The sequence below is a fragment of the Stenotrophomonas sp. STEN031 genome (genome assembly GCF_056759975.1).
In genome coordinates, this window is record NZ_JBRREA010000036.1 from 1 (window position 1) to 41,723 (window position 41,723).

Below are 41,723 nucleotides of genomic sequence, written 5' to 3' on the forward strand. Positions count from 1 at the left end.
GGGTTGGGGAGGGGTGCTCTTGGCTGGGAATGCCCCCTGCCGAGCATGGCTCGGCACTACCCCCTCCCTTTCGCGCAGCGAAGGGGAGGGTTGGGGAGGGGGGCTCTTGGCTGGGAATGCCCCCTGCCGAGCATGGCTCGGCACTACCCCCTCCCTTTCGCGCAGCGAAGGGGAGGGCTGGGGAGGGGTGCTTCTGGCTGGGGATGCCCCCTGCCGAGCATGGCTCGGCACTACCGCACTGTTGGTCGAGTCAGCGGTACACCACATGCCGCAACAGCACGAAGCTCAGGCCAGCCAGGCTGACCTCGACCACCGGCTTGGCCAACCAGGCGTATTGCAGGCCCAACGACTGTGCCACCCAATCGATCAGCCCGGTGCTGATGGCGGTCAGCAGCAACCACAAGACCAGAAAGCGCGCGAAGCGTTTCCAGCCGTGACGTTGCTCGCCCTGTGCGGCGAAGGTGTAGCGTCCATTGAGCCAGAAGCCGAGCAGCGCGCCACTGACCCGCCCCAGCAGGTTGCCCGGCGCCACCGGCACTCCCAAGGCGGTGGCGGCGACGAATACGGCCCAATCCAGCGCAAGCTGCAGCAGGCCAATGGCGATGTACTGGCTGCCTTGGCGGAGCAGGCTCATGGTTGCGCAGGCTTGATGGACGGCCTGCAATGCTAACCCCATGCGCTTAGAATCCCGAGACTCTCGAAGGAAGTTCCACGCATGACCCAGCCGCTGCACGTCATCATCCTCGCCGCCGGCGCCGGCAAGCGCATGAAATCGCTGTTGCCCAAGGTGCTCCAACCCATCGCCGGGCAACCGATGCTGGCGCACGTGATTGCCACCGCACGCGAACTGCAGCCGGCCGGCATCCACGTGGTCTACGGCCACGGCGGTGAAGCCGTGCGTGCCGCCTTCGACGACCAGCAGGACCTGCTGTGGGCCGAACAGAGCCAGCAGCTGGGTACCGGCCATGCAGTCCTGCAGGCGATGCCACAGGTGCCGGACACGGCGCAGGTGCTGGTGCTGTACGGCGATGTGCCGTTGATGCGCGCGCAGACCCTGGCTGCCTTGTTGGAGAACGGCCCCCGCCTGGCGGTGCTGGTGGCCGAGCTGGACGACCCCTCGGGGTATGGCCGTATCGTCCGCGATGCCGAGGGCAAGGTCGCGGCCATCGTCGAGCAGAAGGATGCCAACGACGAGCAGAAGCGGATCCGCACCGTGAACACCGGCATCATCACCGCCGAATCCACCGCGCTGCGCCGCTGGCTGTCCGGCCTGTCCAATAGCAACGCGCAGGGCGAGTACTACCTGACCGACGTGTTTGCCTCCGCCGCCAGCGAGTACGCGCCGGCCGAGCTGGTGCTGGTTGCCGACGCGCAGGAAGCCGAAGGCGCGAATGATCCGTGGCAGCTGTCGCAGCTGGAGCGCGCCTGGCAGCTGCGCGCGGCCAAGGCACTGTGCGAGCAGGGCGCGCGTCTGCTGGACCCTTCGCGCTTTGATCAACGCGGTACGGTGAAGGTTGGTCGCGATGTACAGATCGATGCCAACGTCATCCTGGAAGGCGAGGTCGAGTTGGGCGATGGTGTCAGCATCGGTGCCTTCGTGCGGCTCAAGGACGTCAAGCTTGGCGCGGGTACCGAAGTGCGTCCGCACTGTGATCTGGAAGGCGTTGTCAGCGAAGGTGCCGCACAGATCGGTCCGTTCGCGCGGCTGCGCCCGGGCACGGTGCTGGCCGATGGCGTGCACGTGGGCAACTTCGTGGAAACCAAGAAGGTGACGCTGGGCAAGGGCAGCAAGGCCAACCACCTCACCTACCTCGGTGATGCGGTGATCGGCAGCGGCACCAATATCGGTGCCGGCACCATCACCTGCAACTACGATGGCGTGAACAAGTTCCAGACCACGATAGGCGACAAGGTATTCATCGGCTCCAACAGCTCGCTGGTGGCGCCGCTGACCATTGCCGATGGCGCCACCATTGGTGCCGGTTCGGTGATCACCCGCAATGCGCCGGAAGGCAAGCTGACGGTGGCACGCACCCGCCAGCAGACGATCGAAGGCTGGGTGCGCCCTGTCAAGAAGTCCTGAGCCAAGGTTGGCGCAGCGCGACGAGCTCGCGCTGCTGCCATTGATCGAAGCGCAGGCGGGTGAACGTCTGCGTGGGCATCGCGCAGCGGCAGTGTTTGCTGCAAGCCCGACTGAGCCGGCGTTGTTTGAACAGGCCTGGCAACACGGAATGCTGTGGGTAGTTGTCAGTGAGGGCGCGCTGGCCGGCTACCTGATGGCAGGTGTGCTGGGCGAGGATTTCCATATCCAGCAGATGGACGTGGCACCGGCGCATGGCCGCAAGGGCCTCGGCCGTGCCTTGCTGCGGCAAGCGTTGCAGCAGGCGAGGGCGTCCGGACATCGCCGGGCGGTGCTCACCACCTTGAGCGACGTGGCCTGGAATGCGCCCTTCTATGCCAGCGAGGGTTTCAGTGAATGGCCAGCGCACGCATGGAGCACGGGCATGCGCGAGGTGATGGCGGCGGAGGCGGCGGCAGGTTTTCCAATGGAGCTGCGTCTGGCAATGCGGCGAACGTTGGAGTGAGTGCCAAGCGTTTTTGTGGGAGCGGCGTAAGCCGCGAAGCCGATGCAAGATCAGAAGCGGTAAAGCCAACCCCTCCCCTGCAGCCAAAGGGAGGGGGCGTAGTGCCGAGCCATGCTCGGCAGAACATTCTCCATGACCCCGCCAATTTGTAGGAGCGGCGTAAGCCGCGAAGCCAGGATATTTTCAGATCAACCGCTAGTGTGGTCGCTGATGCGGTATCAGCTTCGCGGCTTACGCCGCTCCCACAAGCGCAAACCCAACCATACTCGCTTAGTCATGTGGCAGCAGGATCGCCACGCACAGGCCGCCATCCTTGCGGTTCTGCAGGGAGATGCGGCCGCCGTGGGCTTCGATGATCTCGCGGGTCAATGCCAAACCCAATCCGGTACCGTTGCGCTTGGTTGAATAGAACGGCATCAACGCGTTCTGCAGCACCGCCTCGTTCATGCCGGTGCCGCGATCCAATACCTCGATGCGCAGCCAGTTGGGCAGTCGCGCGATGCGCACCTCCACCGAATCGTCCGGCGCACCATTGTCCGCCCCCGCTTCATGCGCATTCTTCAGCAGGTTCAACAAGGCCTGGGAGAACTGCGACTGATCCAGACGGCTGTACTGTTCGTCGACCATTGGCGCCATGCGGAAGCTGATCTGCTGCTGCAGGCCATGCAGGAACTGGCTCCAGGCAACGGTCTGCAGCTGCGGCTGCGGCAGCTTGGCGAAGCGTGCGTAGCCGCGGATGAAACCTTCCAGGTGACGTGCGCGTTCTTCCACCGTGCCGAAGATATCTTCAAGGCGATCATGGCGTCCGCGCCGCACAAGCTCGGCACCGGAATGCGCCAGCGAGGCAATCGGTGCCAGCGAGTTGTTGAGCTCGTGGCTGATCACCCGAATCACCTTCTTCCAGGTCTGCACTTCCTGGCGGCGCAGCTCGGCGGTGAGCAGGCGCAGCAGCAGCAGCTCGTGGGGCCGCCCGTTCAAATGGAAGGCGCGACGCGACAGGTGGTAGATCTGCTCGTCGTCGTCATCGTCCTCGGCTGCGTCTGGATCGCGCACGGCGAACAGGCTGTCGCCGCCACGGGCGATGGCATTGCGCAGTTCGATCGGCATGTTCTCCAGCAACTCGTGCATGCGCTGGCCTTCAAGCTTCCAGCCACCGTGCAGCAGCTTGCGTGCCGCAGTGTTGGAGAAGGTCACACGCTGTACGCCATCGCCACCATCGGTGAGCAGCAGCATCGCCACCGGCGTGTTCTGCACCATGGTGTCGAGCAGCAGCTCGCGCTGAACCAGCGATTGCCGCTGCTCGCGCAGCACATCACCCAGCTCGGCATGGGCCTGCACCAGCTGTGCGAATTCGTCATGGCCGCGCCAATGCACGCCGAAGTTGAACTCGCCGTCGCGATAACTGCTGGTGGTACCGGCCAGCGCCCGCAGCAGCGAGCGGATCGGCGCGGTGGCGCGTCTCAACGCCCACCACATCGCAGCGAGCAGGAACACGGTGGAAACGCATACCACCACCCAGCCGCGGTCCATCCAGTACGCCAGGAACCACGGCAAGGCCGCTGCGAGCGCCAGCACTGGCAGCAGGCGCAGGAACAGGGTGAAGGTGAAGGAGCGGGTTATCACGGGTGTGTGCTCACTCGCGCGGAATGCCGTGGCGATCCATGCGCCGGTACAGCGCCTGTCGGCTCAGGCCGAGCTCGGCGGCGGCCTGGGCGATGACGCCGCCGGCACGTTCCAATGCGCTGACGATGTGCTCGCGGTCAGGCTCGTCAGCAGCTGCAGTGGGCCTTGCGGGCGCACGTGGCAGGTTGAGGTCGGCGACTTCGATACGCGGGCCCTGCGCGAGCAGGGCGGCGCGCTGGATCACATTGCGCAGCTCGCGCACGTTGCCCGGCCAGTTGTGGCGCTGCAGCGCCTGCAATGCCGGTGCCGACAGCGGCTTGCCGTCGGCGAGGAAGTACTGCGCCAGTGGCAGGATGTCCTCGCGGCGCTCAGCCAGCGGCGGCAGGCTCAGCTCGACCGTATTGAGCCGGTAGTAGAGATCTTCGCGGAAGCTGCCCGCACGGATCATCGCCGGCAGGTCGGCATTGGTGGCGCTGACCACGCGTACCTTCACCTGTCGCTCGCGGTTGGAGCCCAGCCGCTCGAAGCGTCCGGTCTCCAGCACGCGCAGCAGTTTCATCTGCCCGGTCAGCGACAGGTTGCCGATCTCATCCAGGAACAAGGTGCCGCCATCGGCTGCCTCGAACTTGCCCTCGCGGGCCTTGTTGGCGCCGGTGTAGGCGCCGGCCTCGGTACCGAACAGTTCGGCTTCGATCAGCTCGGAGGGAATGGCGCCGCAGTTCAGTGCGACGAATGGGCCCTTCTTGTGCGCGGAATTGGCCTGGATGATTTCGGCGATCTTTTCCTTGCCGGCGCCGTTGGGGCCGGTGATCAGCACCGGCAGTTCCGAGCGCGCGACCTGGCAGGCGAGGGCGATGATGCGCTCGCTGGAGGGATCGGCGAACACCAGCCCGCGCAGGTCGTAGCGATCGTGCAGGGCCTGTTGCTGGCGCTGCTCGCGGGCGCGACGGCGGGCCAGCTCACGGCGCGCCTCGGCCAGTTCCAGCAGGTTGTTGACCGTGGTCAGCAGGCGACCGTCGTCCCAGGGTTTGGCCAGGTAGTCGGAGGCACCGGCCTTGACCAGTTCCACCGCGCTGTCCAGGTGCGTCCAGGCGGTCAGCAGGATCACCGGCAGGTCCGGATGCGCCTGGCGGATACGGCGGAACAGATCCTGGCCTTCCTCGCCGGAGGTGGTGTCGGCGGTGAAGTTCATGTCCTGCAGGACCAGATCGAATTCATGTTCAGCCAGCATCGCCAGGCCCTGGTCCGGCGAGGTGGCATGGCGGGTGTCGATATCGTGCAGGGAGAACAGCACGTCCAGCGCGGTGGCCACGGCGGTGTTGTCGTCGATGATCAGGATCTGTGGCATCGGTTGTCGCAGAAGAAGATGAAGGGACGCAGCGCGGGCGCTGAAGTCAGCACATTACACGTTGCCGAACGGGTTGGGCGGGAGTTGTGAAAGTGCCCTGTCGAGGTCCAGAAGTGCCACGCGGTGAGCTGCTCGTTGCGTCGTCCTTGTGGGGGCGGCTGTGCTGCCCGGCACCGGTCTGTAGTTCATGGAGTCGCCGCGCGGTGCGCGTAGCTCAGCACCCGCGTCGCCTGCCACTGACCATCACGCAGGCGCCAGACGATGACGAAGTCGGCCACGCCATCACAGTGTTCGCCCTTCAGATCGCAGAATTGGTGCTGGCCTTGTTCGATCGCGCCGAAATCCTTGATCGGGAATACCTCCAGCGTGGCGGGCAGCAACTGTCGGGTGTAGTTGCCGCAGACATGCTTGCGGGTGTTCGCCAGCATTGCCTCGCGGGTCCAGGTGACCCCGCCATTGTCGTGGTAGAACTCGACCGCCGTATCGAAATAGCCGGCATGCTTCTCGAATTGGGCCGGATCATTGCAGTGGTTGAAGCTGTCGAACATGCCGTGGTCAAGTGCGGCGATGGTGTCGTGCAGGCTGGTATTGTCGGCATCAGCGGCGTGCGCGGGGACCATCGGCAGCGAACAGAGCATCAGTAGCAGGCAGGTCAGCTTGGTTTTCATCGGGTGACTCCGGGAAACAGTGGAAGAGGATCAGGCGGCGCGGGTGGCGACCGCCGGTGGCACGGCCGCTGCACGACGCGCGGGGCCAAGCACGGCGATCTGCCCCAGCAACAGCAACAGCACCGCCGCCACCGGCAGATACATCAGCGGCAGGCGTGGCAGTTCGTACCGGCTCATCAGGAACATGTTCAGTGCATAGGCCAGGATCAGCCCCACGAAGGTGCCGGCACTGCTCAGCAGCAGGTTCTCAAGCTGGAAATTGCGCAGGATGTGCTTGCGGGTTGCACCGAGGGCGCGGCGGATGCCGATCTGGCGCGTGCGCTGCTGCACCCAGAAGCTGGCAAGGCCGACGATGCCGAAGGCAGTAACCGCCAGCAGCGCGATGCAGACCGCAAGCAACAGCCAGATCACCGAGCGATCACGGTGCTGGAAGGCGTCACGCATGTGCGACACGGTGCCCTGCTCCTCGATGATGCGGTTGGGATCGGCCTTGTTCAACGCGGCGATGGCGGCCTTCAGCACGGCCTCGCGCTGCTCGGGGCGGGTGCGCAGCGCATAGGCACCGTTGGAGACGCGGACCGGGAACACCATGCTGTCGAAGCGGTTGCTGAACTCGCCAGCCTCGCCGGGTGCCAGCAGGTCATCAATCACGCCCACGACCTGGGTTGGCTTGCTGCCCCAGACATAGATGTTGCTGCCCACCGCGTTGCCATCCGGGAACAGGGACCTGGCCAGCGAGTGGCTCAACAGCACGCTGGGTACGACAGGATCGGCATCGCCACCAGCAAAAGCGCTGTTCTCCAGGTACTCGTCGGGCTTGAAGCCGCGGCCCTCGCGCAGTTGCAGGCCAAAGGTCGGCAGCAACTGGCCGTCGTCCATGTAATTGGTGGCATGTACCGTCGGGCGTGTCTGGTTCGGCTGCAGGCGGATGCCCGAGCCCCAGACATTGCTGCCATACGGGATCTGGTTGATGCTGCTGACTGCCTTCACGCCGGGGACGGCGGCAAGTGCGGCCAGGTCCTGCTTGCGCAGCGCATCGTAGTTGACGTCCGGCAGCAGGCTGCTGGTGGCCAGGTAGACCAGCTCGTCCTCGGCCACGCCGCTTTTCAGCTGTAGCTGTGCAACGCGGTTGCTGATGATGAAGACCGCGTTGCAGATGATGGCGCAGCTGATCGCGATCTCGAACACGACCAGCAGTGCGGCAATCTTCTGGCGGGACAGCATCGACAGGGTGGGGCGGATGTCCAAGGGGGTTCTCCGTGGCGGCGGAAGCTGCCGTTGCTGACGGGGTGGATTCAATGCCACCGCGTCATTGGCTCTTGAGCTGCAATGCGGGGGGAATCTGCATGGCCCGCCAGGCCGGCAGGAGGCCGGCGACCAGGCTCACGCCCACTGCCAGCACGAAGGTCATCCACAGGGTGGTGACATCCATCTGCGCCAGCTTTGCGTACTCGTCCGGTTGCTGGCGGATCAGCCACAGGCCCATCGCGGCAAAACCAAGCCCCAGCACGCCGCCAGCAAGCCCGATCAAACCGGCTTCGGTGAGGCATTGCTTGAAGATGTCCGCGCGTGAAGCGCCCAGCGACCGGCGTACACCGATCTCGCCGCTGCGGCGCAGGAACTTGGCCAGCAACAGGCTGATGGTGTTGATCAGGCACACCAGCAGGAAGCCAAAGGCCAGCCACATCTGCAGGCGCACGTCGTTGGGCACGATGCGGTTGAAATCCAGCCAGCCCATCACGTTGTGCAGGCGCACGTTGGTGGGACGTTCGAAGCGCCCGCTGGCGCGCTGCGTATCGGAATAGTCGGCCAGGTACTTCAGGTAATCGCCTGCCTTCTGCGGCGTGTCCAGCTCCACCCAGTACTGCAGCCAGGCACATGGCGCAGTCAGGCCGCGGTTGCCGTCGCCGTCATCGCTGCTGCCCCAGCAGTTCATGCTGCCCTGGGTGTCCAGCTTCAGCGCGCGCGAGCTGGAGAACGGCAGCAGCACCTGCTCGTCACCGCCATAGCGCTGACTGGTCAGGTCGTAGAAGCGCGGTGTGGGCTTCCACCTGCCGAGCAGCCCGACCACGCGGAACACGCCCTGTGGCAGACGCAGTTCTTTACCGATGGCGTCCTCGCTTCCATACAGCCGCTGCGCCAGTTTGCGATCGATGACCGCCACCAGCGCACGGCTGTCATCCTCGGCCGGACTCCATGCGTTGCCGGCCGCCAGCGGCACCTCGAACATCGGGAAGAAGTCCGCCGAGGTGTAGCGTGCCATTGCCCGGAACGGCTGGGCGGCGCTGCCGGTGGGCAGCACCGTCACCGAGCCGGCCGTCATCACTGCCTGGCGGTCAGCGCGCTTCTGTCGCAGCAACTCCTCGGCGTCATAGCGGGTCATCTGCTCCAGCGGGTCCGATTCCAGCGTGGCGTCCTTGCCCAGGCTGCGCGGTTCCAGCTGCGGGTAGAACAGCTGCTGGCTCTTGCGTGGAATTGGATCCCCTGACAAGACGAAGTACAGGCCAAGGGTGGTCATGGTCGCGCCGATGCCGACAGCAATGGTCAGCACCATCAAGGTTGTCAACACCTTGTTGCGGCCGAAGCCGCGCCACGCCAATTGCAGGTAATAGCCGAACATGTCCCTTCCTTGAGCTGACGTATCAGGTGCTGCGGGTGGCTACCGCCGGTGGAATCGATGCTGCCTTGCGGGCCGGGCCGAACACTGCGATCTGGCCCAACAGCCACAGCAGTACCGCGCCTACCGGCAGGTACAGCAGCGGCAGGCGCGGCAGCTCGTAGCGGCCCATCAGCCACTGGTTGAGCAGGTAGGCCAGCAACATGCCGACCACGATGCCGATGCCGGCCAGCAGGAAGTTCTCGGTCTGGAAGTAGCGCAGGATCTGCGCGCGGGTAGCACCCAGTGCGCGGCGGATACCGATCTGCTTGGTGCGTTGCTGCACCCAGAAGCTGGCCAGGCCGATGATGCCCAGCGCGGTCACCAGCAACAGCAGGCCACTGACGATCAGCAGCAGGCCGATCATGTCGCGGTCGTTGGCGAAGTTCTTGGCACGCTTTTCCTCAACGGTCTGCTTGGTCCAGACCAGGCGGTTCGGATCGTTCTTGTCCAGCGTCGCCAATGCCTGCTTCAGCACTTCGTCACGACGTCCCGGCTCGGTGACGCGCAGGATGTAGCGGCCGCCGTTGGAGAAGTTCATGCGGATCGGGAAGATGAGCGAGTGGGTGCGATTGTTGTCCTGCATGTTCGGACGCAGCAGGGTCTGTGCCACGCCAACCACGGTGACCGGGATGTTGGCCATGTACAGGGTCTTGCCCACCGCATTGCCGTCCGGGAAGAACTGCTTGGCCATGGCTTCGGTAAGAATGGCCGGTGCTTTCAGCTTGCCCAGGTCTTCCACCTTCTCCAGCACATCGCTGCTCTGGTATTCATCGGCATTGAAATCGCGGCCGGCGACCAGCTTGACACCCAGGGTCTTGAGCGCGTTCTCGCCCACCATGTACTGGGCACCATTGATCGACTGCGCTTCGGGCTCCGCGGTGGCTGCCAGCGAAGTGTTCCAGGAGCCGCCCTGGAACGGCAGCTGGTTGACGATGGCCACGCTCTCGACGCCGGGGATGCCACGCAGCGAGGCGATGTCTTCGGCGGTGCGGGCGTCGGCATCAACCTGCTCACCAATGCCGCTCAGGCCGATCTCGATCAGGTGGTTGTCATCGATGCCGCTGGCCAGCTGCATGGCGTCGATGCGCTGCGACACGATGAACAGTGCGTTGCAGATGATGGCGCAGCTCAGCGCGATCTCCAGCACGATCAGCGCGGCGGCTGTCTTGTGCCGCGACAGCGTGGAGAGGATGGGGCGGATTTCCATGAGGTATCTCCAAGGAAGCGAGAAGTGAGTGAAGAGGAGTGAGGAGTGAAAAGGGGAAGCGGCAAACATGCTTCTCTGTCTCAGCCGAACGCACTGCCTCTATGAGGGCGTCCGCAAACGTGGTGAAGAGGAGGTGCGATCTGGATTTCTCTCATTTCTCACTCCTCTTCACTCGTTCCTGCTTCACTGGCTCTTGAGTTGCAGTGCCGGGGCCACCTGCATGGCACGCCAGGCAGGCAGGATGCCGGCGAGCATGCTGGCGAACACGGCCAGGGCGAAGGTGACCAGCAGCATCGAGCCATCCAGGTGTGCGAGCGAGGCGTACTCGGCCGGGCGCTGACGTACCGCCCACAGGCCAAACAAGGCGAACACCAGTCCGAGCAGGCCGCCGGCCAGGCCAATCGTGCCGGCCTCGATCAGGCACTGCTTGAAGATTTCGGCGCGGCTGGCACCCAGTGCACGGCGCACGCCGATCTCACCGCTGCGACGCAGGAACTTGGCCAGCAGCAGGCCAACGGTATTGACCAGGCAGACCAGCAGGAAACCGAAGGCCAGCCACATCTGCAGACGCACGTCGCCCGGCACCGCATTGCGGTATTCCATCAGGTCCATGACATCACGCAGGCGGGTGTTGGCCGGGCGCTCGAAGCGGCCAGCCGCACGCTGCTGTTCGGAGTAATTGTCCAGGTAGGCCTTGAAGTCCTTGGCATCGCCAGGCGAGTTCAGCTCGACCCAGTACTGGATCCACGAGCACGGCACGTTCACTGCGGTGGCGTCATTGACCAGCTCGCGGCCGAAGCAGTTCATGCTGCCATTGCGGCCCAGCTTGAGCTCCAGCGCAGTGCTGAAGGGCAGGTAGACATCTTCCTCGGAGTCGAACTTGCCCGAGTACAGGTCGTAGAACTTGGGGGCGGGCTTCCATTCCTTGAGCACGCCGACGATGCGCATGGCATTGCCCTCGACCAGCACTTCCTTGCCGACGCTGTTCTCGCCCTTGAACAACTTGTCATTGAGGGTGTCGCTGATGACCGCGACGCGACTGCGGCCCTGGTCCTCGTCACTGCTCCAGCCCTGGCCGAACGCGAACGGCGTATCGAACATCGGGAAGAAGTCGGCCGAGGTGTAGCGCATGCTGATGCTGAAGGGTTTGAGCGCATCGATGCGCGGGTCGACGATGCCGCTGCCGCCGGTCATCATCGCCTGGCGCGGCGCCTTCTTCTGTCGCAGCAGTTCTTCGGAGTCGAAGCGCGTCATCTGCATCTCGGGCTCTTCGCCCGGCTTGTAGCCTTCCTTGGTGTAGGGATCCAGCTGCACATAGAACAGACGATCGCTCTTGTGCGGGATCGGGTCACCGGACAGCACCTTGAACACCGTCAGGGTGGTCATCGCCGCGCCGATGCCGAGCGCGATGGCCAATACCATCAATGCGGTCAGGATCTTGTTGCGGCCGAAGCTGCGCAGCGCAAGTTTGAAGTAGTAACTGAACATGGACGATCCTTGGCAGCTCAGGCGCTGCGCGTGGCGACGATGGGCGGGATGGAAGCAGCGCGCAGGGCAGGGCCGATGACGGCGGCCTGGCCCAGCAAGCACAGCAGTACGGCACCCAGCGGCAGGTAATACAGCGGCAGCCGGGGAATTTCGAAGTAATGCATCAACAACTGGTTGCCGGTGTAGGCCAACAGCATGCCGAGCACGATGCCGGCGCTGGTCAACAGCAGGTTCTCGGTCTGGAAGTAGCTGATGATCTGGCGGCGGGTCGCACCCAGGGCACGGCGCACGCCGATCTGCTTGGTGCGCTGCTGCACCCAGAAGCTGGCCAGGCCGATGATGCCCAGCGCGGTGACCAGCAACATCACCAGGCAGATGCCCAGCAGCAGGCGGGTCATGCTGCGATCCTGCTGGAAGTAGACCTCGCGCAGTTCCTGCAGCGGCTTGCTGTAGTCGGCGGAGATGATCGCCTCCGGGGTGACCTTGGGCGCGGCGGCAACGGCGTCGCTGACGATACGCTGCAGGTCGCGCGGGTTGGCGCGCATCACATAGGTGCCGGCCTGCGCATCGGTGGTTACCGGCACGATCACCGACCACTCCATGCCAGCCAGGCCGTTCTCGCTGCGGCCTGGGTCCGGCCGCGAGAAATGTGCCAGTACACCGGCCACGGTGAGCTGGTAGTCGCCCATCCACAATTGTTTGCCCAGCGGGTCCTGGCCCGGCCACAGATGCCTGGCAAAGGCCTGGGTGATCCAGACCTGCGCGTGCGCCGGCAGGAAGTTCTCCACCGGCTGGTAGTCGGCATCGCTGAACATGCGGCCCTGTACCGGCTTCAGCTGCAAGGCATCGATGGCACCTGCGTCCATCAGGTAGAAATGCGGCACGCCGCCATGGTGCTTGCCTTCCGGATCCAGCGAGACGCCAGCGGTGCCGGCGCGCTGGCCAAACGGTACGGCGTTGAGGACGCCCACCGCCTGCACGCCGGCCTGGCCACGAAGCTGCTGCAACCAGCGGCTGTTCACGTCCACCTCTTTGCAGGCGTCACAGTCGAGCAGGCTCAGTGTCGCGATGGACGCCTCGTCGACGCCGCTGGTCATGCCGATCAGCTCCATCCGCGACGCGGCCAGGAACAAGGCATTGCACAGCACCGCGCAGGCCAGTGCGATTTCGAGCACGATCAGGCTGGCGGCGATGCGATGCCGCGACAGCGTGCTGATGATGGGTTTGATATCCAGGGTCATCGCTTACAGCGCCTTGATCTGCAGGGCCGGATCGATGCGCGCGGCGCGCAGCGCCGGCAGCAGTCCAGCAAGGACGGTGGTGGTCACCGCGGTGGCGAAGGTGAGGCCAAGCATGCTCATGTCCAGCTGCACCATGTCGGCGTAGGCCAGTGGCTGCTGGCGGATGCTCCACAAGCCGACCAGGGTGAACAGCAGGCCCAGCACCGCGCCGCCAACGCCGATCAGTGCGGCCTCGATAAGGCATTGCTGGAACACCATCGCGCGGGTCGCGCCGAGTGCGCGCAGCACACCGATCTCGCCGGTGCGGCGCAGGAACTTGGCCAGCAGCAGGCCGATCGTGTTGAACAGGCAGATGACCAGGAAGGCCAGCGCCATCCATGCCTGCAGCTTGACGTCACGCGGCACCACGCCGTTGTAGTCCATCCACTCCATCAGGCTGCGCAGGCGCGTCAGCTCGGGCTGGCTGATGCGGCCCAGCTGCTGTTGCTGCTGCACATAGGCCTGCAGGTGTTGTTGGTAGGCCGCAACCTTTGCGGCGCTGTCCAGTTGCACCCATAGCTGCAGCCACACGCAATCGGTGTTTTCCAGGTAGCCGGGTTTCTCGGGCAGCTTGTTGCAGGTGAACTGGCGGAAGTTGCCGGCGTTGATCTGCAGGCCGGTGAAGAACGGCACCATTACGTCTTCGACCTGCCGGTAGTAGTCGGCGGTGTCGCCCTGCGCGAAGCGGCCGCCGGCGACGGTGTAGAACAGGGGCGATGGGCGCCACGGCGCGAGCACGCCGATGATGCGCACTTCGCTGTCGCGGATGCGCAGCATCTTGCCGGTGCTGTCCTTGCCGTCGAACAGGCGCTGGTTCAACTCCGAGGAAATCACCGCCACGCGGGCGCGGCGCTGGTCATCCTCGGCCGACCAACCGGCGCCGTAGGCCATCGGTACCTGGAACATCGGGAAGAAATCGGCGGTGGTGGACAGCAACGTGGTCATCATCGCCGGCTCTTGGCTACCGGGAGCGGATAACTTGACGGGGCTGTCCACCACCAAAGCCTTGCGATCGGCCGGACCGTCACGCCACAGGTCCGTCGCCGAGGTGTAGTCGAGCATGTCCAATGGCTCGCGCCGCGCCCGCTCGCCGCGCGTCGATGCATCCACCTGCGGGTAGTAGATCTGCCCACTGCGCCCGGGCAGTGGATCGCCAGAGAGCAGGTGCTTCACCGTCAGCGTGGTCATCGACGCACCAATGCCCATCGCAATCGACAGCACCATCAGTGCGGTCAGCACGGGGGTGCGGCGCAGGCTGCGCAGGCCTTGGCGGAGGTGGTAGGCGAACAGCGACATGCGCGGGATCAGCCCTGGTTGTCGGCAACGGCGGCGATGCGGGCGGCGTGTGCCAGCACCGGCTCGCGGATCAGGTCGGTGGCCTGGCCATCGACGATGTGCACGTTGCGCTGGGCGCGTGCGGCCAGTTCCGGATCATGGGTGACCATGACGATGGTGGTGCCCTGGCTGTTGATCTCTTCCAGCAGCTCCATGACGCCACGTGCCATCTGCGTATCCAGGTTGCCGGTCGGTTCGTCGGCCAGCAGCAGGCGCGGGCTGCCAGCCAGGGCACGGGCGATGGCCGCACGCTGCTGCTGGCCGCCTGACAGTTCAGCCGGATAGTGCTTCATGCGCGAGCCCAGGCCGACGTCGGTCAATGCCTTCTCGATGCGCTGCTTGCGCTCGGCCGAGGGCATGCCGCGGTAGCGCAGCGGCACATCGACGTTGTCGAACAGGTTGAGGTCGGGGATCAGGTTGAAGCCCTGGAAGATGAAGCCGATCTTCTGGTTGCGCAGGCGCGAGCGGGCGTCGTCGCCGAGATGGCTGACGTCCTGGCCATCCAGCAGGTACTGGCCGCTGGTGAAGGTTTCCAGCAGGCCGGCGATGTTGAGGAAGGTGGTCTTGCCCGAGCCCGAGGGGCCGGTGACCGCGACGAATTCGCCTTCGCGCACATGCAGGTCCAGCGAACGCAGCGCATGGGTTTCGACCTGTTCGGTGCGGAAGACCTTGGAGACGGATTGCATATGGAGCATGGGTATTCCTTTCAGCGACGGGGAATGTGGTGGGTGGAGCGGTGTGCTGGGACTGCGTTTGAATGGGTGTAGCCAGGTCCGGCGATGGGGGCGGGAATTCGAGGGCTACAGCGTGGACGGCAGGGTTCACGACAACCCGGACGCCTGCAGCTGTTTCCCATCACGATTCCCGAATCCCCATTCCCGGCCCCTATCAATTGATCGACACGCGTTCGATGTCGCCGAACAGATCGGCGCCGGAGACAACGATCTTCTCGCCCGGCTGCAGGCCAGAGACGATCTCGACTTCGCCCAGGCTGCTGACGCCGGTCTGGATCGGACGACGCACCGCGGTGCCGCCGCTGACCACATAGGCGTAGCGACCACCGGACTGCTCGACGAACGGACCACGCTCGACCTTGAGCACGTTGTTGCGGGTATCCAGCAGGATGCGTGCGCTCATGCGCTGGCTCTGGCGCAGGCCGGGCGGCTGCTTGTCGGAGAAGCGCAGGCGGGCGACGACTTCACCGTTCACCACTTCCGGCGACACCGCGGCGATCTCGCCCGGGAACGGCTGGCCGGAGCCGCTGGTGAGCTGGGCCGGCATGCCGAGGGCGAGGTCACGGGCGAAGCTTTCCGGCACCTTGATTTCGATCTCGAAGCGCGACAGATCGACCACGCCCAGGATCGGGGCGTTGGCGGCCACCTGGGTGTGCTGGGTCGCCTGCACCTGGCCGACCTGGCCATCGAAGGGGGCGCGCAGGGTCAGCGCATCCACCTGACGCTTCACTTCAGCCACCACCGCTTCCTGGCGATCCGCCATCAAGCGCTTGTTGCGCGCGTCCAGGCTTGCGCCCTGGCTTTGCAGGCTGGCGTCCTGCTGGGCGTGCTGCAGTTCGATCTGGGCCTTCTTCAGTTCGTCCTGGGCCTTGGCCAGGTCGACCTGTGGTACCGCGCCGCCATCGAAGCCGCGCTGGTAGCGTTGCAGGTCGCGTTCGGCAGCGGTGCGCACCAGGCCGGCCTGGTCGGACAGCTTGGCGCCGGTGGCGCGGGCCAGGGTGGCGTCCAGCGCGGCGCGGCTGGCTTCGGCTTCCAGGCCGGCCAGGGTGGCCTGTTCCTGGGCCAGCTTGCTGCGCAGTTCCGGGCTGTCGATCACCGCCAGCTCCTGGCCCTGCTTGACCACGTCACCGGCAACCACCTTCAAGGTCACGGTGCCGGCGGAGATGGCGTACAGCACCGGGCTGTTGGCGGCGATGACGCGGCCATCGGCAGCGATGTCGCGGACCAGGTCGCCGCGCTTGACCTCGGCAATGCGCAGGCGGTCACCGTCGAAGGAGCGGCTGGCGCCCAGCCAGTTGCTGACCACGTAGCCAATGCCGGCCACCACCACCGCGGTGATCACCGCCGGCCACATGTAACGCCGCCACACGGGTTGCGGGCGCTGGGTACTTACCTGGTCCTGGGCGGAGGTGTCGCGGATCATCGTCGGCTTCGCTGCTGGGTTTGTTATCCATTAAGCAGGTCGCGTGCCAACTCCAAATGATTGAATTTGTTTGGAAAATATTCACTGTTGTGAGTGTCCGGGTGTCCGCGGACGCTCACCCGGACAGTGTCCGGGTGCCGATGTCCCGGCATGTCCGCTGGTTGTCTGATCCGGCTGACTTAGAATGTCCGCTCGTAATTACCAATGGGTAGGCCATGTGCGGGATTGTTGGGGCGATCGCGGATCGCGATGTGGTTCCGGTACTGATTGAAGGACTCAAGCGGCTGGAATACCGCGGTTACGATTCCTCGGGCATTGCCGTGCTCGATGGCGAGCACATCCGCCGCGTGCGCCGCACCGGCCGTGTCGCTGAAATGGAAGGTGCGGCCATCGCCGAACAGTTCCATTCGGTACTGGGCATCGGCCATACCCGCTGGGCTACCCACGGTGGTGTCACCGAATCCAATGCCCATCCGCATATCAGCCAGGGCGTGGCGCTGGTGCACAACGGCATCATCGAGAACCACGAGGAGCAGCGCGAGAAGCTGCTGGCGCTGGGCTATGTATTCGAGTCGCAGACCGATACCGAGGTCATCGCCCACCTGATCCACCATCACCTCAAGGCCGATCACGATGACCTGCTCAGCGCCCTGCAGCGCACGGTCAAGGAGCTGACCGGCGCCTACGCGTTGGCGGTGATCAGCCAGAACGAGCCCGGGCGCATGGTGGTGGCACGCATGGGCTGCCCGCTGCTGGTTGGCCTGGGCGATGGCGAGAACTTCGTCGCCTCGGACGTATCGGCCATCCTGCAGGCCACCCGCCGGGTGATGTTCCTGGAAGAGGGCGACACGGCCGAACTGACCCGTCAGGGCGTGCGCGTGTTCGACGCCAACAACGCCCCGGCACAGCGCGAGCAGCGCATGTCGGACGTGTCGCTGGCTTCGCTGGAGCTGGGCCCGTACCGCCACTTCATGCAGAAGGAGATCCACGAGCAGCCGCGCGCGCTGGCCGACACCATCGAGGCGGCGATTGATGCGGGTGGTTTCCCGGCAGCGCTGTTCGGCAAGAATGCCGAAGCGGTGTTCAAGGACATCGAAGGCGTGCAGATCCTGGCCTGCGGCACCAGCTACTACGCTGGCCTGACCGCGCGTTACTGGATCGAGGCCATCGCCGGCCTGCCGTGCAGCGTGGAAATCGCCAGCGAATACCGCTACCGCGCCGCCTATGCCAACCCCAGGCACCTGATCGTCACCATCTCCCAGTCCGGCGAAACCCTGGACACGATGGAAGCGCTGAAGTACGCGAAGTCGCTTGGCCACACGCATACGCTGTCAATCTGCAACGTGCCGGAAAGCGCGATTCCGCGTGCCAGCGAACTGGTCTGCTACACCCGCGCCGGTGCCGAGATCGGCGTGGCCTCGACCAAGGCCTTCACCACCCAGCTGGCAGCGCTGTTCCAGCTGACCGTGGTACTGGGCAAGCTGCACGGCAAGGTTGATGCCGAGCAGGAAGCGGGCTACCTGGAGCAGCTGCGGCACCTGCCGGGCAGCGTACAGCACGCCTTGAACCTGGAGCCGCAGATCATCGCCTGGGCCGAGCGTTTCGCCGGCAAGTCGAACGCGCTGTTCCTTGGCCGCGGCCTGCATTATCCGATCGCCCTGGAAGGCGCGCTCAAGCTCAAGGAAATCTCCTATATCCACGCCGAGGCTTATCCGGCCGGCGAGCTCAAGCATGGCCCGTTGGCACTGGTGGACGCGGAAATGCCGGTGGTGGTGATCGCCCCCAACGACAGCCTGCTGGAAAAGGTGAAGTCCAACATGCAGGAAGTGCGTGCGCGCGGCGGTGAGCTGTTCGTGTTCACCGACCAGGACAGCAACTTCAACGCCTCCGAGGGCGTGCACGTGATCCGCACGCCGCGCCATGCCGGCGTGCTCAGCGCCATCGTCCACACCATCCCGGTGCAGATGCTGGCCTACCACACGGCACTGGCCCGCGGCACCGATGTGGACAAGCCGCGCAACCTGGCCAAGAGCGTTACCGTGGAGTGATATCTGTCACGTAGATGTAACCCGGGCTGCGGATAATCGTCCCCAGCAGCCCGGTTCTCTCTCCCCCGATGTTGCTCGAAGCCCGGCCCAGTGCCGGGCTTTTGCTTTGTGTCGCTCCCGGCTGCCAGGGAGGCGTCGGAGGGGGCTGGGGGGCTCGCCAGGTTGCGGCAAAGCCCGGCACCAGGCCCTCGGCAGGCTAAGCTGCCCGGCCATGTGATCGCTGGCTGAACATGTTGTATCGCGGAAGTACCCAAATCGCCCCTTGCCACGCACTGCATGGTCGAGGGGGCATCGTGTCTGTCGCCCCTGCCATTGGGAGCAGGTGATGACGAGGTGGAAAGCCCGGGGCCGTAGATGTGGCCGTGGAGGTGGCGATGGTGGCAGCTGAGAACGACCAGCCGGGGCGCGATTTCGCCGCGCGGGCGGTCCACGATTACAGCGCCGAGCTGCACCGCTACCTGCGTCGGCGGGTAGCCGAGGCGCAGGACCTGGGTGACCTGGTGCAGGAGGTCTACCTGCGCCTGCTGCGGGTGCAGAACATCGAAACCGTGCGCAACCCACTGGCCTACATCTATGGCATCGCCGCGCATGTGGCCAGCGAGTTCAACATGCGCCAGCGCCAGGGCCGTCTGCTGTACGACTCGACGGTGGTGGATGCGGTGTCCGAGAACCCGGGGCAGCCCGCTTTCAGCGAAGGCGGCGGCTTCTTCGAGCGCCAGGTAGGCGATGCGCTGGCACAGCTGCCGGCCAACCGGCTGGCGGTGCTGCTGCTGGAGCGGCGCGAAGGCCTGAGCCATGCGCAGATCGCGCAGAAGCTGGGGCTGAGCGTGCACACGGTGAAGAAATACAGTGTCGAAGCGCTGGCGCACGTACGCGCGAGCTTGGAACGATGAACAGGATGTGGACCCTGCGACAGGCAGGGCGGGTGAAAGCATGAATATCTATCGCACATCGCCGCAACAGAGCCGGGAGCGCGCAGCACGCGAGGCCGCCGAGTGGTTGCTCGTCATGGGCGAAACGCCCAGCGATGCGGACCGAGCGGGTTTTGCTGCCTGGGTGGCGCGTTCGCCGCTGCATCTGGAAGAGCTGCTGATGGCGCAGCTGGTGGAGCGTGAATTGGCCTCCAGCGCGGCGCTGAAGTCGCTGGATATGGACGCCGTGCTGGCGCAGGCACGGGCCATGGACAACGTGGTGCCGCTGCACGATGCGCCGAGCGCCGTGCCGCAAGCGGCACCGCGGCCACACAAGCCCACGGCGCGTGGGCGTCGCCGCCGGCTGGGCTGGGCATTGGTGGCCGGTGTTGCCGGTTGTGCGCTGCTGGCCGGCAGCTGGACCCTGCTGCAGCCAGAGGTACCGGTCTACCAGTACGCCAGCGCGATTGGCGAGCAGCGCAGCATTGCCCTGGCTGATGGCTCGATGGTGACCTTGGCGCCGGCCTCGTACATCGCCGTGCGTTTCAGTGCCGGCGTGCGTGACATCGAGCTGCGTGACGGCGAAGCCACCTTTGACGTGGCCCATGACAGCAGCCGCCCGTTCCGGGTGCATGCCGGTGACAACATTGTGCAGGCGGTGGGCACGCGCTTCACCGTCAACCGCTTGCCGTCGGGCACGCTGGTGGCGGTCAGCGAGGGCAAGGTGAAGGTGACGGCCAACAGCAACTGGCTGGAAGCGCTGTGGCGCGATGACGCATCCACGCTGGAAGCGGGCAAGGCCAAGGTTGAATCGCTGGGTCGCCCGGCGGCCTTGTCGGCCGGCGAACAGGCGCGCATCCCGCAGGGACAGCAGGCCATGCTGCGCATGCCGCTGGAAGTGCCGAACGAGCCCGTCGATGGCAAGCGTCGCCTGAGCTTCCGCAATGACACCCTGGCCGACATCATCAGCGAGTTCAACCGCTACAACCCGCGGCCCATCGTGGTGACCGATCCGTTGATCCGCGAGCAGCGCTACAGCGGCGTGTTCTATGCCGATGATGCCGATTCCTTCCTGCAGTTCCTGGAGTGCTGCTCGCAGCTGCAGGTCAGCCGGCAGGCCGATCGCAACCTGATCGGTGGTCGCAGCAGTCGCCAATAGCCATCGCCGCGCGTCGCCGGAAAAATATTTTTGACCCTGAGTACCCTTTTCCCACACTTGGACACACGGATGTAACAAGAGGCTGGTTCCGCGCAAGGCGGCTCCGGTTGCTCGGTAACCATTCGATGTCTTTCGGGGGCGAATTATCCATGGGGTCCAGCACTATTCTTCGTAAACAGGCGTTGGTGAAGGCGGTGGCGGTTGCGCTGCTGGTCGGCACCGGCAACGTGGCGGTGGCACAGTCGGCACCTGCAGCCGATACGGCTGCCGCTGCGGCGGCTGTCCAGTTTGATATTCCGGCGCAATCACTGGCGTCGGCGCTCGAGGCGTTTGCCGAGCAGAGCGGCCTGCAGGTGGTGTATGCCGGCGGCGCTGGCAGTGGCGTGCAGAGCGGTGTGGTAAACGGCCAGATGGGTGCAGCCACGGCGCTGCAGCAGCTGCTCGCACCTACTGCTTACGCGCATGAGTTCATCAACGCGAAAACGGTCGCCATCCGCCCGCGCAGCAGTGCCGGTGACGTGGTTGAACACGATGGTGGCGCTGCCGAAACGCTGGAGACGATCAATGTCACCGGTACCTATCTGAAGAACATCGATCCGGCCTCGCCGTTGATCGTGATCGACTCGCAGCTGATCGAGAGCCGGGGCTACGCTTCGATCGAAGATGTGCTGCGCAACCTGCCGCAGAACTTCTCCAACCGCACCAGCGCCTCACGCGCGCTGGGTGAAAAGGAGTTCGGCAGCTCGTATGGCGATGGCGTATCCGGCCTGGGTTCCTCCGGTGCCAACCTGCGAGGCCTGGGCAGCCGTTCAACGCTGATCCTGGTCGACGGCCGCCGCCGCAGCGGCTCGGCACAGGCGCAGGGCGCATATACCGATATTTCCTCGATTCCTGTTTCACAGATCGAGCGCATCGAAGTGCTCAGCGACGGCGCCAGCGCCATCTATGGCTCCGATGCCGTGGCCGGTGTGATCAACATCGTGCTGAAGAAGTCCTATGACGGCACCACCGCGCAGCTGCGCCATGAGAACTCCAATACCGGTGCCGATGTATCGCGGCTGGACCTGGCCCACACCTTTGGTTATGGCAGCGGCCACGTCACCGCGGCGGCAGGGCGCGAGCGCAGCTCGCCGGCCGATGTCACCCGCCTGATCCACGTAGGCCCGGACGGCCGCGGCGATTTCACCGATCGTGGTGGCGTCAACGGTCGTACCCGCAACAAGGGGCAGCCCGGCGTGGTCTATGAATCCCTGGACTTCGGCATCGACTACCACTTCATGGGCGAAGCGCTCGGCGTGATTCCGGGTGGCCAGGACGGCACCGCGCTGGATCCGGACAGCCTGCTGGCCTACGACCCGGCCACTGCGCCATCGACCTATGAGCGCAGCCGCATCGGCCCCAAGATCGAGAACACGTATGCTCGCATCAGCGGCGTGCATGATCTGGGCGAAACCACCCAGCTGAACTACGGCATCAGCCACGTACGCCAAGTCAACAAGGAAAACTGGCGGCCGACCCTGTTCGACTTCAGCATCTTCGAGGACGGTTACAACACCTACGTTCCGGAGAGCAATCCCTACAACAACTTCGGTAGCGACGTGCTGGTGGGGTATTCCTTCGAACGTGAGTTCGAAGGCATGAACCTGAGCGAAGACCAGAAGCAGACCAATACCGATGCCCACATCGGTATCAACGGCAAGCTGCCGTTCGCCAAGGGCTGGGATTACGAGGCGACGTACAGCATCGGCCGCGAGAAGGGCACTACCACTGCCTTGATGGACCTGACCGGGTCGATGGGCGCCGATGGCTACGCGCGCACGCTGGAAGTGCTCAATGGTCTGAACGTGTTTGGCGATGGCAGCAATGACGCCATCGTCGCGCGCAACCGCGAGCTGCTGCAGAGTCTGGTCGAACGCCATGTCTATCGGTTCCAGTCGCGTGCCAATACGGTGGACCTGCTGACCCGCGGCGAGCTGTTCCAGCTTCCCGCCGGCAAGATCGAGGCGGCGTTTGGCGCACAGCACCGCGAGCAGCGCTACAACTACGAGAGCAACCTGGGCGAACAGCTGCGCTCGGAGAGCAAGGGCAAGTCCGAAGCACTGTTCACCGAGGTCGGCATTCCGCTGTTGAAGGACAAGCCGCTGGCCAAGCTGCTCAGCCTGACCGTGGCAGCGCGCTACGAGCGCTTCGACCAGCGTGGCGACAGTGCACTGCGCGACTGGTCGGCGGGGTTGGGTGAGCTCGGCGGCTTCGATGTCGAACAGCTGACCGGCGTCAACAATGATGGTACCGGGGGTATCACCGGCAGCGACACGGTGGTGTCACGCGACTTCAGCCGCACCAGTCCGTTGGCACGCTTGGCGTGGAAGCCGGTCGACCAGTTGCGCCTGCGCGCTACCTGGGGCGAGTCCTTCCTGGTGCCGCAGGCCCAGCAGCAGTTCGGCCAGCTGATCATGGACGACTACACCGCACGCGTGCTGTTCAACGGTGGCCAGCTGCCGGAAGGTGTCACCCAGATCGTCGCGCTCAGCGGCCCCAACGTGAACCTCAAGCCCCAGGTAGCCAGCGTGGTGACCTATGGCTTCGACTGGACGCCGACCTTCGCGACCGGCCTGCAGCTGTCCGCCACCTACAACCGCACCACCTTCGACAACTACATCGGTGACCCGCTGTCGGGCCTGACCTACTCGGAGATCTTCAAGGACATCAGCAAGATGCCCGAGGGGACCTTCACCGTCGGCGAGAACGGGGTGATGTTGTGGGACAACCGGGCGATCAACTTCCTCGGCCGCCGCTCGCGCAGCATCGACACCACTGCCAGCTACTACTTTGGCAATGACTGGGGTGATTGGCGCATCGAGCTCAATGCCGTGCGCACCTTGGAGCTGACCTCGCGTTCGTTGGCATCAATGCCGACGCTGAGCTATGCAGACAGCGAGCTCGGGCCGAGCAAGTGGGCCGGTGACCTGTTCGTCGGCTGGGAAGGAAATGCATGGTTCGCGTCGCTGGGCAGCCATTACAGCGCCGCACACCGCGTGTTGTATCCGCTGTCGGCGACGGCCACCGACTACAACGATTTCATCCCCAACGAGAGCCCGCGTACACGTTCGGCGTCCTACACCACCTTCGATGCGCAGATCGGCTACCGCAAGCATCAGCGTGATGGCTGGTTGGGTGGCGTTACCGCACGCATGGGTGTGCAGAACATGTTCGACCGCGACTATCCGTTCGTCGACAACCTGGCCGGTTTCGTCTCCAACCGCGTGAACATCCGCGGCCGCGTGCTCTATCTGGACATCAAGAAAGAGTTCTGAGGCCAGCGTGTCTTCCGGTAACAACGCGGTGCGCCGATCCCTCGTCGGCGGCGCACCGCATCCACTGCAAGGAAATCCATGAAGTCCATCGCCACCCCTCTGCGTGCTTGCCTGTTGGCCAGCGCAGTCGCTGCTGCACTCGGCCTCGCTGCCTGCAGTCCATCGCAACCCCCGCCGGCCAGCCCGGCCCAGGGCGCTGCTGCCACGCCGGCAAGCAGCGGTGCCTACAGCATCCGTGGCGCGCTGCCGGGCCTGGCCGATGGGACCGAGCTCAAGTTGCTGGTGCCGTCCGCGGCGACTGATCCGTTGCATGTCGAACCCGTGGCCACGGCAACCGCACAGGGCGGTGCGTTCGTGCTCAGCGGGCAGGTGCAGCAGGCCGTACCGGCGGTACTGATGGTAGGCAACCTGGGTTCGGTGAAGCTGGTACTGGAGCCGGGCGAGCTGCGCATCGAAGCCGGCGCACTGGGGCCGGTGGCCAAGGGTGGCAGCCTGACCGAACGTGTCTATGGGTATCTGGAAGATCCCGCTTATGTAGCGGCCTACAAGGCCAACCGCGAGGCCAACCGCAAGGCTTTCGACGGCGTGGATGAAAACGACGAAGCGGCGATGAAAGCCGCGCGTGATTCGGTGGCTGCGCCGTTTGCCGCCTTGACCAAGGTCAGGAACGACTACGACGCCGCCATCCTTGACGGTGCCGAACCGGCGCTGCTGAAGCTGCTGGTGCTGAGCGAGAACTACGACTGGAAGCGTTACGACGTGGCCCGTCGCGCGCAGTTGCTGGCCAGCTACAAGCAGGAGCTCGGCGCACATCCCTTGATCACGCAGATGGAGCAGGCGGCCGCCGATTACGCCAAGACCCAGCAGCTGGCCGAGAAGTTTGGACCGGGCAAGCCCTATGCCGACATCGAGGCGGTCGGCGTGGACGGCAAGGTGGTCAAGCTGTCCGAGGTGCTGGCGCGCAACAAGCTGGTGTTGCTGGATTTCTGGGCCTCCTGGTGCGGACCATGCCGCGGCGAGTTCCCGCATCTGCTGAAGGTCTACCGCGAGTTCCACGCGCATGGCTTCGAGATCTACGCCGTGTCGCTGGACGAGGACAAGGACGATTGGACCAAGGCCATGCAGGAAGAAGGCGGCAGCAACGATCTGCCCTGGATCAACCTGCAGGCGCCGGGCTTCGAGGACAAGGCCGCGCAGACCTATGGCGTGGTGCAGCTGCCGCAGAACTACCTGATTGCCGGTGACGGCACCATCGTCGGCGTTGGCATGCGCGAGTGGGACGTCGAGCGCGCGGTGCGTGCGCAGATCAAGAAGGTTGAAGATGCACCTGCACGTTGATGCCCTCCGCCGCGCGGCACTGACCACGCTGTTGCTGCTGGGCGTATTGCTGCCTGGCAGCGTGCTGGCACAGGTGCAGGCCGAGCTGGTTGCCGCACAGCGCTCGGTGCAGCCGGGCCATCCGTTGCAGTTGGCGCTGCGCATGCAGCACGACCCGCATTGGCACAGCTTCTGGAAGAACGCCGGCACCGGCTTGCCGACCAAGCTGATGTGGGACTTGCCCCCGGGTTGGACGGCCGAGGCAATCCAGTGGCCAACCCCGATCCTGGTACGTGACCGCGAAGGCAATATCACCGGCCACGGCTACGAAGGCCTGTCCTTCCTGCCGGTGCGGCTGATCGCGCCGGCCGACCTGAAGCCCGGCAGCGAGATCGAGCTGAAGGCGCAGGCACGCTGGTTGATGTGCGAGACCGTGTGTATCCCGGGCAAGGCGGCGGTGAGCCTGCGCGTGCCGGTCAGTGCCGATCTGCCACAGCCCGATGCGGATGTGCAGGCGGCACTGGCAGCCTTGCCGATGCCAAGCTCCAGCGAAGGCTGGCAGTTGGCCGCGACCCGCGAGCAGGGTGGTTTGACCTTGCGCGTGGCTGCACCAGCCGATATTGCCGAACTGCATTTCTTCCCGGCCGATGAGTTCGTCTCCTACAAGGTGCCGCAGACCATCGGCAACCGCGGTGCACGCGCCTTGCTGAAGCTGCCCCTGGATCCGGCAGAGACCATGCCGGCCGATGCAGCGCTGCGCGGTGTATTGGCCTATACCGATGCCAAGGGGGTGTACCGTGGCGTCAGCATCGATCTGCCGTTCGTGGCCGAAGCCGAGGCCACGGCCCTGGTCAGCACGGCCGACCTGGGCGCGGCACCGGCTTCGGCCAATGGCAACGATGGCACCCGGTTGTCGCTGCTGGTGTTGCTGTTCGCGGTGCTCGGCGGACTGATCCTCAACCTGATGCCCTGTGTATTCCCGGTGTTGGGGCTGAAGGTGGTCGGCTTCATCGAACAGGCCGGCAGTGACAGGCGCAAGGTCAGCGTGCATGCGCTGTCGTTCACCGCTGGCGTGCTGTTGTCGTTCTGGGCGCTGGCTGGTCTGCTGGCGGTACTGCGCGAAGGCGGGCAGCAACTGGGTTGGGGCTTCCAGCTGCAGTCGGCACCGTTCGTGTTCGTGCTGGCGCTGGTGATGCTGGCGTTCGCGATGAACCTCAGCGGCGTGTTCGAGGTGGGCATGCGTGCCACCAGTGTTGGCTCGGGCCTGCAGTCGCGCAGCGGCGTAACCGGCAGCTTCTTCAGCGGCATGCTCGCCACCGTGGTGGCAACACCGTGCAGTGCACCGTTCCTGGCACCTGCGCTGGGTGCAGCGCTGGCCTTGCCAACGGCACAGTCGTTCGTGGTGTTCACTGCGATCGCGTTGGGACTGGCGTTGCCGTATCTGCTGCTGTCGGTATTCCCGTCGCTGGTGAAGCTGTTGCCGCGTCCGGGCGCGTGGATGGAGACCTTCAAGCAGCTGATGGCCTTCCCGCTGTATGCCACCGTCGGCTATCTACTGTGGGTGCTGGCCGGACAGTTGCATGAAGCGGCGCTGCTCAATGCCTTGCTCGCATTGTCACTGCTGGGTTTCGGCCTGTGGTTGTATGGCCGTGGTACCCGTCCTGGTGCCCGCGGTGGCAAGGCCAGGCTCAGTGCAGTTGCCGGTGTACTGGTGCTGGCCGCGGCGGTGTTGTTCGGCTGGCCGCGGGCAGCGGCACCGGAGGCATTGCAATGGGAGCCCTGGAGCAGCGAGCGCGTGCAGCAGCTGCAGGCCGAAGGGCGCCCGATCTATGTCGACTTCACCGCGCGCTGGTGCGCCACCTGCCAGGTCAACAAGAAGGTGGTGTTCGCCGCTGCACGGGTGAACGACTACTTCCGCGACAACGAGGTGGCCGCGCTGAAAGCCGACTGGACCAATGCCGATCCGCTGATCACCGCCGAGCTCGAGCGCTGGAACCGCAGTGCGGTGCCGTTCAACCTGGCCTATCCGGCCGGTGGCGGTGCGCCGCGTGAGCTGCCCGAGGTACTCACGCCGGAGATCGTGCTCTCCGCGCTGGAAAACGCTACCCCACAAGGACGGGATTGAACCCCTGTCGCTGACTTCCCCGCGCCCCCGGGCGCATATCAAGAGAACGCAACGCATGATTTCGCAACGCCTGTTGTGCGCCGGCCTTGCGCTGGGCCTGATGGCAGCCTCCGCTGCCTCGGCCGAGCCGGTCAAGGTCAATGGCTTCACCCACGTCAAATCCCTCGATGGCATCGATGAGTACCGGCTCGACGCCAATGGCCTGAGCGTATTGCTGCTGCCCAACCACGCCGCACCGGTGGTGACCTTCCAGATGACCTACCGGGTCGGTTCGCGCAACGAGGTGACCGGTACCACCGGCGGCACCCACCTGCTCGAGCACCTGATGTTCATGGGCAGCACCAATTTTGACGGCGAGAACAACGTCGATACCTACCTGGACCGCGTCGGCGCTGGTTTCAACGCCACCACCTCGCTGGACCGCACGAACTACTACGCCACGCTGCCGCCGGCTGCGCTGGACGGTTACATCGCCATCGAAGCCGACCGCATGCGTGGCCTGCTGCTGCGCGAGAAGGACCGCCAGAGCGAAATGACCGTGGTGCGCAACGAGTACGAGCGCAATGAGAACAACCCCAATGGCGCGCTGATGAAGCTGATGTGGGCTACCGCCTACAACGCGCATCCGTACCATCATCCGGTGATCGGCTGGCGCAGCGATATCGAGAAGGTGTCGATCGAGAAGCTGCGTGCGTTCTACGACACCTTCTACTGGCCGAACAATGCCACCGTCACCGTGGTCGGCGATATCGACAGCGCCCAGGTGCTGGCCAGCATCGGCGAGAAATTCGGCAAGGTGCCGCGCTCGCCGCATGCCATCCCCGAGGTCTACACCACCGAACCGGAGCAGCAGGGCGAGCGTCGGGTCACGCTGCGCCGCGCCGGCGAGACCGGCACGGTGATGATGGCGTACAAGGCCCCGGCGGGCCTGGACAAGGACATCCCGGCACTGAACGTGCTGGAGCTGGTGTTGCAGGGCGGTCGTAGTGCGCGCCTGCAGCGTGCGCTGGTGGATACCAGCAAGGCAGTGGCGGTATCGGGCGGCATGTACCAGCAGCGCGATCCCAGCCTGTTCATGCTCAGCGTGGCGTTGGCCCCGGACAGCAAGCACGCGGAGATCGAGCAGATCGTCCGCGACGAGATCGCCAAGGTCGCCCGTGATGGCGTCAGCGTCGAGGAGATCAAGCGCGTGCTCGGCCCATACCGCGCCGAGGAAGCCTACCGCCGCGATGGCACCGACCAGGCCGCCGATGCGCTCAACGAGTTCATCGCGATGGGCGACTGGACCCTGTATTCCACCGCCCTGAAGGACCTGGAGAAGGTCACCCCGGCCGACGTGCAGCGCGTTGCCGGCAAGTATTTCACCGCAGAGCAGAGCACGGTTGGCTGGTTCGTGCCGGAGAGCAGCAAGTGAACAACGCAAAACGTATTCGACTGATTCCGCTGGCGCTGGCCGCCCTGTCCAGCCTTGCTGCATTTGCCGCCCAGGCTGGCGTTGCCGACACCGCCGTGCACGCCAAGGCGGCAGGCATCGACCTGATCGTCTACCCGATGGGGGTCAAGGACGTGGTCACCTTCACCGGCTCGATGCCGCTGGGTGATGCCTTCCTCGCGGCCAAGGCCGACAACCCGGCCGTGCCGACGCTGACCGCGATGCTGCTGGAAGCCGGCACCACCCGCCGCGACAAGTTCGCCATCTCCGATACGCTCGACGGCATTGGCGCGCAGCTGTCCTTCAGCCCCAGCGCGGCGCGCATCGGCATCTATGGCAAGAGCCTGAAGCAGGACCTGCCGACCGTGCTCGACCTGCTCGCCGAGCAGCTGCGTGAGCCGGCCTTCACTGCCGACGAACTGGCCAAGGCCAAGGTGCAGCTGGAAGCGGCGCTGCGCCAGGCCAGCGACAATCCCGGCACGATGGCGCGTGAGACGATGATGCTCAGCATCTTCCCGGCCGGCAGCATCAACGCACCAGTGCCGCGCGAAGCCATGCTCAAGGCGGTACCGCAGGTGACGCTGGAGCAGATCAAGGCCTTCCATGCCAGGTACTACGGCCCGGCGCACATGACCCTGGTGTTTGCCGGTGACGTCGATGCCAAGGCGATCGAGGCCGCGGTTGCACACGGCTTCAACGGCTGGAGTGGCGGCGTCGATTACCTGCGTGATGCGCCGGCACGGCTGCCGGCCAAGGCCGCCGAGCACAGCATCGCGATGAAGGACAAGGCCAGCGTCAGCGTGTTCCTGGGCCAGTCCACCGGCCTGCGCTACACTGATGCCGACTACCTGCCGATGACGGTTGGCGTGGATGTGCTCGGTTCGGGCTTCACCGGTCGCCTGATGGCGGCGGTGCGCGCGAAGGAAGGCCTGACCTACGGCATCGGCGGCAACCTGCTGGGCAGCGACTATATGGATGGCGGCCTGGGCATCAGCACCACGTTTGCACCGGAGCTGATGGACAAGGGCATCGCCAGCACCCGCCGCGAACTGCAGCGCTGGTGGAAGGACGGCATCACCGCCGAAGAGCTGGATGCACGCAAGCAGGCAATGGTCGGCAGCTACCAGGTTGGCCTGGGCAATACCGACGGCATGTCGGCGGCGATCATCGGCACGGTTGAGCGCGGTGTAGGCCTGGCCTGGCTGGACAACTACCCGCAGGCGATCCAGTCGGTGACGCTGCAGCAGGTCAATGGTGTGATCCGCAAGTACGTGGATCCGCAGAAGATGGTGCTGGTCAAGGCCGGCACCTTCAAGAAGTAAGTCGCAGCCTCTGCCAAGTGGTTCGACACCAACAAACGCCGGCTTATGCCGGCGTTTGTTGTTCAGCGCGATGCAAACCGTAGCCCCGTAGCCCGGGTAAGCAACGCGCACCCGGGGAGGCGCTGGCCTCGTCAACGCGCCACGTTCGTATCAGGCACGCACGCTATTGGAAATGATCTCCACCCAATAACCGTCCGGGTCCTTGATGAAGGCCAGGCTCTTCATGCGGCCATCGGTCAGGCGCTTCTGGAACGGCACGCCCAGTTCCTCGAACCGCGCACAGGCCGCTTCCAGTTCCGGCACCGATACGCAGATATGGCCGAAGCCGCGCGGGTCGCTGTTGCCATCGTGGTAGACCGGACCTTCCTGGTTCTCGGTGCCATGGTTGTGGGTGAGTTCCAGCACGCCGGGAATCCCGGCCATCCACAAGCGGCGCGCGTCGTCGTCCTGCGGCACCTGCACACCGGCCGGCACATAGGCCAGGAAGTACAGGCTGAACTGTGCTTCGGCGAAATCACGCTGGTCGATCAGCTGGAAGCCGAGCACGCGCGTGTAGAAATCCAGCGAGGCGCGGATGTCCTTGACCCGCAGCATGGTGTGGTTGAACACGAAGCCGTGGGTTTCGGCCGGTACCTGGGCGGCGACGCCGGGCTGTTGTGCAAGGGTTTGAAGGCTCATGGAATCGATCCTGTTGCGATGAATGGGGGAGGGCAGGCGTGCAGCCGCGGCAGCGCAATGCTCATGCAGAAAGTTGCATTTGAAATCGCCACTCCAGCTTGCATGCGTCGATACAAAAAATCATCAACGGCATACCTTCAGTGGCTGGTCGGCCATGCGCGCGCTGGCTATGCTGCGTCGCAGGATAGTCGTTGTTCCCCAGCTTTTGATGAAGCGCGCATGCATTGCCGGATGTGCGCTGGGAGCGACGCTGGCGCAAGGCTTGCGCGGTTTGCCGGGATTGGATGCCACCACGGATGGAAGCGCGGCGTGACCCACGGCGGTTGACAAGGTTTCGCTGCTCGCGCTATTCATTGTATGTATATACAAATAACAGGATTGTCTGGAACTTCATGTCCTACCGTATGTGGCTGCCGTTGCTGCTGATGCTGGTGCTCGCCGTCGAAGGCGTGCTCGGTGCATGGGCGAGCACGCGCATGGTGCTGCATGCGGAAGGCGCGCCAGCGGTTGCCGGCTTCACCCGCGCGGCCAGGGCCAGCTGCGATCCGGCCCCAGGCGTGCCAGCGGTAGATGATCTGGCAGTCGCCGACGGCCACGACAGTCATGCCGGCAAGCCGGCTGCCAATCATGGCGACGACTGCAGCTGCGCCGACGGCGTGGGCTGCGAGTGCCTGTGTGTATTCACCATCTATCCCCCCGCCTCGGCGCTGTTGTTGGCCGGTGCACATCCGCCGGTGGCAGCCGAAACCTCGCTGCCGGTGCTGGTACTGCCGGCAGGCAGGGTATCTGGCGTCTTCCGACCTCCCATCGTCTGAGCGGTTGTTCTCGCGTCACCACGACGTAGTAGTGAACCGTGCGCGCGTCTGCGACCACGGCTATCGCCCCGAGACAGTATCCCAGCGAGAGAGAACATGTATTTGAAGCCCCAAGCCTTGGCTGCGGCCATCGGCACGCTGCTGTGTGCCAGCGCCGTCCACACCGCCAACGCGCAGGACGCGCAACCCCCGAATGAAGCCGCCCGCACGCTGGATGCCGTGCAGGTCACCGGCAGCCACATCAAGCGCGCGCAGTTGTCGGGCGTAGGCCCGGTCAGCGTGATCGACGCGCAGGCCATCGAACGTTCCGGCGCTACGTCGGTGGACACGCTGTTGCAGCGCCTGCCGGCCTCGGCCGGTTTTGCCGGCAGCCAGAGCAATGCCTACTGGGCCGAAAATGGCTATGGCACCACCCAGGTCAACCTGCGCGGCCTCGGCATCAACCGCACCCTGGTGCTGCTCAATGGCCGTCGCATCGTCAATGGCGGTACCGGCGCCAACAGCTCGGTCGATCTGAACATGATCCCGGTGTCGTTGATCGAGCGCGTGGAAGTGCTCAAGGACGGCGCTTCGGCCATCTACGGCGCCGATGCGGTCGCGGGCGTGGTCAACATCATCACCAAACAAGGATTCGACGGCGCCGAAGCGGCTGTGCGCTACGGCCAGACCACGCGTGGCGATGGCGATGAAACCGCTGTTGACCTGGCCTGGGGCGTCACCAGTGATCGCGGCTCGTTGATGGCTGGCATCAACTATGCCGAAGGTGGCACGGTCAACATGGCCTCGCGCGCGCCCTGTGGCCTGGCCGAAGTGGATGGCAAGCTGGTGTGCTCGGGCAGTTCCACCACGGTAGGTGGCCGCGCGCTGCTGGCCGACGGCAGCCGCGTCAACTTCAACCAGGTGCTGGGCGGCAACGGCGATTTCTACGAGCCGTACTCGGCCGCCAAGCACAACTACAACGGCAACCCCACGCTCAATGCGGTCAATCCGATCAAGCGGATCAGCATGAGCGTGTTCGGCGACAGCCAGCTCAGCGAGAACACCACGGTGTTCACCGAGCTGATGTACACCAACCGCCAATCCGACCAGTTGGCCGCGCCGGGCGGGCTCGGCGTGTACCGGCCGATCAACATCGCCGCCAATCATCCGACCAACCCGACCGGACAGGACCTGCTGCTGCAGCGCCGTCGCCTGGAAGAGGCCGGCCCGCGCCATTTTTCGCAGGAGGTGAACACCTTCCGCGGGCTGGTGGGGCTGAAGGGACATTTCGGTACCGGCTGGGATTGGTCGGCGGCCTTGAACTGGGGCCGCAACACCGGCGTTGATGGCTCGGACAATGTCGCCAACCTCGACCGCGTCGAGCAGACCTTGAACCGCAGCATATGCAGCCCGGTACCGGGTGCGGCAATTCCCTGCGGCGATTACCTGGGTTACGGCGACCTCAGTCGCGAGGTGCTCGACTACATTCTCTATACCTCGCGCGATACCGGCGGCAACGAACAGAAGAGTTTCACCGCCAACCTGAGCGGACAGATCTTCGAATTGCCTGCAGGCTGGGTGGGTTTCGCTACCGGCGTGGAAGTGCGCAAGGAGCGCGGCTGGCGCAATCCCGACCCGCTGACCGTGCTGGGCATTGGCAACACCAACCAGCAGGACCCGATTGCCGGTGAATACACCGCCAAGGAAGTCTTCGCCGAGCTGGCCATCCCGCTGCTGCAGGACAACGTCATCGCCGATTCGCTGTACTTGAATCTGGCCGGACGTGCCTCGGATTACGATCTGTTCGGCCGCGATTACAACTACAAAGTCGGGCTGGACTGGCAGATCAACTCCTCGTTGAAAGCGCGCAGCACTTACGCCACCGCCTTCCGCATCCCGAACATCCCCGAATTGTTTGGCGGCGTGGCCGAAGGCAACCTGACCACCACCGATCCATGCAGCAACTGGTCGGCCTTGCCGGCGGGCTCAACGGTGCGTGACAACTGCCAGGCCTACGGCGTGCCGGCCGGCTATGTGCAGCCGGGCAATACCATCCTCACCACCTCCGGTGGCAATTCGGCATTGGAGCCGGAAGACGCCACCTCGTTCACCGCGGGTGTGGTGTGGACACCGGAGTTCCTGTCCGGGCTGACCTTGACGCTGGACCACTACAACATCCGCATCAAGCACGCGATCCAGCGTATCGACGGCTCCACCAAGCTGGCCATCTGCTACAACACGCCGGGGCTGGCGCATCCGTTCTGTGATGCCAGCAACTTCACCCGCAACCCGCGTACCGGCGAAGTGGACTTCCTGTCCTCGCAGCCGGTCAATGCCGCCAACGAGCATGTCACCGGCTACGACTTCGGCGCGCTGTATGAGTTCAAGGCAGCGGGCTTCGATGCCAGCGTCAGCGCCGATGTTTCCTATCTGCAGCGCTACGACGTGCGGCCGTACGACGGGGCCGAGCTGATCGAATACGCCGGCAAGATCACCGGCGGCCGCGGCAGCTATGCCAAGTGGCGCGGCCTGGTCTCGGTCAATGCCTCGCGCGACCAATGGTCGGGCACCTGGAGCACGCAGTACATCGGTCGTGCCGATGACATCAACGCAGCGCGCGGTGACATCGGTGACCACGCGCCGTCCGCGTTCTATCACAACCTGCAGCTCAAGTACGCGGTGAGCAAGGCGCTGGATGTATCGCTGGGCCTGGACAATGTCTTCGACAAGAAGCCGCCGTTCATCCAGAGCTATACCGATGCCAACACCGATACGATGACCTACGACCTGCTGGGTCGCCGCTGGTACGCACGCATCGGCTACCGCTGGTGATTGGATGCGCCCCGCCGCAGCTGCGGCGGGGCGCGTCATTGAACGAGGACGATGTTGATGAAACCCGCATTCTGGGCACGCCGTGCCCACAAATGGATCGGCCTGGTGATCGGCGTGCAGGCGCTGCTGTGGATGCTCAGCGGCGTCTACATGACCGTGGTGCCGCTGGACGTGATCCATGGCGACCACCTGGCCCACGTGCATGGCACGCCGTTGCCGGCGCAGACCGCGCGCGTCGGCGTCGATGTGCTGGCCACGCGCTACCCGCAGATGGAGTCGTTCCGGCTCAAGCATGTGCTGGAACGCGAGGTCTATGAGATCCGCCAAGGCAAACAGAAGTACCTAGTGGATGCCGCCAGCGGCGAACGCCTGGCGCCGATGGACCGCGAGCAGGCAATAGCGCTGGCCCAGTCGCTGTATCAGGGCGAGGGCGAAGTGGAGCGGGTGGAATGGATCACCCGCGCGCCGTCAGAAGTAAAGACGCGACCGGTACCGATGTGGGCCGTGCATTTCAGCGGCCGCGGCGACAGCACGCTGTATCTATCACCGGACAGCGGTGAGCTGTTGGCACGCCGGCACGACCTGTGGCGAGTATTCGATTTCGTGTGGATGTTGCACATCATGGATTACGAGAACCGTACCGACGTCAACAACACCTTGTTGCGGGTCGCTTCGGTCATTGGCCTGGGCTTCGCCCTCAGCGGCATCTGGCTGCTGTTCTACAGCTTCGGCAAGCGGAGGAGCGCATGACGCCCTGGATGCGGACCTTGCACAAGTGGGTGGGCCTGATCGTCGGCCTGCAGTTCGTGGTGTGGCTGGGCAGTGGCCTGATGATGAGCCTGCTCGACCCGGAGAAGATCGAGGGCAGCGCGCAGCGCGCCGTCCCAGTTGCCAATCCTGCCTGGCCGTCGGCAACGGTGTCGCCCAGCGTGGCGCTGGCGGCGGCCAAGGGTGAGGCGGCAACGCTGGACAGTGGCTGGTTGCTGCAACAGCCGGTGTATCGACTGCAATCGCCGGAAGGTACCGAGGTCATCGATGCCCGTGACGGCAAGCGCATCGCCATCGATGCGGCGGTCGCGGCGAAAGTCGCACAAGCGGCCTATGCCGGTGATGGGGTTGCCGCCGCGCCGCAGTATCTTGAGAAGACCTTGGAAACCCGGGCCAACCCGGACCCGGTATGGCGCGTTGACTTCAGTGACGCGCAGGACACCAGCATCTATGTGTCCGCGCATAGTGGCCAGGTGATGGAGCATCGCAACGCGACGTGGCGGCTGTTCGACATCTTCTGGATGCTGCACATCATGGATTACAGCAGCCGGGTCAACTTCAACAATCCGCTGGTAGTGGGCATGGGCATAGGCGGCCTGTGGTTGGCGTTGACCGGTGTGTGGTTGCTGATTGCCAGTTTCCATCTGCAGGAGTTCATCCCGCGTCGCTGGCGTTCGCGTCGACAGCTGATGGTCTATGCACCGGGCGGCGCGCATCTGCGCACGGTCGAGGTGGCCAGCGGCGACAGCGTCTACGTGGCACTGGCCCGCGAGGGCATCCATCTTCCCTCCAACTGCGGCGGTGGCCAGAGCTGCGGCCTATGCGAAGTGCGGGTGCGTTCCGGTGCTGGCAAGGCAACGGCGGCCGATCGCGCGCACGTGCCAGACGCCAAGCGCAAGGTCGGCTGCCGGTTGGCCTGCAATCTGCAGGTGGATGAGGACGTCGAGATTGAAGTGGCTGGAGGTGCAAGCCTGTGGACCGAGCACTGGGCCATCGTTGAAAAGGTGGTCGCCGTGACCCCGTTTCTGCGTGAGATCCATCTGCGTTCGGAGCAGGCCGCAGATGCGCAGTTCCAGCCGGGTTGCTATCTGCAGCTGCACGTGCCCGAGTACGAGCTGCCGCGCAGTGCGGTGTGGTATCCGGGTGAGCATGAAGAGGATTGGAAGGCGCTGTCCCTGCCTGCGACCCTGCAGAACAGGGCAGCGGTTCGGCGCTCGTATTCACTGGCGACACCGGTGTCCAATGCGGACGGCGGCCTGGTGCTGCTGGTGCGCTTCAGCCCTGGCTGGCAGGAGAACCGCAAGCATCCGCCGGGCAAGGGCTCGACCTATGCCTATACGCTGCGTGAGGGTGACCGTGTTCGCTACAGCGGCCCGTTTGGCGATTTCGCACTCAGCGGCAGCGAGCGCGAGAAGATCTTCATTGGCGCTGGTGCGGGTATGGCGCCGCTACGTGCTTTGGTCCAGCAGCGGCTTGATGAGGGTGGTGGCGAACGTATGCATTACTGGTACGGCGCCCGTGGTGAGCGAGATTGCCCCTATGTCGAACAGATGCAGGAGCTGGCGCATGAGCATGCCAACTTCAGTTGGCATCCGGTGTGGTCGGGGCAGGGAGCCGATGCACGTCGTGTGCATGAAGCTATCCATGAGGACCTATTGAAGCAGCATCCGGATCTGGCGGGTTGCGAGTTCTATCTGTGTGGACCGCCGGCGATGTTGGCGGCGACCAGGCAGCTCTTGCGCAAGCTGGGTGTTGCGGATGAGCGGGTTGCGTTTGACGACTTCAAGATCTGAGTGAACTTGAGCTTGGCTGTTGTGGCTGCAGATGTCGGAGGTCTGCAGCTGTTGTAGTCGTAGTTGCTGTTGCTGTTGCTGTTGCTCCGGCTCCGGCTCCAGCTTCGGCTCTGGCCTTTGCCTTTGCCTTTGCCTTTGCCTTTGCCTTGGCTTTGGCTTTCGCTCTGGCTTTGGACATTCCCTTCTCCCGCTTGCGGGAGAAGGTGCCCGGAGGGCGGATGAGGGGGCTTTTGACGTTGCCTGGCTAGAAGCGTCCCCTCACCCCAACCCCTCTCCCGTTCACGGGAGAGGGGCTCTACTCCGATCATTATTGCGGTGGCATCACTCGTGCTTTGAGAACTCGCTCAACGAACCATCATTGCCGAGCAATGCAACCGTGAACGCCTGGCGGTAGCCATCCGGCGATTTCATGCCCGGCGTACCCACCGGCATGCCCGGCAGCACCAGTCCGCGCGCCTGCGGACGCTCGGCCAGCAGCTTCTGGATGTCTGCTACCGGTACATGGCCTTCCACCACATAACCGTCAATCTCGGAGGTGTGGCAGGACATCATGCCGTCACCGATTCCCAGGCGTTGTTTGACCGCCATCATGTCGCTGGTGTCATTGAGCTGCACCGGGAAGCCGGCGGCCTGCATATGCTCGGCCCAGCCACCACAGCAGCCGCAATTCGGGTCCTTGTGCACAACCACCAACGGCAACGCCTTGGTAGCCGGCGCAGCTTCAACCGCCTTCGCAGGTGCCGCAGCAACCGCAGCGGCTGCCGTGGTAGCAGTAGACGGGCTCGCATTGCAGGCACTGATCAACAGGGTGCCTGCCGCCAGCACCAGCAATGAGAACATCGGCTTTGAACGCATTTTCATGATCTAGATTCCTTGGACAGTTTGCCGCGCCGGCCGGAGGCCGGTGCGGCAGTAGGGCATCACAGCATCGACAGGCCGCGCTCGAATTCCTTGGCATCGAGCTTGCCGTCACGGTTGCCATCGCTCATGCCGAAGTGCGGCAGCAGCGGATGACCGCTGGGCAGCTCCTCGCGGCGGATGAAGCCATCGTTGTTGGCATCGAAGCGCTTGAACGTTGCCGCTGCATCGGCCTGTGGTGCCTTCGCAGCAGGCTTGGCCGCCGGTGCATGGTGCTCATGGCCGGCATGTTGGGCCTGTGCGATGGAAATGGAGGCAAGGGAGATCGCGCCGACCAGTGCGGCCTGGATAAAGAACTTCATCAAATGTATTCCTTGTAGGGAGAGTGGTGATGGCGTCGGCATGCGACGCCATCACTACGAATCAGAACCAGAAGCGCACACCGGCAACCCAGCGCGATTCGCTCACGCCTTCGCCGGCATCACGGTGCAGGTCGGCGGTATCGCCGAATGCGCGTTCGTGCAGAAAGCCCACATACGGTGCGAACTTGCGGGTGAACTCGTAGCGCAGGCGCAGGCCTGCTTCCACGCTGCTCAAGCCCTTGCCGACACCGCGGCGCGGATCATCATCGGCAACGATGCTGGCTTCCACCACCGGCTGCAGAATCAGGCGGTTGGTCAACAGCACGTCGTACTCCACCTCGAAGGCCAGCTCGGCCTTGCGCGGTCCGCCGATATAAGCCATCGCCGAGACTTCGAACTTGTACGGCGACATACCCTGCAGGCCGAACGCGGCACGGGTCAGATCCGGCGATTCGCGGCTGTTGTCATGCCGCGCACCGGCGACCACGTCCCACCACGGCGAGATCGAATGCCCGTACAACGCATCCACCGACCAGTCGCCGAGTGCGTTGTCGCTGCGCTCGCCTTCACTGCGGATCCACAGGCGGTTGATGTCGTTGCCGAACCAGGAGTCGATGCCCCAGGACTGACCGCTGCCGTGGGCGTTATCCCAGGCTTCCAGGTGATCGAACACCACCAGGCTGTTGAACGACGGCGCATGCTCCATCGCGTGCGGCTTCAATACCGGGAAGGCATCGTCGAAATCCTGCTTGGTCGGCGTCGGGATCGGTTCGCGCGGCGTGTTGCTGGCACTGCCGCCCCGCATGTTGTGACCGGCATGCGGATCAGCGGGCATGGCATGTCCTGCGTGCGGGTCAGCTGCCGCGCCGTGGCCGGAGTGGTCTTCCGCCTTGGGCATGGCATGGCCGGCATGCGGATCGGCGGGCATAGCATGTCCTGCGTGCGGGTCAGCCGCGCCGTGGCTGGAATGATCTTCCGCCTTGGGCATGGCATGACCGGCATGCGGATCAGCAGCCTTGGCCTTGGGCATGTTGTGCCCGGCATGTGGATCCACTGCCGGCTTTGCTTCAGTGGCGTGCCCGGCGTGGCCCGCATGCGGGTCCTGCGCGAAGGCGTTGCCGCTGGCGGCCAAGGCGATGAACAACAGCGAGTGAGAGAAGGTCTTCATGCGTCGATCCTCACTTCGCGCATCATGCCCGCTTCCATGTGGTAGAGCAGATGGCAATGGAAGGCCCAGCGGCCCAAGGCATCCGCACGCACGCGGTAGCTGCGGCGTGTACCTGGCGGCATGTCGATGGTGTGCTTGCGCAGCTGGAACTCGCCGTCGGCGTTCTCCAGGTCACTCCACACGCCGTGCAGATGGATGGGGTGCTGCATCATCGTGTCGTTGACCAACACGATGCGCATGCGCTCGCCGTAGTTCAACCTGATCGGCTCGGCACCGGCAAACGGAATGCCGTCGAAGTTCCAGGCGAACTTTTCCATATGACCGGTGAGATGCAGTTCGATCTCGCGACCGGGCTCGCGTCCATCCGGGTCTTCGAACAGCGAACGCATCGCGCCATAGGTCAGCACCTTGCGGCCGTTGTCACGCAGGCCGATGCCGGGGTCGTCGAGCTTGGGCTCGGTGGCCGCAGTCTGCATGTCGATCAGCGGATTGCCGGCTTCGCTGGGCTTGTGCTTGGGCGACTTGTCGGAGCCGCCATGGGCGCCGTGGCCCATCGCCGCACCGCAGCCACCTTCCATGCCCTTGGCACCCATGTTGGCGCCGCAACCCCCTTCCATGCCGGCACCGTGGTCGCCATGGCTGCCCATGTCGTGGCCCATGTCGCTCATGGTCAGCAGCGGACGCGGATCGATCTGCGGAATCGGCGCCTGCAGGCCCAGGCGCGTGGCCAACGTGCCGCAGGCATAGCCGGTGCGGCCCATGTCCTGCGCAAACAGGGTGAAGGCATCCTGGCCGGTCGGTTCGACGATGACGTCGAAGGTCTCGGCCGGGGCGATACGGAACTCGTCGATGCTGACCGGATGGATGTACTGGCCATCGGCGGCGACCACGGTCATTTTCAAACCGGGGATGCGTACATCGAAGTAGGTCATCGAGGCGCCGTTGATGAAGCGCAGCAACACCTTTTCACCACTGCGGAACAGGCCGGTCCAGTTGCCGGCTGGCGCGGTGCCGTTCATCAGGTAGGTGTAGGTGTGGGCATTGATGTCGGACAGGTCGGAAGGCGTCATCCGCATCCGGCCCCACATGCCACGGTCGGCCAGCGTCTCGCGCAGGCCGTCCTTGCGTGCGTCACGCATGAAATCACCGACCGTGCGCTGGTAGGTGTTGTCGTGCATCGGCATCTTCTTCATGCGCCGGAACAGCGCATCGGGGTCGATGTCGGTCCAGTCCGAGAGCATGACCACGTGTTCGCGGTCGAAGTGATAGGGCGGCGGTGCCAACGGGTCAACGATCAGTGCGCCATACAGGCCGGCCTGCTCCTGGAACAGCGAATGGCTGTGGTACCAGTAGGTACCGGACTGCTTGAGCTGGAACCGGTACTGGTAGGCCTCGCCCGGCGCGATGCCGTTGAAGCTAAGCCCCGGCACGCCGTCCATGTTGGCCGGCAGCAGGATGCCGTGCCAGTGAATGGAGGTGATCTCGTCGGTGAGCGTGTTGGCCACGCGCAGGTTGACCGTGTCGCCCTCGCGCAGGCGCAGGATCGGCGCCGGCAAGGAGCCATTGACGGTGATGGCGGGGCGGGTGCGGCCGGTGAAGTTGACCGCCGAGCGGCCAATCGCAAGGCTCAGCTCGGTGCCGCGCAGCTCAACCGGCGGCACCGCCATGGCGCGCCCGGAGGCAAACGCCTGCGGGATGCGCGCCATGCCGGCGCCGGCGACCACGCCGCCCAAGGCCAGGCCCTGCACGAAGCGACGTCGCGACAGCACCGAGCGCGAATCGGAAAGGAAATCAGAAGACATGTGGAACTCCCGGACAGGCCGGCGCATCACGATGCGCTGCTGCATGCCCTGAACAGATCAAGGGTGCGCCAGGGCGGATTGCCACGGCACAGGTATCTGCGGACGCCAGAAGGCGCAGGAATCAGGCGATGGGAGGGCGGTTGAGCTGGCCCGGGGCCACGTCTTCGCGAGAGGGGAGTGCTGGCATTGGCGCCAGGGCATGGCGCATAGGAGCAAGCCGCGTCATTGAGACGCTGGGCAGCATGTTGCAATGCTGTTTGCAGTCGCAGCTGTCACCGCTGGCACAGGGCGAGGGTGCCTTGTCGGCGTCGCCGGCATCACACTGCAGGTTTGCTTCCTGCTCGTGGCAGCAGTCGTGCGCGCTGTCACCGGCTTCCATTGCCATCGTCATCGCCTGCATCGGCATGGCCATCGCCGTCGCAGACCACACCGAACCGACCGCACCAGCGATCAGGGTCAGGCACAGCAGCAGGGGCAGCAGGATGCGCGGCACGGGATTCAGGTTGGAAGCAGGGCTGAACCATAGCATTCCTGAGTGGGGGCTGGGCTGAATGGTTGAGAAAAACCGGGGTGCGCGGCCGCGGTTGTGAAAAACACCCCAAGGGCCCCCGGGGGTATTACCCCCGGGTGTTTACGAGAGAGAAAACCCGCCGCCGCCAGAAAGACAGGGGCACCAATTTATTTATAATT

General features: G+C 64.6%; 33 protein-coding genes. 15 read left to right on the plus strand and 18 right to left on the minus strand.

From position 1 onward, the window contains the following. Positions 1-250: 250 nt before the first annotated feature. Positions 251-634, minus strand: a complete 384-nt coding sequence (locus ACVOLQ_RS15395; RefSeq protein ID WP_313173331.1) for a GtrA family protein — start codon at positions 632-634, stop codon at positions 251-253. Between the two features lie 81 nt (positions 635-715). Here ACVOLQ_RS15395 and glmU point away from each other — a divergent pair, with 81 nt between their 5' ends. Together glmU and ACVOLQ_RS15405 are read left to right on the plus strand one after the other, a co-directional pair. Further along, positions 716-2,083 carry a bifunctional UDP-N-acetylglucosamine diphosphorylase/glucosamine-1-phosphate N-acetyltransferase GlmU gene (glmU, locus tag ACVOLQ_RS15400; RefSeq protein WP_313173330.1) on the plus strand — a complete coding sequence of 456 codons (1,368 nt, stop codon included), beginning with the start codon at positions 716-718 and terminating at the stop codon, positions 2,081-2,083. Positions 2,084-2,090: 7 nt separating this feature from the next. Beyond that, positions 2,091-2,585 carry a GNAT family N-acetyltransferase gene (locus ACVOLQ_RS15405; protein WP_481528527.1) on the plus strand — a complete coding sequence of 165 codons (495 nt, stop codon included), beginning with the start codon at positions 2,091-2,093 and terminating at the stop codon, positions 2,583-2,585. Between the two features lie 270 nt (positions 2,586-2,855). Here ACVOLQ_RS15405 and ACVOLQ_RS15410 read toward each other — a convergent pair whose 3' ends face one another. From ACVOLQ_RS15410 to ACVOLQ_RS15460, 11 genes are all read right to left on the minus strand, one after another. Further along, the gene (locus tag ACVOLQ_RS15410; RefSeq protein ID WP_313173328.1) at positions 2,856-4,208 is read right to left on the minus strand and encodes a sensor histidine kinase; all 1,353 of its coding nucleotides are present in this window, start codon (positions 4,206-4,208) and stop codon (positions 2,856-2,858) included. Positions 4,209-4,218: 10 nt separating this feature from the next. Next, positions 4,219-5,556, minus strand: a complete 1,338-nt coding sequence (locus ACVOLQ_RS15415; RefSeq protein WP_313173327.1) for a sigma-54-dependent transcriptional regulator — start codon at positions 5,554-5,556, stop codon at positions 4,219-4,221. A gap of 185 nt (positions 5,557-5,741) precedes the next feature. Then, complete coding sequence (locus ACVOLQ_RS15420; protein ID WP_481528528.1) at positions 5,742-6,224, minus strand: nuclear transport factor 2 family protein; 483 nt, start codon at positions 6,222-6,224, stop codon at positions 5,742-5,744. Positions 6,225-6,254: 30 nt separating this feature from the next. Next, complete coding sequence (locus ACVOLQ_RS15425) at positions 6,255-7,472, minus strand: ABC transporter permease (protein WP_481528529.1); 1,218 nt, start codon at positions 7,470-7,472, stop codon at positions 6,255-6,257. A gap of 61 nt (positions 7,473-7,533) precedes the next feature. Continuing rightward, a complete protein-coding gene (locus ACVOLQ_RS15430) occupies positions 7,534-8,844 on the minus strand; it encodes an ABC transporter permease (RefSeq protein WP_481528530.1) in 1,311 nt (436 codons plus the stop codon). A 22-nt stretch (positions 8,845-8,866) separates the two neighbouring features. Then, positions 8,867-10,090 (minus strand): ABC transporter permease, encoded by a 1,224-nt coding sequence (locus ACVOLQ_RS15435; RefSeq protein WP_481528531.1) that lies wholly within the window; start codon positions 10,088-10,090, stop codon positions 8,867-8,869. A 183-nt stretch (positions 10,091-10,273) separates the two neighbouring features. Next, positions 10,274-11,578: an ABC transporter permease gene (locus tag ACVOLQ_RS15440; RefSeq protein WP_481528532.1), complete on the minus strand. Its 1,305-nt coding sequence runs from the start codon at positions 11,576-11,578 to the stop codon at positions 10,274-10,276. 17 nt (positions 11,579-11,595) lie between these two features. Further along, positions 11,596-12,819 carry an ABC transporter permease gene (locus ACVOLQ_RS15445; protein ID WP_481528533.1) on the minus strand — a complete coding sequence of 408 codons (1,224 nt, stop codon included), beginning with the start codon at positions 12,817-12,819 and terminating at the stop codon, positions 11,596-11,598. A gap of 3 nt (positions 12,820-12,822) precedes the next feature. Next, a complete protein-coding gene (locus ACVOLQ_RS15450; protein WP_481528552.1) occupies positions 12,823-14,148 on the minus strand; it encodes an ABC transporter permease in 1,326 nt (441 codons plus the stop codon). Positions 14,149-14,162: 14 nt separating this feature from the next. Beyond that, entirely contained in the window at positions 14,163-14,888 is a 726-nt protein-coding gene (locus ACVOLQ_RS15455; RefSeq protein ID WP_313173319.1) for an ABC transporter ATP-binding protein, read from the minus strand. Between the two features lie 193 nt (positions 14,889-15,081). Further along, entirely contained in the window at positions 15,082-16,350 is a 1,269-nt protein-coding gene (locus ACVOLQ_RS15460) for an efflux RND transporter periplasmic adaptor subunit (RefSeq protein WP_313173318.1), read from the minus strand. Positions 16,351-16,565: 215 nt separating this feature from the next. On the opposite strand from ACVOLQ_RS15460, the gene glmS reads away from it, so the two are divergent. The 8 genes from glmS (at position 16,566) to ACVOLQ_RS15500 (ending at position 29,978) form a co-directional block, all read left to right on the plus strand. Next, positions 16,566-18,398 carry a glutamine--fructose-6-phosphate transaminase (isomerizing) gene (gene glmS, locus ACVOLQ_RS15465; protein ID WP_481528534.1) on the plus strand — a complete coding sequence of 611 codons (1,833 nt, stop codon included), beginning with the start codon at positions 16,566-16,568 and terminating at the stop codon, positions 18,396-18,398. Between the two features lie 374 nt (positions 18,399-18,772). Further along, a complete protein-coding gene (locus ACVOLQ_RS15470) occupies positions 18,773-19,291 on the plus strand; it encodes an RNA polymerase sigma factor (protein WP_481528535.1) in 519 nt (172 codons plus the stop codon). Between the two features lie 40 nt (positions 19,292-19,331). After that, positions 19,332-20,468, plus strand: a complete 1,137-nt coding sequence (locus ACVOLQ_RS15475) for a FecR family protein (protein WP_481528536.1) — start codon at positions 19,332-19,334, stop codon at positions 20,466-20,468. A gap of 149 nt (positions 20,469-20,617) precedes the next feature. Next, positions 20,618-23,782 (plus strand): TonB-dependent receptor, encoded by a 3,165-nt coding sequence (locus tag ACVOLQ_RS15480; RefSeq protein ID WP_481528537.1) that lies wholly within the window; start codon positions 20,618-20,620, stop codon positions 23,780-23,782. A 78-nt stretch (positions 23,783-23,860) separates the two neighbouring features. Next, complete coding sequence (locus tag ACVOLQ_RS15485) at positions 23,861-25,120, plus strand: redoxin domain-containing protein (protein ID WP_481528538.1); 1,260 nt, start codon at positions 23,861-23,863, stop codon at positions 25,118-25,120. Then, positions 25,104-27,224 (plus strand): protein-disulfide reductase DsbD family protein, encoded by a 2,121-nt coding sequence (locus tag ACVOLQ_RS15490; protein ID WP_481528539.1) that lies wholly within the window; start codon positions 25,104-25,106, stop codon positions 27,222-27,224. The genes ACVOLQ_RS15485 and ACVOLQ_RS15490 overlap by 17 nt, the downstream gene beginning before the upstream one ends. 55 nt (positions 27,225-27,279) lie before the next feature. After that, a complete protein-coding gene (locus ACVOLQ_RS15495) occupies positions 27,280-28,638 on the plus strand; it encodes a M16 family metallopeptidase (RefSeq protein ID WP_481528540.1) in 1,359 nt (452 codons plus the stop codon). Continuing rightward, a complete protein-coding gene (locus tag ACVOLQ_RS15500; RefSeq protein WP_481528541.1) occupies positions 28,635-29,978 on the plus strand; it encodes a M16 family metallopeptidase in 1,344 nt (447 codons plus the stop codon). Before ACVOLQ_RS15495 ends, ACVOLQ_RS15500 begins: the two co-directional genes overlap by 4 nt. A gap of 150 nt (positions 29,979-30,128) precedes the next feature. Here ACVOLQ_RS15500 and gloA read toward each other — a convergent pair whose 3' ends face one another. Continuing rightward, complete coding sequence (gene gloA, locus ACVOLQ_RS15505) at positions 30,129-30,656, minus strand: lactoylglutathione lyase (RefSeq protein WP_481528542.1); 528 nt, start codon at positions 30,654-30,656, stop codon at positions 30,129-30,131. A 79-nt stretch (positions 30,657-30,735) separates the two neighbouring features. Between gloA and ACVOLQ_RS15510 the strand changes: the two genes are divergently transcribed. The 5 genes from ACVOLQ_RS15510 to ACVOLQ_RS15530 all read left to right on the plus strand — a co-directional run bounded on the left by ACVOLQ_RS15510 (position 30,736) and on the right by ACVOLQ_RS15530 (position 36,843). Next, the gene (locus ACVOLQ_RS15510) at positions 30,736-30,969 is read left to right on the plus strand and encodes a hypothetical protein (RefSeq protein ID WP_481528543.1); all 234 of its coding nucleotides are present in this window, start codon (positions 30,736-30,738) and stop codon (positions 30,967-30,969) included. A 79-nt stretch (positions 30,970-31,048) separates the two neighbouring features. Then, a complete protein-coding gene (locus ACVOLQ_RS15515) occupies positions 31,049-31,471 on the plus strand; it encodes a CopL family metal-binding regulatory protein (RefSeq protein ID WP_481528544.1) in 423 nt (140 codons plus the stop codon). A 96-nt stretch (positions 31,472-31,567) separates the two neighbouring features. Then, on the plus strand, positions 31,568-34,282 hold the full coding sequence (locus ACVOLQ_RS15520) for a TonB-dependent receptor (protein WP_481528545.1): 2,715 nt from the start codon (positions 31,568-31,570) through the stop codon (positions 34,280-34,282). A gap of 57 nt (positions 34,283-34,339) precedes the next feature. Beyond that, complete coding sequence (locus tag ACVOLQ_RS15525; protein ID WP_481528546.1) at positions 34,340-35,032, plus strand: PepSY domain-containing protein; 693 nt, start codon at positions 34,340-34,342, stop codon at positions 35,030-35,032. Further along, complete coding sequence (locus tag ACVOLQ_RS15530; RefSeq protein WP_481528547.1) at positions 35,029-36,843, plus strand: 2Fe-2S iron-sulfur cluster-binding protein; 1,815 nt, start codon at positions 35,029-35,031, stop codon at positions 36,841-36,843. The genes ACVOLQ_RS15525 and ACVOLQ_RS15530 overlap by 4 nt, the downstream gene beginning before the upstream one ends. A 321-nt stretch (positions 36,844-37,164) precedes the next feature. On the opposite strand, the gene ACVOLQ_RS15535 is transcribed toward ACVOLQ_RS15530, so the two are convergent. The 5 genes from ACVOLQ_RS15535 to ACVOLQ_RS15555 form a co-directional block, all read right to left on the minus strand. Continuing rightward, entirely contained in the window at positions 37,165-37,704 is a 540-nt protein-coding gene (locus ACVOLQ_RS15535; RefSeq protein WP_481528548.1) for a DUF411 domain-containing protein, read from the minus strand. Positions 37,705-37,763: 59 nt separating this feature from the next. Beyond that, positions 37,764-38,063, minus strand: a complete 300-nt coding sequence (locus tag ACVOLQ_RS15540; RefSeq protein ID WP_481528549.1) for an EF-hand domain-containing protein — start codon at positions 38,061-38,063, stop codon at positions 37,764-37,766. Between the two features lie 61 nt (positions 38,064-38,124). Next, positions 38,125-39,231: a copper resistance protein B gene (locus ACVOLQ_RS15545; protein ID WP_481528550.1), complete on the minus strand. Its 1,107-nt coding sequence runs from the start codon at positions 39,229-39,231 to the stop codon at positions 38,125-38,127. Beyond that, the gene (locus tag ACVOLQ_RS15550; protein WP_481528551.1) at positions 39,228-41,033 is read right to left on the minus strand and encodes a copper resistance system multicopper oxidase; all 1,806 of its coding nucleotides are present in this window, start codon (positions 41,031-41,033) and stop codon (positions 39,228-39,230) included. The genes ACVOLQ_RS15545 and ACVOLQ_RS15550 overlap by 4 nt, the downstream gene beginning before the upstream one ends. Before the next feature lie 121 nt (positions 41,034-41,154). Beyond that, a complete protein-coding gene (locus ACVOLQ_RS15555; RefSeq protein WP_313173298.1) occupies positions 41,155-41,562 on the minus strand; it encodes a CopL family metal-binding regulatory protein in 408 nt (135 codons plus the stop codon). Positions 41,563-41,723 lie beyond the last annotated feature (161 nt).

Bases quoted from the DNA above. Each gene is read 5' to 3' on its own strand.
- ACVOLQ_RS15395 (WP_313173331.1), bottom strand. From the start codon at position 634: ATGAGCCTGCTCCGCCAAGGCAGCCAGTACATCGCCATTGGCCTGCTG.
- glmU (WP_313173330.1), top strand. From the start codon at position 716: ATGACCCAGCCGCTGCACGTCATCATCCTCGCCGCCGGCGCCGGCAAG.
- ACVOLQ_RS15415 (WP_313173327.1), bottom strand. From the start codon at position 5,556: ATGCCACAGATCCTGATCATCGACGACAACACCGCCGTGGCCACCGCG.
- ACVOLQ_RS15420 (WP_481528528.1), bottom strand. From the start codon at position 6,224: ATGAAAACCAAGCTGACCTGCCTGCTACTGATGCTCTGTTCGCTGCCG.
- ACVOLQ_RS15430 (WP_481528530.1), bottom strand. From the start codon at position 8,844: ATGTTCGGCTATTACCTGCAATTGGCGTGGCGCGGCTTCGGCCGCAAC.
- ACVOLQ_RS15435 (WP_481528531.1), bottom strand. From the start codon at position 10,090: ATGGAAATCCGCCCCATCCTCTCCACGCTGTCGCGGCACAAGACAGCC.
- ACVOLQ_RS15440 (WP_481528532.1), bottom strand. From the start codon at position 11,578: ATGTTCAGTTACTACTTCAAACTTGCGCTGCGCAGCTTCGGCCGCAAC.
- ACVOLQ_RS15445 (WP_481528533.1), bottom strand. From the start codon at position 12,819: ATGACCCTGGATATCAAACCCATCATCAGCACGCTGTCGCGGCATCGC.
- ACVOLQ_RS15455 (WP_313173319.1), bottom strand. From the start codon at position 14,888: ATGCTCCATATGCAATCCGTCTCCAAGGTCTTCCGCACCGAACAGGTC.
- ACVOLQ_RS15460 (WP_313173318.1), bottom strand. From the start codon at position 16,350: ATGATCCGCGACACCTCCGCCCAGGACCAGGTAAGTACCCAGCGCCCG.
- glmS (WP_481528534.1), top strand. From the start codon at position 16,566: ATGTGCGGGATTGTTGGGGCGATCGCGGATCGCGATGTGGTTCCGGTA.
- ACVOLQ_RS15470 (WP_481528535.1), top strand. From the start codon at position 18,773: ATGGTGGCAGCTGAGAACGACCAGCCGGGGCGCGATTTCGCCGCGCGG.
- ACVOLQ_RS15475 (WP_481528536.1), top strand. From the start codon at position 19,332: ATGAATATCTATCGCACATCGCCGCAACAGAGCCGGGAGCGCGCAGCA.
- ACVOLQ_RS15480 (WP_481528537.1), top strand. From the start codon at position 20,618: ATGGGGTCCAGCACTATTCTTCGTAAACAGGCGTTGGTGAAGGCGGTG.
- ACVOLQ_RS15485 (WP_481528538.1), top strand. From the start codon at position 23,861: ATGAAGTCCATCGCCACCCCTCTGCGTGCTTGCCTGTTGGCCAGCGCA.
- ACVOLQ_RS15490 (WP_481528539.1), top strand. From the start codon at position 25,104: ATGCACCTGCACGTTGATGCCCTCCGCCGCGCGGCACTGACCACGCTG.
- ACVOLQ_RS15495 (WP_481528540.1), top strand. From the start codon at position 27,280: ATGATTTCGCAACGCCTGTTGTGCGCCGGCCTTGCGCTGGGCCTGATG.
- gloA (WP_481528542.1), bottom strand. From the start codon at position 30,656: ATGAGCCTTCAAACCCTTGCACAACAGCCCGGCGTCGCCGCCCAGGTA.
- ACVOLQ_RS15515 (WP_481528544.1), top strand. From the start codon at position 31,049: ATGTCCTACCGTATGTGGCTGCCGTTGCTGCTGATGCTGGTGCTCGCC.
- ACVOLQ_RS15520 (WP_481528545.1), top strand. From the start codon at position 31,568: ATGTATTTGAAGCCCCAAGCCTTGGCTGCGGCCATCGGCACGCTGCTG.
- ACVOLQ_RS15525 (WP_481528546.1), top strand. From the start codon at position 34,340: ATGAAACCCGCATTCTGGGCACGCCGTGCCCACAAATGGATCGGCCTG.
- ACVOLQ_RS15530 (WP_481528547.1), top strand. From the start codon at position 35,029: ATGACGCCCTGGATGCGGACCTTGCACAAGTGGGTGGGCCTGATCGTC.
- ACVOLQ_RS15535 (WP_481528548.1), bottom strand. From the start codon at position 37,704: ATGAAAATGCGTTCAAAGCCGATGTTCTCATTGCTGGTGCTGGCGGCA.
- ACVOLQ_RS15540 (WP_481528549.1), bottom strand. From the start codon at position 38,063: ATGAAGTTCTTTATCCAGGCCGCACTGGTCGGCGCGATCTCCCTTGCC.
- ACVOLQ_RS15545 (WP_481528550.1), bottom strand. From the start codon at position 39,231: ATGAAGACCTTCTCTCACTCGCTGTTGTTCATCGCCTTGGCCGCCAGC.
- ACVOLQ_RS15550 (WP_481528551.1), bottom strand. From the start codon at position 41,033: ATGTCTTCTGATTTCCTTTCCGATTCGCGCTCGGTGCTGTCGCGACGT.
- ACVOLQ_RS15555 (WP_313173298.1), bottom strand. From the start codon at position 41,562: ATGCTATGGTTCAGCCCTGCTTCCAACCTGAATCCCGTGCCGCGCATC.